This window comes from Pantoea eucrina, from assembly GCF_020079945.1.
GTDB lineage: Bacteria > Pseudomonadota > Gammaproteobacteria > Enterobacterales > Enterobacteriaceae > Pantoea > Pantoea eucrina.
The window spans coordinates 2984376-3042046 of sequence record NZ_CP083448.1 but is presented as its reverse complement, the minus strand read 5'-3'; the positions used below and the strand labels follow the sequence as shown (position 1 = coordinate 3042046).

Below are 57671 nucleotides of genomic sequence, written 5' to 3'. Positions count from 1 at the left end.
ACTCAAAGGAGACTGCCGGTGATAAACCGGAGGAAGGTGGGGATGACGTCAAGTCATCATGGCCCTTACGGCCAGGGCTACACACGTGCTACAATGGCGCATACAAAGAGAAGCGACCTCGCGAGAGCAAGCGGACCTCATAAAGTGCGTCGTAGTCCGGATCGGAGTCTGCAACTCGACTCCGTGAAGTCGGAATCGCTAGTAATCGTAGATCAGAATGCTACGGTGAATACGTTCCCGGGCCTTGTACACACCGCCCGTCACACCATGGGAGTGGGTTGCAAAAGAAGTAGGTAGCTTAACCTCCGGGAGGGCGCTTACCACTTTGTGATTCATGACTGGGGTGAAGTCGTAACAAGGTAACCGTAGGGGAACCTGCGGTTGGATCACCTCCTTACCTGAAGATACCTTCCCGCGAAGTGCTCACACAGATTGTCTGATAGAAAGTAATGAGCAAGACGGCTGCGAAGTCGCGACACGATGTGTCCCCTTCGTCTAGCGGTTAGGACTCCGCCCTTTCACGGCGGCAACAGGGGTTCGAATCCCCTAGGGGACGCCACTTGCTTGGTGACAGGTGAAAGGTGTCTCCACAGTATCTCAAAACCGGCTTGCGAGTCGCGTTTGAGATATTTGCTCTTTAACAATCCGGAACAAGCTGAAAATTTGAAACGACCGCGTCGTATTCGTTCTCCGTAATAAGAACGATGCGCGATGCGGCCGGGTCTCAAGATTATCGCGATTCACAGCGTTCAAAACGCCTGTGGGTTGTGAGGTTAAGCGACCAAGCGTACACGGTGGATGCCCTGGCAGTCAGAGGCGATGAAGGACGTGCTAATCTGCGAAAAGCGCCGGCAAGGTGATATGAACCGCTACAGCCGGCGATGTCCGAATGGGGAAACCCGGTGCACTCAGTGCATCATCGCAGCATGAATACATAGTGCTGCGAGGCGAACCGGGGGAACTGAAACATCTAAGTACCCCGAGGAAAAGAAATCAACCGAGATTCCCCCAGTAGCGGCGAGCGAACGGGGAGCAGCCCAGAGCCTGAATCAGCTTGTGCGTTAGTGGAAGCGTCTGGAAAGGCGCGCGATACCGGGTGACAGCCCCGTACACGAAAACGCACAGGCTGTGAGCTCGAAGAGTAGGGCGGGACACGTGGTATCCTGTCTGAATATGGGGGGACCATCCTCCAAGGCTAAATACTCCTGACTGACCGATAGTGAACCAGTACCGTGAGGGAAAGGCGAAAAGAACCCCGGCGAGGGGAGTGAAACAGAACCTGAAACCGTGTACGTACAAGCAGTGGGAGCCTTCTTTATGGGGGTGACTGCGTACCTTTTGTATAATGGGTCAGCGACTTATATTCTGTAGCAAGGTTAACCGCATAGGGGAGCCGTAGGGAAACCGAGTCTTAACCGGGCGCTAAGTTGCAGGGTATAGACCCGAAACCCGGTGATCTAGCCATGGGCAGGTTGAAGGTTGGGTAACACTAACTGGAGGACCGAACCGACTAATGTTGAAAAATTAGCGGATGACCTGTGGCTGGGGGTGAAAGGCCAATCAAACCGGGAGATAGCTGGTTCTCCCCGAAAGCTATTTAGGTAGCGCCTCGTGAACTCATCTCCGGGGGTAGAGCACTGTTTCGGCTAGGGGGCCATCCCGGCTTACCAACCCGATGCAAACTGCGAATACCGGAGAATGTTATCACGGGAGACACACGGCGGGTGCTAACGTCCGTCGTGAAGAGGGAAACAACCCAGACCGCCAGCTAAGGTCCCAAAGTCATGGTTAAGTGGGAAACGATGTGGGAAGGCACAGACAGCCAGGATGTTGGCTTAGAAGCAGCCATCATTTAAAGAAAGCGTAATAGCTCACTGGTCGAGTCGGCCTGCGCGGAAGATGTAACGGGGCTAAACCATGCACCGAAGCTGCGGCAGCGACGCTTGCGTCGCTGGGTAGGGGAGCGTTCTGTAAGCCGCAGAAGGTGGCCTGTGAGGGCTGCTGGAGGTATCAGAAGTGCGAATGCTGACATAAGTAACGATAAAGCGGGTGAAAAGCCCGCTCGCCGGAAGACCAAGGGTTCCTGTCCAACGTTAATCGGGGCAGGGTGAGTCGACCCCTAAGGCGAGGCCGAAAGGCGTAGTCGATGGGAAGCAGGTTAATATTCCTGCACTTGGTGTTGCTGCGAAGGGGGGACGGAGAAGGCTAGGTTATCCGGGCGACGGTTGTCCCGGTTTAAGCGTGCAGGTGTGAGGACCAGGCAAATCCGGTCTTCTTTAACACTGAGGCGTGACGACGAGGCTCTACGGAGCCGAAGTAACTGATGCCCTGCTTCCAGGAAAAGCCTCTAAGCTCCAGGCAACACGAAATCGTACCCCAAACCGACACAGGTGGTCAGGTAGAGAATACCAAGGCGCTTGAGAGAACTCGGGTGAAGGAACTAGGCAAAATGGTGCCGTAACTTCGGGAGAAGGCACGCTGGCGCGTAGGTGGAGGGACTTGCTCCCCGAGCCGAGGCCAGTCGAAGATACCAGCTGGCTGCAACTGTTTATTAAAAACACAGCACTGTGCAAACACGAAAGTGGACGTATACGGTGTGACGCCTGCCCGGTGCCGGAAGGTTAATTGATGGGGTTATCCGCAAGGAGAAGCTCTTGATCGAAGCCCCGGTAAACGGCGGCCGTAACTATAACGGTCCTAAGGTAGCGAAATTCCTTGTCGGGTAAGTTCCGACCTGCACGAATGGCGTAATGATGGCCAGGCTGTCTCCACCCGAGACTCAGTGAAATTGAAATCGCTGTGAAGATGCAGTGTACCCGCGGCAAGACGGAAAGACCCCGTGAACCTTTACTACAGCTTGACACTGAACATTGAGCCTTGATGTGTAGGATAGGTGGGAGGCTTTGAAGCGCGGACGCCAGTCCGCGTGGAGCCATCCTTGAAATACCACCCTTTAACGTTTGATGTTCTAACGTGGGCCCGTTATCCGGGCTGCGGACAGTGTCTGGTGGGTAGTTTGACTGGGGCGGTCTCCTCCCAAAGCGTAACGGAGGAGCACGAAGGTTGGCTAATCCTGGTCGGACATCAGGAGGTTAGTGCAATGGCATAAGCCAGCTTGACTGCGAGAGTGACGGCTCGAGCAGGTGCGAAAGCAGGTCATAGTGATCCGGTGGTTCTGAATGGAAGGGCCATCGCTCAACGGATAAAAGGTACTCCGGGGATAACAGGCTGATACCGCCCAAGAGTTCATATCGACGGCGGTGTTTGGCACCTCGATGTCGGCTCATCACATCCTGGGGCTGAAGTAGGTCCCAAGGGTACGGCTGTTCGCCGTTTAAAGTGGTACGCGAGCTGGGTTTAGAACGTCGTGAGACAGTTCGGTCCCTATCTGCCGTGGGCGCTGGAGAATTGAGGGGGGTTGCTCCTAGTACGAGAGGACCGGAGTGAACGCACCGCTGGTGTTCGGGTTGTCACGCCAGTGGCACTGCCCGGTAGCTAAGTGCGGAAAAGATAAGTGCTGAAAGCATCTAAGCACGAAACTTGCCCCGAGATGAGTTCTCCCTGGCTCCCTGAGAGCCCTGAAGGGACGTTGAAGACGACGACGTTGATAGGCCGGGTGTGTAAGCGCAGCGATGCGTTGAGCTAACCGGTACTAATGACCCGTGAGGCTTAACCTTACAACGCCAGAGGCGTTTTGAGAGACCCGATTTTCAGCTTGTTTTGCCGGATAACAGAATTTGCCTGGCGGCCACAGCGCGGCGGTCCCACCTGACCCCATGCCGAACTCAGAAGTGAAACGCCGTAGCGCCGATGGTAGTGTGGGGCCTCCCCATGCGAGAGTAGGGAACTGCCAGGCATCCAATTAAAGCGTGCTGATATGGCTCAGTTGGTAGAGCGCACCCTTGGTAAGGGTGAGGTCCCCAGTTCGACTCTGGGTATCAGCACCAGTTTTAAAAAAAGCATGAGTTCGGGTAAAAGAATTTGCCTGGCGGCACTAGCGCGGTGGTCCCACCTGACCCCATGCCGAACTCAGAAGTGAAACACCGTAGCGCCGATGGTAGTGTGGGGCCTCCCCATGCGAGAGTAGGGAACTGCCAGGCAAAAACGCGCAGCCATAAAAAAGCCCCTGCTGCATGGCAGGGGCAGAGCTAAGGGCGCTGAGATCAGTGAATAACCTGCGACAGAAACGCGCGGGTACGCTCTGAGCGTGGATTAGCGAAGAACTCCTCTGGCGGCGCCATCTCTACGATCTCTCCCCGATCCATAAAGATCACCCGGTCAGCCACCGTACGTGCAAATCCCATTTCATGCGTCACACACAGCATGGTCATGCCATCTTCTGCCAGGCCAATCATGGTATCCAGCACCTCTTTTACCATCTCAGGATCAAGGGCTGAAGTCGGCTCGTCAAACAGCATAATTTTGGGTTTCATACAGAGCGAACGGGCTATCGCCACACGTTGCTGCTGACCACCAGAGAGCTGTCCCGGACACTTATGTGCATGTTCGGCGATGCGCACCCGCTCAAGGTAGTGCATCGCCAGCGCTTCCGCCTCCTTCTTCGGCATCTTTCTCACCCAGACAGGGGCCAGCGTGCAGTTCTGCAGAACGGTAAGATGCGGGAACAGATTAAAGTGCTGAAACACCATGCCGACTTCGGTGCGTACCCGTTCGATGTTACGCACGTCATCGTTAAGATGAATACCGTCCACGACGATACGTCCCTGCTGATGCTCTTCCAGATGGTTGATACAGCGAATAGTGGTCGATTTTCCTGAGCCTGACGGGCCGCAGAGTACAATGCGCTCACGCGGTTTAACCTGCAGATTAATATCCTTAAGCACGTGAAACTGTCCGTACCACTTGTTCACGTTTTCGAGCGTAATCATCATAGCGTTAGCCGCCGTCGTTATTGTGGATGTCATAGTAAACCTCAGTGCGCTTTACGCCCGGTGTGAAAACGCTTCTCCAGATACTGGCTATAGCGCGACATGCTAAAACAGAAAATCCAGTAGACCAGTGCAGCAAAGACATAGCCTTCTGTGGACATGCCCAGCCATGCAGGATCGACCGTGGCCTGCTGCACGCTGCTGAACAGATCAAACAGGCCGATAATGATCACCAGACTGGTATCTTTGAAGAGTGCGATAATGGTATTCACCAGTCCGGGGATCGTGAGCTTAAGTGCCTGCGGCAGGATCACCTGCGCCTGCGTCCGCCAGTATCCCAGCGCCAGCGACTCAGCCGCTTCATACTGGCCTTTTGGCAGCGCCTGCAGACCGCCGCGCACCACTTCCGCCACATAGGCGGACTGAAACAGAATCACGCCAACCAGCGCCCGAACCAGTTTGTCGATAGTCGTGCCTTCCGCCATAAACAGCGGCAGCATGACAGAGGACATAAACAGCACGGTGATCAGCGGTACGCCCCGCCAGAACTCAATAAAAATAACGGATAGCGTCCGCACCACCGGCAGGTTTGAGCGCCGGCCCAGTGCCAGCAGAATACCCAGCGGTAATGCGCCGGCGATACCGACGGAAGCGATAATCAGCGTCAGCGTCAGGCCACCCCACTGACGGGTTTCCACCCGCTCCAGACCAAAATAGCCGCCATAAAGCAGCAGCCACACCGTGACCGGATAGAGCACCGCCCAGCAGGCAAGATAGCGACCACGGCGCGGCATGGCGCGGATAAAGAGCGGAATGACTGACAGTAAACCGATAATCAGAGCCAGGTTGATTCGCCAGCGCAGTTCGTGCGGATAGAGTCCATACATAAACTGACCAAAGCGCGCATAGATAAACACCCAGCAGGCCCCCGCTTTAGTGCAGTCAGCCCGGGTTTCGCCCAGCCAGTTTGCCTGAAATATCAGCCAGTTCAGTGCCGGTGGAATGACACTCCAGATGAGCCACAGACTGACCAGCGTAAGCAGGGTATTCAGCCAGCCGGAGAAGAGATTTTTGCGCGCCCAGCTCCAGCTCTTCTGCAGCAGATTACTGCTTACCGGCGGCGTTTCATGCGTTGTCACAGACATAGTGTTTCGTTCCCTTAACGCTCAACCAGCGCAATTTTGCGGTTATAGAGGTTCATCAGCAGGGAAATGGTCAGGCTGATAATGAGATAAACCGCCATGGTAATCGCAATGGTTTCTATTGCCTGACCGGTCTGATTAAGCACCGTACCGGCAAACAGCGACACCATATCGGGGTAGCCGATAGCGGCGGCCAGCGACGAGTTTTTGACTACGTTTAAATACTGACTGGTCAGCGGAGGAATAATGACGCGCATCGCCTGGGGAATAATGACCTGGCGTAGCGTCACAGGATTCGGCAGTCCCAGCGAGCGCGCCGCTTCACTCTGGCCATGTGGTACTGACTGAATACCGGCGCGGATCACCTCAGCAATAAATGAAGAGGTATAAATGGAGAGCGCCACCGTCAGCGCCGCCAGCTCCGGAATCATCACAAAGCCACCGCGGAAATTGAATCCGCGTAGCTCAGGCACATCCCAGTGCACGCCTGCGCCGAACAGGGTATGGGCAATCAGAGGCAGCAGCACAATGAGCCCGGCTGCAGCGGGCCAGGTACGACGCAGCTGACCGGTTTTCAGCTGATGTTTACGATTGAAGCGAAACAGCGCCAGACTGGCGATAATGCTTAACGCCAGCGCAGCCAGAAACGGCAGCGTACCAGGTGCATACTGGGGCCATGGAATATACAAGCCACGATTGCTGACAAAGGCGAGGTCAAAGGCGTTCAGCGCCTGGCGCGGACCCGGCAGATTACGCAGTACGGCAAAGTACCAGAAGAAAATCTGCAGCAGCGGCGGAATATTACGGAACGTCTCGATATAGATGGCAGAGAGCTTACGCAGCAGCCAGTTATCGGACAGGCGCGCCAGGCCTACCGCAAAGCCAAGCAGGGATGCAAAGACGATGCAAAGGGCGGAGACCAGCAGGGTATTGGTCAGCCCGACCATAAAGACCCGGGCGTAGGTATCTCCCTCGGTGTAGTCAATCAGATGCTGAACAATACCAAAACCGGCACTGCGCTCCAGAAAGCCAAAACCTGACGTAATGCCGCGGTTAGCCAGATTGATAATGGTGTTGTGGATTAAATATCCCACCACGGCCACTACCGCAATAATCGCGACAAACTGGTAAAGCCAGGCGCGAACCGCAGGGTTACCGAATGAAAAATCCCTTTTCACGGTTGGGCGTTGCGACATGTTGAAACCTCAATGATAGATACGCGTGGGCGCCACAGGACGCGGCGCCCGACTGGCACAGCAGTAAATCAGCGCACTGGCGGTGCGTACTGAATACCGCCCTGATTCCAGAGCGCATTCTGTCCGCGTGCAATTTTCAGCGCGCTATCTTTACCGACGTTGCGGTCAAAAATTTCCTGATAGTTGCCCACCTGCTTAATGATGTTATAGGCCCACTTATTATCAAGTTTCAGGTCTTTACCAAAGTCGCCTTCTGCACCCAGCAGATGCGCCATATCAGGCGTGGTCGGTTTTGCTGCCATCTGATCGACGTTCTTTGAGCTGATGCCCATCTCTTCGGCATTCAGCATGGCAAACAGCGACCACTTAACAATCGTAAACCAGTCGTCGTCACCGCGACGTACCAGCGGCCCGAGTGGCTCTTTGGAGATCACTTCCGGCAGTACGATAAATTCGTCAGGCTTGCCCAGCTTGATACGCAACGCATAGAGCTGGGATTGATCGGAGGAGAGCGTATCGCAGCGGCCGCTATCAAGCGCTTTGGCTGACTCATCGGAGCGGTCAAAGGTGACCGGGGTGTACTGCATTTTATTCGCTTTGAAATAGTCGGCGACATTCAGTTCGGTATCGGTACCCGCCTGAATACAGACCGTTGCGCCATCCAGCTCTTTGGCACTTTTCAGTCCCGCTTTCTTATGCGTCAGAAAGCCAATGCCGTCATAGTAGTTTACGCCGGCAAACAGAAAGCCCATGCCGCCATCGCGTGAAGAGGTCCAGGTAGTATTACGCGACAGGATATCTACTTCGCCCGACTGCAGCGCAGTAAAGCGCTCTTTAGCCGTCAGCGGGGTATATTTAACCTTGCCGGCATCGCCAAACACGGCGGCGGCGGCGGCACGGCAGACATCCACATCAATACCCGTGAATTTGCCGCTGGCATCTGCGTACGAGAAACCAGGCAGTCCATCACTGATCCCACACTGCACAAAGCCTTTCTTTTTAATTGCGTCCAGAGTAGCGCCTGCATGCGCCTGCTGAGTCACGCTCAGCAGCGTGGCAGCGGCAATCAGGGTGGAGAGCATCATCTTTTTCATAAAGCATCCTGTGTGGCGGTTCGTCTGTTGTTATTGTGGTGTGCACTTTGTAGTGCACTGCTGTCTGTCAGTGGCAATTAGCCATCCAGCCTGTTGCAAAGCTGATGCCAGGTTTGCAGCCGGCTGAATTCTTCAGGAAAGAGCGTCAGAAAAGGGCAGGAAGTAACGTGCGGTTACTATCGCGCACCAAAAGGCAGCATGACGAGTCGCCGCGATCACAAATAGTGCAAATAGTTTCACTATTGGAGCGCAGTGTGAGCTACCGCTCGTTAGCCGGACCCGTTAATGCCGCTATGCGTAAACGCAGCAGTGGCCGGGGATAGTGCCAGGCACGTGTTAACAGCCCGCAGATTTACGCAGGAGAGGAAGCAGGAAAAATGACGCAGGAGATTGCAACGATAGTTACCATTCAGGCGGTAACTGTTTCACGCGAGGTAACAGACGGAAGCGGCGACAGAAACAAAAACGCCAGCCCGGAGGCTGGCGTTATCGCAGCAACGAACAATTAGTTCATGCCGTATTTTTTCAGCTTCTTACGCAGAGTACCACGGTTGATACCCATCATCAGGGCTGCACGGGTCTGGTTGCCACGGGTATACTGCATTACCATGTCCAACAGAGGCTGCTCAACTTCAGCCAGTACCAGCTCATACAGATCACTAACATCCTGACCATTCAGTTGAGCAAAATAGTTCTTCAGTGCCTGTTTAACCGAATCACGCAGTGGCTTTTGGGTCACCTGATCCTGTGAGTTAACGGTAGAAACGGTCAGTACGTCAGAATTTACGCGTTGTTCGAACATAGTTCTTTCAGCTCTTTATTTCGTTTACGCAAGATTTTCGAAGTATGCCTCCAACGCCTCCAGCTGTTCGCTGGCATCCTCAATGGCGTTGAATGTGCGCCGAAACTGGTCGTCAGGGGCACTTTCCTGCAAATACCAGGAAACGTGTTTTCGGGCAATACGGTATCCCTTGCGCTGACCGTAAAAGTCGTGCAGCTCCCGTATATGTCCAATCAGCATTTGCTTCACCTCTGCCAGCGGCTTTGGTGCAAGCAGCTCCCCTGTGTCCAGATAATGCTGGATTTCCCGGAAGATCCACGGTCTTCCCTGAGCAGCACGTCCTACCATCAGAGCATCTGCCCCGGTGTAGTCGAGCACTGCCCTGGCTTTATGCGGGTCAGTTATGTCCCCATTCGCGATAATCGGAATGGAAACGCTCTGCTTAACTGTCCGAATGCTGTCGTATTCAGCCTGCCCCTCAAACAAACAGGCGCGGGTGCGTCCATGAATGGTGAGAGCCTGAATGCCACAACGTTCAGCCAATTGGGCAATCTCTGTACAATTACGATTTTCTTTGTCCCAGCCGGTGCGAATTTTCAGCGTAACCGGTACGTCTACTGCGTTAACCACCGCACGGAGAATCGATTCTACCAGTTGCGGATGCTGCAGCAGCGCGGAGCCAGCCATCTTACGATTCACTTTTTTAGCCGGACAGCCCATATTGATATCGATAACCTGCGCGCCAGACGCAACGTTAATTCGCGCGGCGGCAGCCATCTCATCGGGATCGCAGCCAGCAATCTGCACGGCACGAATGCCGGGCTCGTCACTATGCACCATACGCAGCCGGGATTTGTCACTGGCCCAGACTTCCGGGTTAGATGACAGCATCTCGGAGACAGTCATACCGGCGCCGTTCTCGTAACAGAGTGTGCGAAATGGCTTGTCGGTTACTCCGGCCATAGGCGCAGCAATGAGGCGATTACGTAGCTGGTGGTGTCCAATGCGCATGAAAAAAGAAGTGACCCTAACTGTTCGCAAGGCGGCGTATATTACGCATTTTTTCCGGAAGATGAAAGGCCAAACTTTGAACAACAGCCTCTTAACATTAAAGTCTGTGCGCTGCGACCATCATTCCTCTCACAATAGCCTTTTAAAATCATGTATTTAAATATTTAAGGCGAAATTGTGAACAAAAGTTTTTCTGAATTCAGACCGCAAAACACGATATAAAAGCCGTGATTTTAACGAATTAACCACAGAATTAACGGCTATTTGCGCAAATTTAATACAAAATTATTCTGTCCGAAGACAGGGCAGGTGCCGCACGCTATCTGTTCCGAAGAAACCCCAGGCTTGCGCTTGCAGACCTGGGGCAAAAACTAACGCAGGCGCCCGGTAATACGGCACCACTCCTCTTTCTCCGCAACCGGATCAAGCGCGAAGCGCTCAGCGTAAGCTTCACAGACGCTTTCTGCCTGACTGGCCAGCACGCCAGAGAGGCCGAGGTAGCCGCCTGCTTTTGGCAGAACGCCAATCAGCGGTGCCAGTTCGCGCAGCGGGCCCGCCAGAATATTGGCGACCACCACGTCAGCCTGCAGGTTTTCAGGCTGCTGATGTGGCAAGTAGAGCGACAGGCGATCTGCCACGCCGTTGCGTTCAGCATTATCACGACTCGCCTGAATGGCCTGCGGATCGATATCGATCCCGATCGCCTGTGCGGCACCCAGCTTGAGCGCGGCGATCGCCAGAATGCCGGAGCCGCAGCCAAAGTCGATCACCGTTTTGCCCTGCAGATCGAGACCATCCAGCCAGCTCAGGCAGAGTGAGGTGGTAGGGTGAGTTCCGGTGCCGAAGGCCAGGCCGGGATCGAGCATAACGTTGACCGCGTCCGGATCGGGAACATCGCGCCAGCTTGGACAGATCCACAGGCGCTCACCAAAGCGCATCGGATGGAAGTTGTCCATCCACTCGCGCTCCCAGTCTTTATCTTCGATCTGCTCGATCTTGTAGTGAAAGGTTGATCCCGGCACCGGCTGCAGACGCAGTGCGGCTACCACCTCATCCATATCACTTTCGGCGTCAAACAGGCCGATGACATCAGTATCACCCCACAACCGGGTTTCACCCGGGAGGGGTTCATACACCGGATTGTCGTGCGTATCCTGAAACGTTACTGAGACAGCACCCACTTCCATCAGAGCATCGCTCAGCGGCTCAGCCTGTTCTCCGGTGCTGTTAATCTTGATTTGAATCCATGGCATAGCGTTTCTCTTTATTTCAGTGCAGCGTCGTGCGTCGCAGACGCGCTGCCAAACAGGTTACCTGCCAGAAAAGCGAGCAGGCTCAGGGTGAGCGCGGGAACAATAGGGTGGAGTCCCCACCATTCAATATTCAGGCTGGCGAGCAGCGTATAGCTTCCGGCACCAGCGATCATACCGCTGATGGCCCCGGCAGCGTTGGCGCGCTCCCAGTAGAGACCCAGCACCAGCGGCCACAGAAAGACCGCTTCCAGCCCGCCAAACGCCAGTAGATTAAGCCAGATGATCATATCCGGCGGATTCCAGGCCGCCAGCAGCAGCAGGATGCCCAGCACAAAAGTAATCGTGCCGGAGAGCATGCGCAGCCGCGCTTCATTTTCACTCTGCCGGGGCGCAATACGCAGATAGAGATCTTTGATCAGCGTAGCGGATGCCTGCAGGAGCTGCGCGTTAATGGTCGACATAATAGCCGCCATCGGTGCGGCAAGAAAAATGCCGGCTGCCATCGGCGGCAGTACGGTAATCATCAGCGTCGGGATCACCTGGTCAGGTATGGTTAAATCGGGCAGCACCGCACGTCCCAGCGCACCAGCCAGATGCATCCCCAGCATCAGGAGCACCACCACGATGGTGCCGAGAATGATCCCGCGATGCATCGCCTTGCTGTCTTTGTAAGAGATGCAGCGTACGGCGGTATGCGGCAAACCGATGACGCCAAAGCAGACCAGTACGGCGAATGAGCTGAGAAAGGCAGGTGTAATCACATTGCCTGCCCCTTCCGGCGACACCAGCTGCGGATCGATAGCGCGCAGCGTGCTGACCGCGTGACTCAGCCCGCCGGCATGATGAATAACGGCAAACAGCAGCAGAAACGTGCCAGCCAGCATCACCAGCCCCTGCATCGCATCGTTCAGCACGCTGGCGCGAAAGCCCCCGAAAGCCGTATAAAGGGCGATAGTCCCGCCAAAAATCAGCAGGCCCGTATCGTAAGGAATGCCCGCCGCCGTTTCCAGCAGGCGAGCGCCGCCGATAAACTGCACGGTCATAGCACCAATAAATGCCACCAGCAGGCTGATACTGGCCAGCCAGATCAGCAGTGGGCTGCGATAGCGACCATAAAGCATATCGTTGAGCGTTACTGCGTTATAGCGCCGGGCCAGAATGGCAAATTTCTTGCCGAGCACGCCCAGTGATAGCCAGACGGCAGGGACCTGAATCATCGCCAGCAGTACCCAGCCCAGACCATATTTATAGGCGGCACCAGGACCCCCTATAAATGAGCTGGCGCTGATATAGGTTGTGGTCAGCGTCATGGCCAGCACAAACCCGCCCATGGAGCGGCTGCCGAGAAAATATTCAGTCAGAAAACTGCCCTGGCGCTGTTTGCGCATGGCGATTACCGACAGCACGGCGATCAGTACCAGGTAAGCCAGCAGCGGCAGAAGGATCTCACTCTCCATCACGGTCCTCCAGTGACATATCACGGAAAATGACGCGGACCATCAGCGCACAGAGTCCGGTAAACAGTAGCGGTGCAAATATGCAGGAGAGTTCGAACCAGCGGGGCAGGCCAGATATTCCGCTTTGCGTGCCGCCGAGCCAGGCAGACAGGGCCCACACCAGCAGATACGCGAGAGAGAGGCCCAGCGACCAGCGCGCCTCTTTGTTCGCTTGTAGAAAACGCCAATCCATCAGATAACCTCACAGGCGATAACAATAAAAAAGGCCGGATTAACCGGCCTCTGTCGTGCTCTGCGCTGCGATTACTTTTCGTGCAGGCCGAGTTTTTTCTCCAGATAGTGGATGTTGGTGCCACCCTGCTGGAAGTTTTCGTCGGACATGATTTTCATCTGCAGCTCGACGTTGGTTTTGATACCGTCGATGATCAGCTCAGCCAGCGCATTTTTCATGCGGGCGATCGCCACTTCACGGGTTTCGCCGTAAGTAATGAGTTTGCCAATCATGGAATCGTAGTACGGCGGCACGGTGTAGCCAGCGTAGATGTGCGATTCCCAGCGTATACCAAAACCACCCGGCGCGTGGAAACGCGTAATTTTACCCGGGCTTGGCAGGAAGGTATTAGGATCTTCGGCGTTGATACGGCATTCCACCGCATGACCGCGCACGACCACATCTTCCTGTTTGATTGACAGCGGCTGACCGGCAGCAATACGCAGCTGCTCTTTGATAAGATCAACGCCGGTGATCATTTCGGTAACCGGATGTTCAACCTGAATACGGGTGTTCATCTCAATGAAGTAGAACTCACCGTTTTCATACAGGAACTCAAAAGTACCGGCCCCGCGATAGCCAATTTCCACACAAGCGCTGGAGCAGCGCTCGCCAATAAAGCGACGCAGTTCCGGCGTAATGCCTGGCGCAGGTGCTTCTTCCACTACTTTCTGGTGGCGACGCTGCATGGAGCAGTCGCGCTCCGCCAGATAGATAGCGTTACCCTGACCGTCGGCCAGCACCTGAATTTCGATATGGCGCGGATTCTCGAGGAATTTCTCCATGTAGACCATGTCGTTGCTGAAAGCCGCTTTGGCTTCCGCTTTCGTCATGCCGATGGATTGCTCAAGATCTTTTTCATGGCGTACAACGCGCATACCGCGTCCGCCGCCGCCGCCAGAGGCTTTGATGATAACCGGATAGCCGATACGCTTCGCGATAGCGCGGTTCTTATCCATATCATCAGTCAGTGAGCCATCTGAACCCGGAACGGTCGGCACGCCCGCTTTTTTCATCGCGGTAATAGCAGAAACTTTGTCGCCCATCAGGCGGATCGTATCCGCTTTCGGACCCACAAAGATAAAGCCTGAACGCTCAACCTGCTCAGCAAAATCAGCGTTCTCAGACAGAAAGCCATATCCCGGATGGATCGCAACGGCGCCGGTAATTTCAGCGGCAGAGATCAGGGCCGGAATATTCAGGTAACTTTTGACCGACTGCGCCGGGCCGATGCAGACAGTTTCATCTGCCAGCAGCACGTGCTTGAGGTCGCGATCTGCCGTGGAGTGGACCGCTACGGTTTTGATGCCCAGCTCTTTGCAGGCACGCAGAATGCGCAGCGCGATTTCACCACGGTTAGCAATGACAATTTTATCCAGCATGCTTCGCCTCGTTATTCGATGACGACCAGCGGCTCGTCAAATTCAACCGGCTGGCCGCTTTCTACCAGGATCGCCTTCACAACGCCGGATTTATCGGCTTCGATCTGGTTCATCATTTTCATCGCTTCAACGATGCACAGGGTATCGCCAGCGTTCACTTTCTGACCCACTTCCACAAACGCTTTTGCGTCCGGGCTTGGGGTGCGGTAGAAGGTGCCGACCATCGGTGAACGGACAATGTGACCGCTGACTTCAGGCTTAGCTGCTTCAACCGGAGCGGCAGCAACCGGCGCAACGGCAGCGGCCAGTGCAGGCTGCGGAGCAGGTGCAGCATAAGCCTGCTGCATCATAGGATAACCGACATTGGCAGGTGAACGGCTGATGCGAACTGACTCTTCGCCTTCAGAGATTTCCAGCTCAGCAATGCCGGACTCTTCAACCAGTTCGATCAGTTTCTTAATTTTACGAATATCCATGAGTGTGGTTCCGTACTCTGTTTAATTGGAATGTGACAGGCGTTTTATCGCCGTTTGTAAAGCCCACGCGTACCCATCCGCGCCAAGTCCACAAATGACGCCGGCAGATACATCGGAAAGATAGGAGTGGTGCCGGAACGGCTCGCGTGCATGCACGTTGGAGAGATGCACCTCAATAAAAGGTATGCTTACCGCCAGCAAAGCATCACGCAGCGCAACGCTGGTGTGCGTGAACGCAGCCGGATTGATGATGATGTAATCCACATCGCTGCGCGCGGCGTGAATACGATCGATCAGCTGATATTCTGCGTTCGATTGCAAATGACTCAATTTCACATGGTGCTGGTCAGCCTGCTGCACCAGATCGCTGACGATATCAGCCAGCGTGGCATGACCATACTTGTCAGGCTCGCGCGTTCCCAGCAAATTCAGGTTGGGACCGTTCAACAACAGTATGTGAAATTTATGCGCCATCTTGCGGCTATCTCCTGCAATCATTAGGGCATCGCGTAAAATACCGCGACATCCTTCATTTGTCACCCTTGAGAGTGAAAAAGAAGGGTTTGCTTGCAATAAAGCCGGGCATTATATCCGTTTCGGGACAATTCGCAGCAAAATACTGGTCTTATCTGCGAAGTTGATCCGGTGCGGCCCGAAGGCCACACGTTTTAACAGAAAGCGGGGGGAGAAAACAACCTCAGGAAAATCAGCGGCTGAAGCTTTTGCGTAACTTTTTGTAGCGCCACGCCAGCAGCAGTGCGGCTGCCAGCGCATAGAGCCACGGCTGTGGTGACAGGACTTTGACTGACCAGAGATAGTGAATGGGAACGAGGATCGCTACCAGATAGATAGCGTTATGCAGCGTTTGCCAGCGTCTGCCCAGTTTGCGCTGCGCGCGCTGAAACGAGGTTATTGCCAGCGCACATAGCACTACCCAACTGATCATACCCAGCAGCAGATAGGGGCGGGCGAAAATTTCACTGCCGAGCAGACGCAGATGCGTAAAGCCCAGCTCCAGCAGCCAGTAGCTGATCAGATGTAGCGTGGCCCAGGCAAAGCACCAGAGTCCCAGCATCCGGCGGGTGCGAATCAGCAGTGGCTGTTTCAGGTAGCGCGTCAGCGGACTGACCAGCAGCGTTGCCAGCAACAGCTTCAGCGCCATTCTGCCGGTAAAGTGCTGAATATCTTTGGCCGGATCGGCGCTCAGCCAGCCCTGAGCAGCCGAAAGCACCAGATAGACCAGCGGCAGCAGGGCGGCCAGGTGCAGCACCACTTTAAGCCAGGTAACCTGTCTCAGGGTCAGTCGCATTTAAAAATTCTCCCGCAGATCGAGCCCGCGATAGAGTGACGCAACCTCACGTGCATAACCGTTAAACAGCAGCGTAGGCTGCCGCTCTACGTTGAGCAGGCCGCCCGCGCCGATAAAACGCTCTGTCGCCTGTGACCAGCGCGGATGATCAACATGCGGGTTCACATTGGCGTAAAACCCATATTCGCTGGCGGCAATCTGGCTCCAGGTGGTCGGCGGCTGTTCAGCGGTCAGGGTGATTTTCACAATCGACTTAATGCCTTTGAAACCATATTTCCACGGCACCGTCAGGCGTATCGGGGCACCATTCTGCGGCGGCAGCGCTTTGCCATAGACACCGGTGCTGAGCAGCGTCAGCGGATGCATCGCTTCATCCAGCCGCAATCCTTCAACATAGGGATAGTCGAGCCCGCCGCCAATAAAGCGATCTTTCTGGCCTGGCATCTGCTCAGGGTCGTAGAGCGTCTGAAACGCCACATAGCGTGCGTTGCTGGTGGGTTCAGCCAGCTTCAGCAGCTTACTGAGTTCAAAGCCCACCCAGGGCACGACCATTGACCAGGCTTCGACGCAACGCATACGGTAGATACGCTGCTCCATGGCAAAGCGTTTAAAAATGTCATCCATATCCAGCGTCATGGGCTTAGCCACTTCACCTTCAATACGCAGCTGCCAGGGTTCAGTCTTTAGTGAGCCGGCGTTGGCCGCGGGATCGGCCTTATCCAGGCCAAACTCATAAAAGTTATTGTAGCCCGCGACCTTATCGTAAGGCGTCAGGGGGAGATCCGCCTGCCACTGTGCGGGTTTGGTGAACGTCAAATCGCGTCCTGCCGGTGCCGGCGGACGATCGTTTCCTTTAAACCAGCTCAGAATGTCCGCCCGCGCGCTACCCGGCAGCGTTGCGGCGGCAGCGCCAATGCCCAGCGCCTTCAGCACCTGACGCCGGCGCAGCGCAAAGATGTTTTCCGGGGTAACATCAGCTTCAGTGAGAGCGTGCTTGAACTTCATGGTCTTCTCCGGCAGATAAGCAGTGATCAGTAAGATGCGTAAACCCCATCGGCGATGCCACTTTGCCGGGGAAAATATGAAATTTCCTGGCAGACAGCCTCTGTTGAGAATAGGACGAAAAAGACCGCCCGGCAGTCAGGCGCCGTGACTTTACCGTTATACTCGCGCGACAGCGTGCTTGCCGGAGCATTGGCGCTGATTCAGACAGCTATTTATGGTACTTTGCTCAGGATTGCGTCAGCTGAATGACGCACAGGCTGGCTGCCCGTTTATAACCGCAGTGGTACAGGCACAGGGATGCGATTAACAACGAAGTTTTCTGCGTTTATTACATTATTAAGCTTACTGGCAATGTTACTGATGCTGGTAGGCTGCGCTTTTAGTTTTATCTGGCTGTCGCAGGAGCGCGTTGAGAGCCGTATCGATACGCTGGCGACCGAAGTCGACAAAGCGCTGATGACTCAGTCGCCGCAGGAGGTTGAACAGTGGCTGACGCGGCTGATGCCGGTGATCAACGCTGAGCAGGTCACGCTGCTTAATGACGAAGGCGAAGTATTCCGTCTTACCCGCCATGAGAATCCGATGCTGGAAGATGAGCCTAACCGGTTTATCCAGTTTGAGCTGCCCCTGGTGCATGCGCCCGAGATGCAACTGCGCGTCGTGGTTCTCGATCCGGCAAAAACCTGGTTCCGCTCCTTTACCGGCGCCTATACGCTGGTGGTGCTGCTGAGCGTGGTTGCCATTATGGCGGCGCTGCTGGCGATGACGCACCACTGGCTTAATCGCCGCTGGCGCAATATGGATCGGCTGGAGGCGCGCGCGGAACGCATTATTGCCGGCGAGCGAATCGCCCGCGTCCCGGGCACCACTGAATGGCCGGCCAAAGCCAGCCGCGCGCTGGATACGCTGCTCAGCGATCTGCAGGAAGCGGGGGAGCAGCGTCTGCGAATCGATACGCTGATCCGCACGTTTGCGGCTCAGGATGCGCGCACGGGTCTCAACAATCGCCTCTTTTTTGATAACCAGCTGGCGACGCTGCTGGAGGATCAGGAGGATGTTGGTACGCATGGCGTGGTAATGATGATCCGCCTGCCTGACTTCGACAATCTGCATGAGATAATTGGTCCGACGCTGGCCGAAGAGTACCTGTTTGATATTATCAATATGTTTTCTACGTTTGTGCTGCGCTATCCGGGGGCGCTGCTGGCACGCTATTTTCGCAGCGATTTTGCCGTATTGCTGCCGCACCGGACGCTGAAAGAGGCAAACAGCATCGCCGAGCAGCTCATCAATGCGGTGGACTCGCTGCCGCCGATGCGCAGGGTGGATCGTGATGATTTAATCCATATCGGCATCAACGCCTGGTGCAGCGGACAGAGCGTACTGCAGGTGATGGAGAGCGTAGAGCTGGCCACGCGGCGCGCCGTGCTGCAGGGAGGCAATACCTGGTCGGTGGGCGAGGGTAATCCGCTGGAGATGGGCCGCGGCAGCGTGCGCTGGCGTACGCTGCTGGAGAATACGCTCAATCGCGGTGGTCCCCGTCTTTATCAAAAGCCTGCGGTACTGCTGGATGGTAAAGTTCACCACCGTGAGATGCTGGCGCGCATATTTGATGGTGATAAAGAAGTGGTTGCCGCCGAGTTTATGCCGCTGGTTATGCAGCTGGGGCTCACTGACAGCTGGGATCGCCAGCTGGTGACGCGCATCGCCGCGCTGACAGAAGTGTGGCCGGATGAGACGCTGGCGCTGCCGGTAAGTATCGATTCACTGCTGCAGCGCCCGTTCCAGCGCTGGCTGCAAAAATTGCTGCTGCAGTGTAATAAATCCCAGCGCCGGCGATTTTTATTTGAACTTGCCGAGGCGGATGTGTGTCAACACATCAATCGTTTGCTGCCGGTTTTTCACATGCTCACCACGTTTGGCTGTCGTATCGCAGTTGATCAGGCGGGAATGACGGTGGTCAGTAGCGCCTACATCCGCCAGCTTCCTGTTGATGTGATTAAGCTGGATCCGGGATTAGTACGCAATATCGATCGCCGCACAGAGAATCAGCTTTTTGTGCAAAGCCTGCTGGAAGTATGTAAATCCACCTCCAGCTATGTTTTTGCTGCTGGCGTGCGTACCCGGGCTGAATGGCAAACCCTGACTGCGCTTGGGGTATCGGGCGGGCAGGGCGATCTGTTTGCGCCTTCCTTACCCGTTAACAGTAACGTTAAAAAACACTCGCAACGTTACCGTATTTGATGCGCTGGCAGGGTTTGTCCCGGCAAGCGATGTTTTTCTGGCATTAACCAGCGGGAGCGGGCAGAGCCAGAGGCATGAAATGTTAAATTTTATGTCGATAACCCCGCCGCAGGTCCGGGCAATTTGCGTTAAAGAGGGCCGTTTAGCGCTATCTGGCGCTGCCAGTAGCGAACAGTACCGGCCGGAAAAAGTATACGGTCTATTTTTTCACCTTAGCCGAACGTTTTTGCGCCTTGTAGCGGCTTCGTGTGGTTGGTAGAGTAAGCGGATTTTATTTTCCGCCCCCAGCTTGCAGGATTATCCCTTAGTATGTTTAAAAAATTTCGCGGCATGTTTTCCAATGACTTGTCCATTGACCTGGGTACTGCGAATACCCTGATTTATGTAAAAGGACAGGGCATCGTGCTGAACGAGCCTTCAGTGGTTGCTATCCGTCAGGACCGCGCCGGCTCCCCAAAGAGCGTAGCGGCTGTTGGTCATGACGCAAAGCAGATGCTTGGCCGTACGCCGGGCAACATTGCCGCTATTCGTCCGATGAAAGATGGCGTGATTGCCGACTTCTTCGTGACTGAAAAAATGCTCCAGCACTTTATTAAGCAGGTACACAGCAACAGCTTTATGCGCCCGAGTCCGCGCGTACTGGTGTGTGTACCGGTCGGCGCGACCCAGGTTGAGCGTCGCGCTATCCGTGAATCTGCGCAGGGCGCAGGGGCACGCGAAGTATTCCTGATTGAAGAGCCGATGGCTGCGGCTATCGGTGCCGGCCTGCCGGTCTCTGAAGCAACCGGTTCTATGGTCGTGGATATCGGTGGCGGTACGACTGAAGTCGCCGTGATCTCCCTGAACGGCGTGGTCTACTCCTCTTCTGTACGTATCGGTGGCGATCGCTTTGATGAAGCTATCATCAATTACGTGCGCCGCAATTACGGTTCATTGATTGGTGAAGCCACCGCAGAACGTATCAAGCATGAAATCGGTTCAGCCTATCCGGGCGACGAAGTGCGCGAAATCGAAGTGCGCGGCCGTAACCTTGCAGAAGGCGTGCCGCGTGGCTTTACGCTGAACTCAAATGAAATTCTTGAAGCGCTGCAGGAGCCGCTGACCGGCATCGTCAGCGCAGTTATGGTTGCGCTGGAGCAGTGTCCGCCAGAGCTCGCTTCTGATATTTCAGAGCGTGGCATGGTGCTGACCGGCGGTGGCGCACTGCTGCGTAATCTGGATCGCCTGCTGATGGAAGAGACAGGTATTCCGGTCGTGGTAGCGGAAGATCCGCTGACCTGCGTAGCGCGTGGCGGCGGTAAAGCGCTGGAGATGATCGACATGCATGGTGGCGATCTGTTCAGCGAGGAGTAATTCCTCACTGGCTGCGACCATGGTCATATTGCGCAGGGAATCGCGACAATACTCATCATAAACTGAACCGCACGCAGCGTTGTATTATGCAGCGGCGGTTCAGGCATGGGTAAATGGCGCGGCTGCGTATGACGGCATAGTGCGTCCAGCCCTGGAGGCGCGGGTCTGCGGACTGGTGCTTCTTCCCTGATGTCGAGGAATTCGCAGAATTTATGAAGCCGATTTTTAGCAGGGGGCCTTCCCTGCAGTTGCGTCTCTTTCTGGCCGTTATCGTGGCAATTGCGATTATCATCGCCGACAGCCGCGTAAGTACTTTCTCCCGGATCCGCAACTATCTGGACACGTCAGTCAGCCCATTTTATTTTCTGGCCAACGGCCCGCGACAGCTGCTTGACGGCGTGTCGGATACGCTGGCATCCCGTCAGCAGCTGGAGCTGGAGAACAAAGCGCTGCGCCGCGAGCTTTTCCTGAAAAACAGCGATCTGCTGATGCTGGGGCAATATAAGCAGGAAAATGCCCGCCTGCGCGAGCTGCTTGGATCGCCGCTGCGTCAGGATGAGCACAAAATGGTGACGCAGGTGATCTCAACCGGCACCGATCCTTATACCGATCAGGTGGTGATCGATAAGGGCAGCGTAAACGGCGTTTACGAAGGTCAGCCGGTGATCAGCGATAAAGGCGTTGTCGGGCAGGTGGTGGCCGTTGGCCAGCTGACCAGCCGCGTGCTGCTGATCTGCGACGCCTCTCACGCGCTGCCGATTCAGGTGCTGCGTAACGATATTCGCGTTATTGCTGCCGGTAACGGCTGCAGCGAAGATCTGCAGCTGGAGCATCTGCCAGGCAATACTGATATTCGCGTCGGCGACGTGCTGGTGACATCCGGCCTCGGCGGCCGGTTCCCGGAAGGTTATCCGGTCGGCGTCGTGTCGTCAGTCAAAGTAGATACCCAGCGAGCCTATACGGTCATTCAGGCGCGTCCGACTGCCGGGCTGCAGCGTCTGCGCTACCTGCTGCTGCTGTGGGGAGCAGATAAAAATGGCGATATGCCGATGGCACCGGATGAGGTACATCGCGTAGCGAACGAGCGTCTGATGCAGATGATGCCTCAGGTGCTGCCACCGGCGGGTGAAATGGGGCCGCCAGCGCCCGCGGGGATGCAGCAGAGTCAGCAGATGGGACCGCCATCTTCTGCGGCCAGCGGGAGTGCGCAGAGCACGCCGGCGAACACGCGTGGGGGCCAGCCTTGAGCCGATATCGCAGTCAGGGACGGTGGGTAATCTGGCTCTCTTTTCTGCTGGCATTAATTCTGCAAATCATGCCGTGGCCGGAGCAGTTCTATATGTTCCGGCCGTCGTGGCTGCTGCTTATTCTGATCTACTGGGTGCTGGCGCTGCCGCATCGGGTCAACGTCGGCACCGGATTCTTTCTCGGTGCCGTTATGGATCTGATTGCCGGCTCCACGCTGGGCGTACGCGCGCTGGCCTTCAGTATCATCGCCTACCTGGTCGCCTTTAAATTCCAGCTGTTCCGCAACCTCGCATTGTGGCAGCAGGCGTTAATGGTTATGGTTCTTTCACTGGCAGTAGATGTCATTGTTTTTTGGGCTGAATTCCTGGTCATAGACGTCTCATTCCGGCCAGAAATTTTCTGGAGTAGCGTGGTCGACGGCATCCTCTGGCCCTGGCTATTCTTATTGATGAGAAAGATCCGCCGGCAGTTTGCCGTTCAGTAAGGAACACAATGATTACCCTGTATCTGGCTTCCGGCTCGCCCCGCCGGCGCGAGCTGCTTACGCAGCTTGGGCTGCAGTTTGAGCGTCTGTTAACCCATACCGAAGAGCAGCGTCAGCCCGACGAAGCGGCTGAACATTACGTTCGCCGACTGGCGGCGGATAAAGCCCGCGCCGGTGTCGCTATGGCGCCCCGGGATCTGCCGGTACTGGGCGCGGACACGATTGTGGTGCTGAATGGTGACGTACTGGAAAAACCGCGTGATGCAGAACACGCCGCAGAGATGCTGGCAAGGCTCTCCGGACAGACGCATCAGGTGATGACCGCGATAGCGCTGGCTGACAGCGAGACGCTGCTGGATTGCCTGGTGCTTACCGATGTGACCTTCCGCAACGTGACCGCTGATGAAATCGCGCACTATATCGCCAGTGGCGAACCGATGGATAAGGCGGGCGCCTATGGCATTCAGGGTCTGGGCGGTAATTTCGTGCGCACGATTAATGGCAGCTACTACGCCGTAGTGGGACTACCGCTGGTGGAAACCACAGAGCTGCTGAGCCATTTTCAGTCGCTGCGTGCATTAAGGGGACAGAATGACGGCTGAACTGCTGGTAAATGTGACACCTTCGGAAACGCGCGTTGCCTATATTGATGGCGGCATTTTGCAGGAAATTCATATTGAGCGCGAAGCGCGACGCGGCATTGTTGGCAACATCTACAAAGGCCGGGTCAGCCGCGTGCTGCCGGGTATGCAGGCCGCCTTTGTCGATATTGGCATGGATAAAGCCGCCTTTCTGCACGCCTCCGACATCATGCCGCACACCGAGTGTGTTGCCGGCGATGAAAAGAAAAATTTTGTTGTACGCGACATCGCCGAGCTGGTACGCCAGGGACAGGATCTGATGGTGCAGGTAGTGAAAGATCCGCTCGGCACCAAGGGCGCACGCCTGACCACCGATATCACACTGCCGTCCCGTTATCTGGTTTTCATGCCCGGCGCATCACACGTGGGTGTTTCACAGCGTATTGAAAGTGAGGCGGAACGCGAGCGACTGAAAGCGGTCGTCGCTGCCTACTGTGACGATCTGGGCGGTTTTATTATTCGTACCGCTGCGGAAGGCATTGGCGCAGAAGAGCTGGCGCAGGATGCGGCGTTTCTTAAACGCCTGTGGACAAAAGTCAGCGAGCGCAAAAAGCGTAATCAGACGCGCTGCCTGCTCTATGGTGAACTGGCGCTGGCGCAGCGTGTGCTGCGCGATTTTGCCGGCGCCGCGCTGGATCGCATTCGCGTCGATTCGCGTCTGACCTGCGATCTGCTGGTGGAATTTACCAGCGAATATATTCCCGAAATGGCGGGCAAGCTGGAGCATTACAGCGGCAAGCAGCCTATTTTCGATCTCTATGATGTAGAAAATGAAATTCAGCGTTCGCTGGAGCGCAAGGTCGAGCTTAAATCGGGTGGCTACCTGATTATCGATCAGACGGAGGCGATGACCACGGTAGATATCAACACCGGGGCGTTTGTTGGCCACCGTAACCTGGATGAAACCATATTTAATACCAATATCGAAGCGACGCAGGCTATTGCCCGTCAGCTGCGGTTACGTAACCTCGGCGGTATTATCATTATCGATTTTATCGACATGAGTAATGACGATCACCGCCGTCGCGTGCTGCATTCGCTGGAGAGTGCGCTGAGTAAAGATCGGGTTAAAACCGGTATCCATGGCTTTTCAGCGCTGGGCCTGGTGGAAATGACCCGTAAAAGAACGCGAGAAAGCATTGAGCATGTGCTCTGTGCCGACTGCCCGGTGTGTAAAGGACGCGGCTCGCTGAAAACGGTAGAGACCGTCTGCTATGAAATTATGCGTGAAATCGTACGTGTGCATCACGCCTATGACTCCGACCGCTTTCTGGTTTACGTCTCGCCGGCAGTAGGCGAAGCGCTGAAAACAGATGAGTCGCATGCGCTGGCCGAAGTCGAAATCTTTGTCGGCAAACAGGTCAAAGTTCAGGTTGAACCGCTCTATACTCAGGAGCAGTTTGACGTCGTCATGATGTAAGGCCTGCGGCCAGACGTTATTATCCAGTGACCAGCAAGGAGAGATGTGTGAGGCGGTTGCCAGGGATTTTGTTACTGCTGATCGCCACAGTGATTGTCATTGTGGCGCTGCTGGTGAGCGGGCTGCGTCTGGTGATGCCGCATCTCAACAGCTATCGCAGCGACATTCTGCAGACGGTTTCACGCATCAGCGGCGTCACTGCAGACGCCAGCGAACTGCAGGGAACGTGGCAGAATTTTGGCCCGACGCTGCAGGTACGCGATCTGCGCATTGATATGAAGCAGGATGGCGAACTGCACATTGGCCGCGTCACTCTTGCGCTGGATGTCTGGCAGTCGCTGCTGCACTGGCGCTGGCAGTTCCGCGATCTCACCTTCTGGCAGCTGCGTCTGGCGACGGAGCGGCCGCTGTTTGCCCGCGACAGCGATACCACCAGCATCAAGCCTGCTCAGATCAACGACCTCTTCCTGCGCCAGTTCGATCACTTCGATTTGCGCGACAGCACTATCCGCTTTCTGACGCCTTCAGGCCAGCATGCCGAGCTGGCGATACCGCGCCTCACCTGGCTGAATGAAGCCAGCCGGCATCGTGCTGAAGGCGAGGTCAGCCTCAGCAGTTTTACCGGCCAGCATGGTGTTGTGCAGGTCAGGCTGGACTTAAATGATACCCGTGGCCTGCTGAACGACGGTCGCATCTGGATGCAGGCAGACGATGTGGATGTGCGCCCCTGGATTGGCCGCTGGCTGCGTGATAACACCAGTCTGGAGAGCGTGCGTATCAGCCTGGCGGCGTGGGCCAGCCTGCGCGATGGCGAACTCTATGCGGGTGATGTGCTGATTAAACAGGGTGGGGCGCGCTGGCGCGGCGAGCAGCGCGACCATCAGCTGCAGATTGACGGACTGACCGCGCACCTGGCGCGCTCGCGCGACGGCTGGAGCCTGAACATACCGCAGACCCGGCTCAGCACCGATGGCGTGGCCTGGGCGCCCGGCCGGATTGCGCTGCTGTGGCAGCCTGAGGATAAAGCGGCAGCGGAGATCCGCGTGCGTGCTACCCGGCTGGACCTGCAGCGGTTTGCACCGCTGGTGCCGCTGATTGGCCCGCTCTCGCCGACGCTGCTGGATACCTGGCGTGCGCTGCAGCCGCGCGGTTATATCGATACGCTGGCACTGGATATTCCGCTGGCGCAGCCGGAGCAGACGCGACTGCAGGCAACGTGGCGCGATCTGGCATGGCATAACTGGAAGCTGCTGCCGGGCATCAGCAATCTCAGCGGGCGCGCCAGCGGCAGCGTAAGCAATGGTCAGGTTGATCTCAGCATGGGGCAGGCTGAAGTGCCCTATGGTGATATGTTCCAGGCGCCGCTGGATATTCATCAGCTGAGTGGCCAGCTGAGCTGGCTGCGCGACCGTCATGGCCTGACGCTGGCCGGACATCAGCTGGATGTGCAGGCGCGATCGCTCTGGGCGCGCGGTGATTTTCGCTATCAGCAAAACAGTGACACTGCACCACGGCTCGATATTCTGGCCGGCATTCGCGTAACCGACGCGGGTGATGCCTGGCGCTATCTGCCGGAACCGCTGATGGGGCATAACCTGACGCACTACCTGAGCGAAGCGATAAAAGGCGGGGAGACGGATAACGCCACGCTGCTGTTCGCCGGCGATCCGCGCCTGTTCCCGTTTAAGCATAACGATGGCATGTTTGAAGTTCAGGTGCCGCTGCGCAACGCCGCGTTTCGCTTTCAGCCGGGCTGGCCAGCCCTGCAGAATCTGGATATCGATCTCGATTTTGTGAATGACGGCCTGTGGATGCGCGCCGATAAGGCGCGCCTGGGCAAGGTCGGGGCGCGTAACGTCACGGCCGTTATTCCGGATTATCTTAAAGAGAAACTGCTGATCGCTGGCGACCTGAGCGGGCAGGGAGAGGATATCGGGGCCTACTTTAATGAGACGCCGCTGAAATCGTCGCTCGGCGCTGCGCTGCAGCAGCTGCAGGTTGGGGGCAATGTAAAAAGCACGCTCAACCTGGAGATCCCGCTGGATGGCGAACAGGTACACGCCAGCGGCAACGTGGTTATGAATAACAACACGCTGCATATTAAACCGCTGAAGAGCACGCTGACGCAGCTGACAGGACGTTTCCGCTATAACAACGGCAACCTTGAAAGCGAAGAGATGCAGGCAAACTGGTTTGGTCAGCCGCTGGGCGTGACCTTCAGCACGCAGGAGAATCCGCAGGATTTTGGCGTTAACGTCCGCCTGCTGGGCGACTGGCAGCCCGCGCGTCTCAGCGTGATGCCAGCGGCGGTAGCGCGTCAGCTCAGCGGTTCACTCGCCTGGCAGGGCGATGTGGATATTACGCTGCCGCATAGCGGAGGCGCGACCTACAGCGTCGATCTCAGGGGCGATGGCAAAGCAGTAAGCAGTCACTTACCTGCGCCGCTGACAAAGTCTGCCGGTGAGACGCTGCCGGTGACGGTTAAGGCGAAAGGCGATCTGAACGGCTTTATGCTCAGCGGCAGCGTGGGCGAGATGCACCGCTTTAACAGCCGCTGGCTGCTGGAGCCGCAGCTGCGCGTCGAACGCGGCATCTGGCAGAACCAGACCACGGCAACGCCGGCGCTGCCGGCGCAGCGCGGTATGGTATTAAACCTGCCGCCGCTGGATGGGGAGGCCTGGCTCGGTGTACTGGCCGGAGCGGGCGGCAGCGGAGAGGGCGCCACGCAGGTGGGTGGGGTCGGCTTACCGGGCGACGTCACGCTGCATACGCCAGCCCTGACGCTGGGCGGACAGCAGTGGCACGATCTCAGCGCCACTCTGCTGCAGGGCACGGGCGGTGATGCGCAGCTGAAGCTGGAGAGTCGTGAAGCGCGCGGCACGCTGACAACAGCGCAGCGTGCACCGTGGCGCATCAATCTGAACTACCTTTATTACAACCCGCAATGGAAAGAGACCGGCAGCAAGCAGGCGTCATCACCGTTCAGCGGCGACAGCGGCATCGATTTCAGCCAGTGGCCTGCGCTGCAGCTTAACTGCGATGAGTGCTGGTTGCGCGGACAGAAGTTCGGCCGGATGGCTGCGACGCTGACGCCGCGCGGAGAGACGTTAGCACTCACTAACGGGATTGTGGACAGCGGCAGCGCCCGGCTCAGCATCAGTGGCGAATGGGTTAATTCACCGGGCAATCTGCGCACCTCGCTGAAGGGACGCCTGAGCGGCAGCAATATTAATGACGCCACTAACTGGTTCGGTATGAACACGCCGCTGCGCGATGCGCCGTTTAACGTGGATTATGACCTGCACTGGCGCGCCGCGCCCTGGCAGCCTGCTGAGGCGTCGCTGAGCGGCACGCTGAAAACGCACTTTGGCAAAGGAGAGATCGCCGATGTCAATACCGGACGGGCAGGACAGCTGCTGCGTCTGGTCAGTTTTGATGCGCTGCTGCGCAAACTGCGTCTGGATTTCAGCGATACCTTCAGCGATGGCTTCTATTTTGATTCAATCAACGGCACCGCCTGGATCGAAAACGGCGTCATGCGCACCGATAACCTGCTGGTAGATGGGCTGGAGGCAGATATCGCGATGCAGGGCCGGATCGATCTGGTACAGCGGAAGATCGATATGGAAGCGGTCGTGGCGCCGGAGATCTCCGCGTCGGTCGGTGTGGCAACGGCGTTTGCGATCAATCCGGTGGTTGGCGCCGCCGTTTTTGCCGCCAGCAAGGTACTGGGACCGCTCTGGAACAAGATTTCCCTGCTGCGCTATCACATCAGTGGCCCGCTGGATAAACCGGAAATCAGTGAAGTGCTGCGCAAAGCGCGCGACGCCGGCAGCAAGTGAATTTGACGCCGTCGGGGAATTGCCGCAGGCTATGACTATCTGAGCACATAATGAGTGAGAAACGATGACTCTGAATCTGGTAAGTGAGCAGTTACTAGCTGCGAACAGCATTAATCAGCAGGACCTCCATTCCCTGTTAGGGCAGCTTTCAGAACGTCGTCTGGATTATGCCGATCTCTATTTTCAGTCCAGCTTCCATGAATCCTGGGTGCTGGAAGATAAAATTATTAAAGATGGCTCCTACCATATCGATCAGGGCGTTGGCGTACGTGCCGTAAGCGGTGAAAAAACCGGCTTCGCTTATGCAGACCAGATCACCCTGAATGCGCTACGGCAGTCTTCAGAAGCCGCGCGCAGTATCGTACGCGAGCAGGGCAATGGCACCGCACATACGCTGCAGGCAGTAATGCAACGTTCGCTCTATGCGCCGGTTAACCCGCTCGATAGCCTGACGCGCGAAGATAAAATCGCCCTGCTGCATCGCGTGGACCGCGTGGCGCGCGCGGCCGACCCGCGCGTACAGGAGGTCAATGCCAGCCTGAGCGGCGTTTATGAACAGGTGCTGGTTGCGGCAACCGATGGGACGCTGGCAGCCGATATTCGTCCGCTGGTGCGTCTGTCAATCAGCGTGCAGGTGGAAGATCAGGGCAAGCGCGAGCGCGGCTCAAGCGGCGGCGGCGCGCGTACCGGCTATGAATTTTTCCTCGCCGATGAGAGCGGTGACGTCCGGGCTGACGCCTGGGCGCGCGAAGCGGTGCGTATGGCGCTGGTTAACCTCTCTGCAGTTGCAGCCCCAGCTGGCGCGCTGCCGGTCGTGCTGGGCGCTGGCTGGCCGGGTGTGCTGCTGCACGAAGCGGTAGGACATGGCCTTGAGGGCGACTTTAACCGTCGTGAAACGTCGGTATTCAGCGGCAAGATGGGGCAGCTGGTTGCTTCGGAACTCTGCACCGTGGTGGATGATGGCACGCTGGAGGGGCTGCGTGGCTCGCTGGCGGTGGATGATGAGGGCGTTCCGGGTCAGTACAATATGCTGATCGAAAATGGCGTCCTGAAGGGCTATATCCAGGATAAGCTTAACGCCCGCCTGATGGGTGTGCCGCCAACCGGTAACGGCCGGCGCGAATCGTATGCGCATCTGCCGATGCCGCGCATGACTAATACCTACATGCTGGCGGGCAAGTCCACGCCGCAGGAGATCATCGAAAGCGTGGAATATGGCCTCTATGCGCCTAACTTCGGCGGTGGTCAGGTCGATATCACCTCGGGCAAATTTGTCTTCTCTACCTCAGAGGCGTATCTGATTGAGAAGGGTAAAGTTACCCGGCCGGTCAAAGGCGCTACGCTGATTGGTTCCGGCATTGAAGCGATGCAGCAAATCTCAATGGTCGGTAACGATCTGGCGCTGGATAAAGGCGTCGGCGTATGCGGTAAAGAGGGACAGAGCGTCCCGGTTGGCGTGGGCCAGCCGACGCTGAAGCTGGACAAAATCACCGTAGGCGGCACCGCCTGAGGTGCTGAACCTCTGTCACTATAAGGGCTGCCTACGGGCAGCCTTTTTTGTGGCTGCGTCAGCTATAAATGCCTCCGATTCAGCCACTTTGGCAAAAACAGACATCGCGCTAAGTCGTGCGATTATTTATTCGGATTAAAAAGTGATTTATGTCACGATTTGTAGAAAACATATAGTCAGGAACGTTATTATACGCGCGCTGGGTTTATGCACTGCATTCCGTTACGGACCAGACAGGCTGATGATACGCTATGATTAGCGCAGGGCGGCCTGAAGGTTACTGCCATTTTTCTGCTGCCTGCTTAACCATTCCCGGTGCGGCACAGCGTGGGGGTAAAAGCGGTGCGATCCCGGCAAGGTCGAACTAAGGAACCGAAATGAGTGTGCTTCCGGTATTTGTCGTATTCGGGCTATCTTTCCCGCCCATCTTCATTGAACTACTGGTTTCGCTGGCGCTGTTCTGGCTGGTGAAACGTGTGCTGACGCCAAGCGGGATCTACGATCTGGTCTGGCATCCGGCCCTGTTTAACACGGCCCTGTATTGCTGTGTGTTTTATCTTGTATCCCGTCTATTCATCTGAGGTTTTAAGTGAAAGCGCTCATAAGAAAAATCGCGCGTTACGCGATTACGCTCCTGCTGGTTATCATCGCCGTCGTGATTGTCTTCCGCGCCTGGGTGTTCTACACCGAATCCCCGTGGACACGCGATGCTAAATTCTCTGCGGATGTGGTGGCTATCGCACCTGATGTCACCGGTCTGATCACCGACGTGCCGGTACATGATAACCAGCTGGTGAAAAAGGGCGATACGCTGTTTATCGTCGACCGGCCGCGCTATCAGAAAGCGCTGGCGCAGGCGCAGGCAGACGTGGACTACTATCAGGCGCTGGTGAGTGAAAAACGCCGCGAGGCGGGACGCCGTAATCAGCTCGGTACCAGCGCGATGTCGCGTGAGGCGATTGAACAGGCTAACAGCGATCTGCAGACCAGTGAACATCAGCTGGCGAAATCGATCGCTACCCGCGATCTGGCGGTTATCGATCTCGACCGTACCACGATCAAAGCCCCCTCTGATGGCTGGGTGACCAACCTCAATGTCTATGAGGGTGAGTTCATTACGCGCGGCTCCGTGGCGGTCGCGCTGGTACAGCAGCACTCTTTCTACGTGCTGGCTTATATGGAAGAGACCAAACTCAGCGGCGTGCGTCCGGGCTTTCGCGCTGAAGTCACGCCGCTGGGCAGCAATACCGTGTTACGCGGCACGGTGGACAGCGTGGCTGCCGGGGTGACCAACAGCAGCAGCAGCATTGATAATAAAGGTATGGCAACGGTGGACTCTAATCTGGAGTGGGTGCGCCTGGCGCAGCGCGTGCCGGTGCGTATCCGTCTTGATGCCCAGCCTGGCAACCGCTTCCCGGCAGGCACAACCGCGACCGTGGTGATCACCGGTGAGCAGGATCGGCAGACCAACGCCTCGCCGCTGGCGCAATTCTTCAATCGCCTGCGTGAGTTTGGTTAAGCGGGGGCGTGATGATTGAGTTTTTGCGTTTCCCGATCAAGCTGACGTTTGCGCTGGTGGCCGCGCTGATGATTGGCTTTCACTTTCATCTGGAAACGCCGCGCTGGGCGGTGATGACGGCCGGTATTGTCGCTGGCGGTACCGCCTTTGCGGCCGGCGGCGATCCCTACTCCGGCGCGCTGCGCTATCGCGGCGTGTTGCGCATTATCGGCACCTTTATCGGCTGTATCGCTGCGCTGACTATCATGATCACCACCGTGCGTGCGCCGGTAGTGATGTTGCTGCTGTGCTGCATGTGGGCCGGTTTCTGCGTCTGGATCTCTTCGCTGATCAAAGTCGAAAACTCCTATGCGCTTGGGCTGGCAGGCTATACGGCACTGATTATCGTTGTAACCGCTGACGCAACGGGCGGGCTGACGCTCGCCCCCCAGTTTGCCGTTGAGCGCTGCAGCGAAATTGTGCTCGGGATCCTGTGTGCGATTCTGGCAGACATGCTGTTTTCACCGCGCTCCATTAAAAAAGTGATTGATGCCGAAGTGGATGCGCTGCTGGTGGCGCACTACAAACTGCTGCAGCTCTGCGTTGCGCATGAAGATAAAGATGAGGTGGATAAAGCCTGGAGCGCGCTGGTACGCCGCACCACAGCCCTGAACGGCATGCGCAGCCAGCTGATGATGGAGTCATCTCGCTGGCAGAACAGCAGTCGCCGGCTGAAGATGCTTAATACGCTGTCGCTGACGCTGATTACGCAGGCCGCTGAGACGTTTCTTATCCAGAACTCCCGGCCCGACTATATTCCGCCGCAGTTCCGGCTGCTGCTGGAAAAAGAGGCAAACAGCGCCGGTGAGGTGCATAAGCGCATGAAAGTGCTGCGTCGCGTTATCAGCGACAGCAGCAAAACGGTTCCGGTCACGCTGGCGAGCTGGACCGGAGCAGCGACTGAATATCTGCTGCTGATCAAAGGGATTAAATGCAACAGCCGTATCAGCGCCCTTGAAGAGAACATCCTGCAGCGGGAGGTTATCGTTCAGGCCCGTTCGGCTGAAACTCACCATGCGATGATCAACGGTATTCGCACCTTTGTCGCCACCGCGCTGGGGGCCCTGTTCTGGCTCTATACCGGCTGGACCTCCGGCAGCGGCTGCATGGTCATGCTGGGGGTGATCACCGCACTGGCGATGCGCATGCCCAATCCGCTGATGATGGCCAAAGATTTCTTTTACGGTATGGCGGTCGCCGTGCCGCTCGGGTTGTTCTACTTCACCTGGGTTCTGCCTGCCACGCAGCAGAGTGCGCTGCTGCTTTGCATCGCCATCGGCCTGCTCGGCTTTGTCGGCGGTATCTTTGTGCAGCGGCGGCAGATTGGCACGCTGGGCGCGCTGATCGGCACAATCAATGTGCTGGTGCTGGATAACCCGATGAAGTTTGAATTCAACGTGTTTCTGGATAACGCGCTGGGGCAGTGGATCGGCAGCTTTGTCGCCATGATGGTGATTTTGCTGATTCGCGATAAATCCAAAGCGCGTACCGGCCGCAAACTGCTGAATCGCCTGATGTATGCTGCTGTTGCAGCGCTGACGACGAATCAGGCCCGGCGCCGGGAAAACCATCTGCCGGCGCTTTATCAGCAGCTTTTTCTGCTGCTCAATCTGTTTCCGGGCGATATCGATAAATACCGTATCGCCCTGACGCTGATTATTGGTCATCAGCGGCTGCGTAATGCAGAAGTGCCGGTCAATGCGGAGCTCTCCGCTTATCACCGGCAGCTGCGACACACCGCGGACCGGGTTATCTCAGCCAGCAGCGATGATAAGCGACGCGACGCGTTCAAAACGCTGTTGCAGGAGCTGGCTGGCTATCAGGAGAAGCTGGCGCATTATAGTGCCCCTGCCAGCGTCACGGAGCCGGTCGCCCGCCTGACGCAGATGCTGGACAAATATCAGAACACCCTCATCCAGATTTAAGCCTGCCGCCCCGGGCGGCGGCGGGTTTATGCCACGCTGACACAAATCGGCTGCGCGTTGCCATCTATACTTTCCTGACGGATGCATACTGACAGGAGAATATCGATGTCCGCTTCTTTGCAGCAACATGAACTCTTCAAAACCGGCTTCTTCGCTGCGGGTCAATGGCATGCCGCCTCCGCGACGTTTGACGTAACCAATCCGGCGACCGGCGAGGTGATTGCCCGCGTCGCCAAAGCGGGTAAAGCGGAAACCGAACAGGCGATCGCTGCCGCGCAGCGCGCTTTCCCCGGCTGGCGGGATAAAACGGCCAAAGAGCGATCCGGGATCCTGATGCGCTGGTATCAGCTGATCGTGGAAAACAAACGCTGGCTTGCAGAGCTGATGACCGCCGAGCAGGGTAAGCCGGTCAAAGAGGCGGAAGGCGAAGTAGAGTATGCCGCGAGCTTTATTCAGTGGTTTGCAGAAGAGGCAAAGCGCGCTAACGGCGAGATTATTCCGCCCGCTAAACCCGGCTCGCGTATTCTGGCCACGCGTGAACCGGTTGGCGTGGTCGCGGCGATTACCCCCTGGAATTTCCCGATGGCGATGCTGACCCGTAAGCTTGGGCCGGCGCTGGCCGCAGGCTGCACCGGGATTATTAAACCGGCGAACAATACACCGCTCAGCGCGTTTGCCCTGATAGCCCTGGCGCAGCAGGCTGGCGTGCCGGACGGCGTGCTCAATGCCGTCGCGGGCGATACTCAGGCGATCAGCGACGCTATCATGGCCTCACGCGCAGTGCGCAAAATCTCGTTTACCGGTTCCACTGCCGTGGGCAAAACGCTGATGCGCAATGCGGCTGAGACGATGAAAAAGGTCTCCATGGAGCTGGGCGGCAACGCGCCATATATCGTCTTTGAAGATGCGGATATTGACGCTGCGGTACAGGGTGCGATTGCCAATAAATTCCGCAATGCCGGTCAGGTCTGCGTGAGCGTGAATCGTTTTTATATCCATGAGCAGATTTACGATCGCTTTGTTACGCAGCTGGCAGAAGCGGTTAATCAGCTCAAAGTCGGGAACGGTATGGATGAAGGCGTAATCGTCGGGCCGCTGATCGCTGCCTCCGCGCTGGAAAAAGTTGAAGAGCATGTGCAGGATGCGGTGCGTAAAGGTGGCCGAATTGTCACCGGTGGCGAACGGCATGCGCTGGGCGGCAATTTCTGGCAGCCCACGGTTATTGCCGGGGCGCAGGAGAGCATGATGCTGGCGCAGGAGGAGACATTTGGTCCGGTTGCGGCCTGCTTCCGCTTCAGCAGTGAAGAGGAGGTAATCGGGCGGGCGAATGATACCGAATATGGTCTGGCTGCCTACTTCTATACGCAGAATCTGCAGCGGGTGTTCCGCGTCGCTGCCGCGCTGGAAGCGGGGATGATCGGTATTAATGAGTGCGCGGTCTCTACTGAGGTGGCGCCGTTTGGCGGGATTAAAGAATCAGGTCTGGGACGCGAAGGCTCAGTGCTGGGTATTGAAGAGTACCTGGAAGTCAAAGCGCTGCATCTGGGCGGTCTCTCTTAGCAGGAGGATACAGCATGCGAACCGAGCGTTTCGATTTTGATGAAATCGTCGATCAGGCCCACTTCTACAGTCAGTTTGGCGAGCGTTTTATGCTGAACGAGGCCGCTATTCGCGATCCGGACGATCTCTGGCGGGTGATGACCGGTGAACAGCTTCCGCTGCCGCTGGAAATTGTCTTCGTTAATCTGGGGAGAGGGCAGAAACGCCGGTATAGCGCACTGATCCTGCTATTTGAAAAGGCAAAAGAGGAGCTGGAGGGCCAGCTCCGCTTTACCGCTCAGTAATACAACCCAAAAAGGGCCCCGCAAAGCGGGGCCAAAGGGTTCGTCAGGGGTGACGAGGAATTACTTATAGAGTTCGGCGGTCACATGATAGCTGTCGCCGGTACGCGCTTCGATGACGCGGTAAGCACTGGCGCCCTGCGCATCAGCTTTCTGAGAAAGCTGTTCGCGATAATCCATTGGTGAACCGCCGGTACCGCTGATTGAGATGGTGCTGCCAGCAGGCTGCAGATTTTGTGCTGATTCACTGGTAACCAGTTGAGCCGCAGAGGCGCCAAAGGCAAACAGAGAGAGCAGGCCAGCCGTTGCAAGAGTTGTTTTGATTTTCATGATGTATCTCCTCGTTAGCATCAACAACCTGCAGCTACACCAGAGTAAGCGGGTCGTCGATTAGCATCGGCGTTGTATCACGCCGGTTGACAGTTATTTATAGAGTTCAGCTGTAGCGTGGTATGTGTTGTCGTTATAAGCCTCGATAACACGATACGCTTTTGCGCCCTGCGCATCGGCTTTCGCATTCAGCTGCTGGTGGATATCCATTGGCGAGCCGCCCACGCCGCTGACGCTGATGGTGCCGGCAGACTGCAGGTTCGCTGCCTGATCGGCAGAAATAGAATCTGCTGCAGAAGCGCCAAATGAGAGTGCAGAAAGAATGCTTAGGGTGGCGATAGCCGCTTTAACGTTCATGGTATTTTCCTCGTCTGTGATTTTTATCTTTTTAGTTAGTGTGATTTGCGTCACGAAAAGAAGTATAGATCTAATCACGCGGGAAATTAATACTTCGCTAATAATGTTTCGTTGTTATCCTTTATCCTTATGCCACCTTTTTATAACGTTAAGTTATTAAAATCGGCTATTTTTCATCCGTTAAGCGCTTTTTTTTCGCAAAAACAGTGATCTGCGTCAAATTAACTTTTCGTGCCAAAGTTTATGGTCAATGCCGCTGCACGCTGGCGAGAAAATTAGTTAAAACGGGCGAAAGAGCGGTTACAGGCAGGAGAATATATGGCTGAGAGTAACAGGAGCTTAAAGGTCTGACCTATATCAGCCAGCCTGATAACCTTTAGCGATAAAGGCGGGGCGAAGTAACAGAGGACATCAGGTATCTGAACGCCAGAAGGTGCCGGCAGACTGGCCACCGGCAAAGAAGTGTTACAGCTCCTGCTCAAACAGCACCAGTACCGCGTCATAGAGCTGCTTAACGGTAAAAGCACGCGCCGGGGTGATGAAAATGGTGTCATCGCCGGCGATAGTACCCAGAATTCCTTCTGCTTTGCCGAGAGAATCGAGCAGGCGGGCAATCAGCTGCGCGGCGCCCGGGCTGGTATGAATCACGACCAGCGCTTCATTGTAATCGATATCCAGCACCAGGTTTTTCAGCGGGCTGGTAGCGGTAGGGACGCCCAGTTCAGCGGGCAGGCAGTAAACCATCTCCATTTTCGCGTTGCGCGTGCGCACCGCGCCAAACTTTGTCAGCATGCGGGAGACTTTTGACTGATTGATATTTTCAAAGCCATCTTCCTGCAGCGCCTGCACGATTTCGCCCTGAGAGCTGAATTTTTCTTCTTTAAGCAAGGCTTTAAATGCCTTGATAAGGTCGTCTTGTTTTGAAGGATTACGCATAAGCTACCAATGAATGAGAGGCGCAGCAGGCAACAAGCCTGCAGCTGATAAATTATTATGCATTTAGATGAATTTTTATGCAATGCGTCAGCAGCGACTTTCGCCATACGTCCGCGCGGGACGGGCATTCTAGCAGAAACTGGCTACGCACCAAAATCGCGCGCTGACGCGCAAAGCAGAGGTTGCAAAGTTGTTATACTATTGACGTGGTAACAACCAGATCGACGATCAAAGCCGTATATCTCTGCTGGCTGCGATAAGATCATTCAGGCGCTTCTGAAACAGAGCGGTATCGGAAGCAGATAGCAGCAGGCTGCCTGTGCGCAACGGCTATGTCGCTATCGCCTGAGATGTTGACTAAACTCGTAAGCTGATGGATTTCTGGCATATCTTTGCCCCATCTTAATAAGGAGTTCAGGATGAAAGTTGCCGTTCTCGGAGCCGCTGGCGGTATTGGCCAAGCGCTGGCTCTGCTGCTCAAAACGCAGTTACCCGCGGGTTCCGCCCTCTCTCTCTATGATATTGCACCGGTCACGCCTGGCGTGGCGGTCGATCTCAGCCATATCCCTACCGCTGTGACGGTTGAAGGTTTTAGCGGTGAAGATGCCACCCCTGCGCTGAAGGGGGCCGACGTGGTCCTGATTTCTGCCGGGGTAGCGCGTAAGCCCGGCATGGATCGCGCGGATTTGTTTAACGTTAACGCGGGCATTGTCCGTAACCTGATCGCGCAGGTAGCCAGCACGGCACCTAAAGCGCTGATTGGCGTCATTACTAATCCGGTTAATACCACCGTGGCGATCGCCGCAGAGGTGCTGAAAAAAGCCGGCGTTTACGATAAAAACCGGCTGTTTGGCGTCTCCACGCTGGATGTCATTCGTGCTAATACCTTTGTCGCTGCGCTCAAGGGTAAACAGCCAGGAGAAGTAGAGGTGCCGGTCGTGGGCGGCCACTCTGGCGTGACCATTCTGCCGCTGCTGTCGCAGGTGCCGGGCGTCAGCTTCAGCGAGCAGGAGATCGCCGATCTTACAAAGCGTATTCAGAACGCCGGCACCGAAGTGGTAGAAGCCAAAGCGGGTGGCGGATCGGCGACTCTCTCAATGGGGCAGGCCGCCGCACGCTTTGGTCTGTCGCTGATCCGTGCGCTGCAGGGTGAGGCCAATGTAGTTGAATGCGCCTATGTCGAAGGCGATGGTGAATATGCGCGCTTCTTTTCTCAGCCGCTGCTGCTGGGGAAAAACGGGATTGCCGAACGTCGCCCGCTGGGCACGCTGAGCGAATTTGAACAGCAGGCGCTGAACGGCATGCTGGAGACGCTGAAAAAAGATATTGCGCAGGGTGAAGAGTTTGTGAAGCAGTAACTCCTGTTACGCAGTGTGAAACGCCCGGCTGAAGCCGGGCGTTTTTGTTACAGTCCGCCAGATTTGAAGGTCTGCGTCGCCGCCGTGCCATTGCCGGCAGGCGTTTTGCGTCCCAGCGTTTCCATACGCACCTGGAAGGGCGGGAAAGGCATCTCAATATTGTGCTCCGCGAAGCCCCGCAGAATGAGCTGATGCAGCTCATGCCGCAGCGGCATGCGATGGCCCATCTCTGCCGCATGCACGCGCAGCTCAAACAGCTGAATACCCTGCTGCAGGTCCACCAGGTAAACTTCCGGCGGCGGCATATCCAGCACATAGGTGCAGCGCTCGGCCGCCTGTTTCAGTATGGTGGTGGCTTCTTCACTGTTTACGCGCGCCGGCGCCGGAATCGTCAGCACCACACGCGTAACGGAATCTGACAAAGACCAGTTCACGAACTGCTCGGTAATAAACGCTTTATTGGGCACGATAATCTCTTTCCGGTCCCAGTCGGTAATGGTGGTCGCGCGGGTGTTAATACGCGTAATGCTGCCGGTAAGATCGCGAATAGTGACGGTATCGCCGATGCGGATCGGTTTTTCAAACAGGATAATCAGGCCGGAGATAAAGTTGGCAAAAATCTCCTGCAGGCCAAATCCGAGCCCAAGACCCAGTGCAGCGACCAGCCACTGCAGCTTTGACCACTCCACGCCAATCATTGAGAAGCCTATCAGGCCCCCCATCAGCATCAGCGCATATTTGGTCAGCGTCGTAATGGCGTAGCCGGTACCCGGCGCGAGGCTGAGATGCTGCAGCAGCGCCAGCTCCAGCAGCGCAGGCATATTGCGGACCAGCTGCGTGGTGATGATCAGCACCAGAATGGCGATAAGCACCGCACCCAGCGTGATAGGCTGCACACTCTCAACGCCCTGAACCGTGGTACTGGCATCCCAGAGCGGAATGTTATCGAGGAAGCTAAACGCGGAGTGGATTTCCGACCAGAGCAGGATCACCGATACCAGTGCAATCAGCGTCAGGATAGAGCGCACCAGCCGCAGCGACTGCGCACTGATGGCATCGAGGTCAATCACCGGCTCATCAATTTCAATGGTGTCAGTATTGGTGGCGCTCTGCTGCTCTTTTTCTTCTTCACTGCGGGCGCGATTGGCCAGCATATCAGCGCGACGCTGGCGGGCGCGATCGAACGCAATGCGTCGGCGCTGAATCAGCATCCAGCGGCGAATAATGTGATAAATCACCAGCAGGAAGAACCAGATACAGACTGAGGTTTCCAGGCGAGCCAGCAGCGCCTGGGCGGTTGCCAGATAGCCGATGCAGGATGCAAAAGCGGCCACCAGCGGAATGGCGATCATCAGGTTCCACAGGATGCGATTGACAAAATTATCACCGCTGCCCTCTTTATCAAGATAAAGCGGAATACCGGCGCGCTTCAGGCTGACCGTGACAATGCTCAGTGCACCGCAAATCAGCACAAAACAGAGTCGTCCCAGCGTCGCGGAAAACTGCGGATCTTCCAGATTGCCAAAGGCGATCAGCAGCATGATCAGCGGTACAATCAGCCCAACCGTCAGCGAATAGTAGCGCATGGCGCGCGCCACCCGCGTCTGCGGCCAGCGAAAATGCACGACAAACAGGCCGTCGTGACGGGCAAAGGCGGCGCTAATCATAAACGCCCACAGCAGAGGCAGCGTGGCGGTAATGCCATCCCCTATCGCCACGGCAAACGGATAGGGCCACGCATGCTGCAGGCCATACCCCAGTGCCGCCCAGAGCACCGGCAGCGGCAGCGCCACCAGAATGGACCAGAATACCGTCCGCAGCGTCAGACTGAAGCGATCCTGTGTCACTTTGCCCACGCGGCTGGCGGCGCGCGCCATAAACGCGTTGTAGTGGCGGCGTGAGCTGATGCTGAAACCCACCAGCAGCACGGCACCCATAATCGGCAGCACCGTTTCGCGACTGGTAAACATCATGGCCAGCGCTTTGCCCATCTGACCCAGCGTATCCAGCGACAGCAGGCGGGTGAGGGCGCTTGCTACCTCAAGGGGATACTTCAGGCCCACCGGACTGACATCTGCCGTCCAGAAAAGGTAACGATGCGTCGCCTCTTTAACTTCGCTGAGCGCATCCTGCAGCTGCGTGTTTGACACCCGCAGCTTAGTGATCTCCAGAATCAGCGTATCGCAGCCGGAGATCAGCGAATTAAGCAGTTCACGCTGGGTGCGCAGCTGCGCGTCCAGGATCCGGCTCTGTTCGCTGGTATAAGGCGTGCCATCTTCCTGCTTCTCTTTACGCAATGTCTGCTGACGCTCGAGCAGTGACTCATAGTGCAGCCGCTGTACCCGCAGCTCGCCCATTTCGCTATCGATCTGCTGTGCTTTTGGCATATCGGGCAGACGGGCTACCTGCGCGCGCAGCGCTTCACCCAGCAAATTAGAGGCGCCCAGCCACTGTGACTGCTCGCGCAGCGTGCTCAGCGCCTGGCGCACCTGCAGCGTCTGATTAGTTGCCAGACGCTGCTGCGAGGCGACCAGATCCATACGCTGCGCCTGCTGATTCAGATCGGCAGAGAGCTGACGATTAATACGCAGCTGCTCGCTAATGGTGGGCGGCAGATCGCCGCTGTTTTCCGCCAGCTGCTCCGTGCGCTCCAGCGCCAGTTCCGCCTCGCGCTGACGCTGATTGTTCAGCTGGCTGCGCAGCGCCTGCAGATAGTTATCCAGCTGCGTGGCTTTCCGCTGATGCACTTCTGCCCGCATGCGGGCCAGCTCCTGACGGTTATTGGCTGAAAGCTGCGCCAGCTCCAGCTCATCCACCCGGGCTTTGCTCGCTGCGCTTTCCGCCTGACGGGCATACACCTGCGCCTGGGCAAGGGGTGACGCGTTGTTTGAAATGCCCTGCGCGCGACGCTCATTCTCCGTCATGGCACGGCGCGCATCAGTCTGCTGCTGCGGCAGCTGCGCCAGCGAGTCGCTGATTTCACGTGCGCGGTCCTGCTCCTGCTGCGCCTGCCGTCCCTCTTCCAGCAGCTGGCTGCTGACCTGGAGTATTTCCTGATCCAGTTCCGCATTGCTCATGTTGCTGCGTACGGGTTTGCTGGTCTCGTTCAGCGTGGCGATCTGCTGGCGCAGTTCGCGTGCCAGCCGGGGAAAATCGTCGATCACCTGCTGATACTGCTTCGCCCGCTCCAGCGAGTCGCTGCGTTCAGAGAGAAAATTGATGGCCGCTTCCAGCGCCTGCACCTGTTCGGTTTGTGCAGGACTGTTTTTAGCGGATTTCGCCTCATCCAGCTCCTGCTGCAGCTGCGTAGTGGAGGGGAGGGAGGCGGCACAGAGAGGGCTGCTGAGCACGAGGCTCAGCAGTAGAACAAGGAAAGCGCGCACGGGAGCAGGTCTCTGATTATTGAGTCAGCGGGGCGCTGTCGCCAGACTGCGGCAGTGCAATAGCCAGCGGCTGGCCGAGACGCGTTTTACTTTCCGCCTCCAGGCTTTCCGCCAGTTTTATCCGGTCAGGAGCGAACAGGTTGATCACGGTTGAACCCAGCTTGAAACGGCCCATTTCCTGACCTTTCAGCAGTACGACCGCACCATCATGTTCGGCAGAAGGATAGCGCCAGCGTTTGATCACACCTTCACGCGGCGGCGTCACGGTTCCTGCCCAGACAGTTTCAATACTGCCGACGATAGTGGCACCCACCAGAATTTGCACCATCGGGCCGTGATCGGTATCAAATACGCAGATAACGCGCTCATTACGCGCAAACAGATTAGGAATATTGCGCGCCGTGAGCGGGTTAACGGAGTAGAGGTCGCCTGGCACGTAGATCATTTCACGCAGAATGCCGTTGCAGGGCATATGCACGCGGTGGTAGTCGCGCGGGGCAAGATAAGTGGTAACGAACTCCCCATCAATAAACTTCTCTGCCAGCTCGTCGTTGCCTGCCAGCAGCGCCTGCAGCGTATAGTAGTGTCCTTTCGCCTGAAAAATCTGATCGCCGGTGATGCGGCCCAGCTGGCTGATCGCGCCGTCACACGGCAGCGCCAGCAGCGAGGCGTCAGGATCGGCAGGGCGGGCACCCTCTTTCAGCGGGCGGACAAAGAAGTCGTTGAACGTGCGATAGCTGCCGGTATGCGGCTTACTGGCTTCCGCCATGTCAACTTTATAGAACCAGACGAAAGCATCAATGACCGCTTTGGTCAGCCAGCCACCGCGGCGACTGGCGCCCCAGCCGGCGAGTTCGGTCAGCGCCTTCTTGGGCAGAATATGATTCAGGCCGAGTTTAAAACGATCAAACACCGTTGCCTCCTGGCTTAATACCTGTGGTTTACGTAAAAAAGGGGGGGCGGATTGTAGCAGCGCCCCGGTGAGTTAGCGACTATGTCGTTTTACCGATCAATCTTCATCGGCAGAAAAGTTTTTACGCGTTTTTACCTGCGCCATACTCTCAAGAATACGGTGGTAATTATCAAAGCGCGACGCGTTGATCAGGCCATTCTCTACCGCTTCACGGATTGCGCAGCCGGGATCGGTATCGTGCTTGCAGTCGCGGAACTTACAGCTGCCGAGAAATTCGCGGAATTCGATAAACCCGCGGGTAACCTGTTCCGGCTCAAGGTGCCACAGGCCAAATTCACGCACTCCGGGCGAGTCGATCACATCGCCGCCGTGCGGGCAGTGGTAAAGACGTGAGGCGGTCGTGGTGTGCTGACCCAGTCCGGACACATCCGACACATCATTGGTCAGAATCTCACTGCCGGCAACATCCAGTCCCAGCAGCCGGTTCAGCAGGCTCGATTTACCCACGCCTGACTGGCCGGCAAAAATGCTGACGCGCCCGGTCAGTGCCGCTTCCAGATCTTTCAGGCCATCCTGTGCGTAGCTGGAGACCATCAGCACGCGATAGCCGATATGGCGATAGATATCCATCTGCTCATCAACAAACGCACGCGCGTCACTATCCAGCAGATCGATCTTGTTGAGTACCAGTAACGGCTCAATACCCAGCGTTTCGCTGGCGACCAGATAGCGGTCGATAATATTGAGCGAAAGCTCCGGCAAAATAGCTGACACGATCATGATCTGATCGATATTGGCCGCGATAGGCTTTACGCCGTCATAAAAATCGGGGCGGGTCAGCACGGTTTTACGCTCGTGTACCGCTTCAACGATACCTTTACCGCCATTTTCATTCGCTGCACGCCATACAACGCGATCGCCGGTAACCAGCGAGCGGATAGTGCGGCGGATATTACAGCGATGCACTTCGCCCGCCTGGTCTTCGACATCTGCGTGCATGCCAAAGCGGCTGATCACCACGCCCTCAGACGCATCGCCAAACAGGCTATCATCAGGCTCCGGTTTTTCACTCCGTTGCTGCAGACGACGCTGATGGTTTGCGCTTACGCGACGTTGTTGACCCTTCGACAGTTTATTTTTGCTCACGCATCCTCTCACGCTTTCGCCAGGCTTCGCCCCGCTGGGCAAAACGTCTATGATACACCTTAACGCGGTCGAATGACGACACTGGCAATGGATGGAAAATAGATGACAGCTGGAAACGAAAATAACCTGATCTGGATCGACCTTGAAATGACCGGACTCGATCCGCTTCGCGATCGCATTATTGAGATCGCGACGATCGTTACCGATGCAAACTTAAACGTGCTCGCTGAGGGGCCGGTACTGGCGGTGCATCAGTCTGATGAGCAGCTGGCCCTGATGGATGAGTGGAACGTGCGGACCCATACCGGCAGTGGCCTGGTTGAGCGGGTCAAAACGAGTCAGTATGACGATCGGGCGGCAGAACAAGCCACGCTGGCGTTTCTGCAGCAGTGGGTGCCTGCCAACACTTCACCGATTTGCGGCAACAGCATCGGTCAGGATCGCCGTTTTCTGTTTAACTATATGCCAGAGCTGGAAGCCTACTTCCATTATCGCTATCTGGATGTCAGCACGCTGAAAGAGCTGGCGCGACGCTGGAAACCGCAGATCCTGCCGGGCTTTAAAAAAGCGGGTACGCACCAGGCGCTGGATGATATTCGCGAGTCAATCGCGGAGCTGGCGTACTATCGCGAGCATTTTTTGCAGCTTTAACGGCCTGAAATGCACAGTAAAGCATCATTTTGTCGATTAAATCAGCAAACGCGCTGAAAGCGCAAAATTTTGCGATAAGAGGCTTGCGGCAAAAACGAATTCTCGTATAATGCGCACCCCGTACCGATGAAGAATTTCGTGTGGTGCGCAGCAGTAAAGCATCAGCGTTTATCCCTCCGCGTGAAAGTTACGCCGGTTCAGATAGTCGCGATGATGATGCGGGAATAGCTCAGTTGGTAGAGCACGACCTTGCCAAGGTCGGGGTCGCGAGTTCGAGTCTCGTTTCCCGCTCCAGATTTAAAGATGTAGTCAGATACCAATATCAGATGTTTTGCTTTGCCGCATAGCAGCAGGCTGAATATCAACGATAATGCGGGAATAGCTCAGTTGGTAGAGCACGACCTTGCCAAGGTCGGGGTCGCGAGTTCGAGTCTCGTTTCCCGCTCCAGAATCTGTTTTGTAGTAACCTCTTTGCGGGAATAGCTCAGTTGGTAGAGCACGACCTTGCCAAGGTCGGGGTCGCGAGTTCGAGTCTCGTTTCCCGCTCCAGTTTTCTTATTCACGATTGTTTCCTGCCTGCGGGCGTCATCAGACATTAAGCACTGCTTTTGCTCTTTCTGCAGTCTGCGTTGTTCTGAACATTACACACGCTGTGTCAGCGTCGATATTGCCGATGGTTTGCTGCATACCGCTGCAAGTTATCCACAATTTGTCCGCGCCTGAAAGGCGGCGTTATACCCATCATGCAAAACCCTTTTAAACAGAGTTATCCACAAGCTCTGGCTCGACGCCTGCGCGTTATTCAGCAAATATAAGTTTACAATTTACATTCAAGTAATTGTTTTTATTATATAAATCACTATTTCATTATGTTAATGGTCTCTATAGACCACGCATGCCTGTGCGTCACTATTTTTATGAAAAAATCTTATGCACAGCGTGTGGACAAGCCTGTGTGCAGCAGATGCGCTCAATCATGCATCACGTGTCAGACCCTTTTCCACGGCGCGGACTAAACGCAGCGTTTTCGCAGGCTGCACCTCAATAACTTCAGCTGCGCGCTTCTGCTGCTGCTGATCCAGCGCCCAGTCAATATGCTCATCCAGCAGCGGATCTTCACCGCGTCGCTGCTGCAGCGCCGCCACGCATTCAGCTGACCAGGGGGCATTGCCCAGCGCCACGGCAATGTTGCGCAGCCAGCGCAGATGACCGATTCGCCGGATTGCCGAGCCTTCCGTCACGCGCAGAAAACGCGCTTCGTCCCAGCCAAACAGCGCGGTCAGCTCTGGCGCATGCAGTACCGCACGCGGTGAAAAGTCCGCTTCATCCGTCAGCTGGCTGTAGCGGTTCCAGGGACAGATCAGCTGGCAGTCATCACAGCCATAAATACGGTTGCCGATGAGCGGACGCAACGCTTCAGGGATGGCGCCTTCCAGCTCAATGGTGAGGTAGGAGATACAGCGCCGCGCATCCACAACATAGGGCTCAACAATGGCCCCGGTCGGGCAGATCGTCATGCAGGCGACGCAGCGGCCACACTGCTCCTCCTGGGGAGCATCCACCGGCAGCGGCAGATCGATCAGCAGTTCACCAAGGAAAAACCATGAGCCCGCTTCACGATTCAGAATCAGTGAATGTTTTCCGGTCCAGCCGAGGCCCGCTTTCGCCGCCAGCTGCCGCTCCATTACGGGAGCGGAATCCACAAACGGGCGAAAATTGAGTTCACTGCAGTGCGCCTGGATCATTTCTCCGAGCTTTTTCAGACGATTGCGCAATACTTTGTGATAGTCGCGACCCAGCGCATAGCGGCTGACGTAGCCAAGCTGAGGATTTTTCAGGGTTTGGGAAAAAGCCGCTTTTGCGGGCAGATAGTTCATGCGGACGCTGATCACCCGCAGCGTGCCGGGCAACAGTTCATGCGGACGCGCACGCATCATGCCGTGGCGCGCCATCCATGCCATCTCACCGTGATACTGCTTGTCCAGCCACGCCTGTAGCTTTGGCTCTTCAGCACGTAAATCGGTGTCGCAGATGCCGACCTGCTGAAAGCCGAGGTCGCGGCCCCACTGTTTAATCTGTTGAGCAAGCTGTTGAAGATCGAGAGGGTATGACATGAGAAACCAGGCAGTTGATGCAAACGCGCGCAGTTTACCACACTCTGTCTGGCCTGCGCAGGCCATGGCGCAGCTGGAGCAGGATGCAGCAGACAGCCTGGGGCTGACGCTTTATGAACTGATGCAGCGCGCCGGTCAGGCGAGCTTTACCCTGGCGCGCCAGAGCTGGCCAGAGGCCGGGCACTGGCTGATCCTGTGCGGCCACGGCAACAACGGCGGTGATGGCTACGTCATTGCGCGGCTGGCTCAGGCAGCCGGTATGGCGGTCACGCTGCTGGCGTGTGAAGGCAGCAGGCCGCTACCTGATGAAGCACGGCAGGCGCGCGAAGCCTGGCTGGACGCAGGCGGCGAGATTCATGCCGCAGACAGCCCGTGGCCGGAGCAGGTCGATTTGATTGTGGACGCGCTGCTGGGCACCGGCCTCAGCCGCGCGCCCGCGGCACCTTATGCACCCCTGATTGAAGCGATCAATCAGCACACCGCGCCGGTACTCGCTATCGACGTGCCGTCCGGCTTACTGGCGACGACCGGTGCCACGCCAGGTGCGGCGGTTGTCGCCAGTCGCACGCTGAGTATGATTGCGCTGAAGCCGGGTCTGCTGACGGGAAAAGCACGCGATCATGTCGGTGAGCTGCACTGCGATACGCTGGGCCTTGATGCCTGGCTCAGCGGGCAACAGGCGCCTGTCCGGCGCTATGCAGCGGAGCACCTGACGCGCTGGCTTAAACCGCGCCAGGCGACCTCGCATAAAGGCGATCACGGACAGCTGCTGATTATTGGCGGCGACAGCGGTACTGCCGGCGCCATCCGTATGACCGGCGAGGCGGCACTACGCAGCGGTGCCGGACTGGTGCGCGTGCTGACGCAGGCTGATAATATCGGTCCGCTTATTACCGCACGTCCTGAGCTGATGGTTGATGCATTTACGCGCGAAAAACTGCATAACGCGCTGGCGTGGGCGGACGTTGTGGCGATTGGGCCGGGTATGGGACAACGCGACTGGGCACAGCAGGCGCTGCAGCAGGTCGCGGCCTGTGAAAAGCCCATGCTTTGGGATGCAGATGCGCTTAACCTGCTGGCAATCAATCCGGATAACCGTCAGAATCGCATCATTACGCCGCATCCCGGCGAAGCGGCCCGGCTGCTCGGAGTAAAAACCAGTGAGATCGAGCACGATCGCCTGCAGGCCGCGCAGAACCTGGCCCGGCGTTATGGCGGAGTCGTGGTTCTGAAAGGCGCCGGTACGGTCATTGCCAGCGCCGCGGGCGATATTGCCATTGCTGATGTCGGTAACGCCGGTATGGCGTCGGGCGGCATGGGCGATACGCTGAGCGGTATCATTGCGGCCCTGCTGGGCCAGCAGCTTTCGCTGTTTGAAGCCGCCTGTGCGGGCTGCGTGGTACACGGCGCAGCGGCCGATGCAGTTGCCCGTCAGCACGGAACGCGCGGTATGTTAGCCACTGATTTGTTTGAGCAACTGTGGCAGTTTGTTAATCCAGAGATGATGCAATAATAACGCATGAAAACCTGTGTAATTTCTTTGCCCGATGAGGCGGCAACCCTGAAAATGGGTGCGCAACTGGCTCGCGTTTGCAGCAGCGCGGCCGTTATTTATCTGTATGGCGATCTGGGCGCCGGTAAAACGACGTTCAGCCGCGGCTTTCTGCAGGCGCTCGGTCATCAGGGCAATGTTAAAAGCCCGACCTATACGCTGGTTGAGCCCTATGAGATTGGCGATCGTACCCTCTATCATTTCGACCTCTATCGCCTGGCCGATCCGGAAGAGCTGGAGTTTATGGGTATCCGCGACTATTTCAGCGGTGAGGCGCTCTGTCTGGTTGAATGGCCGCAGCAGGGCGCAGGCTTTCTGCCCGAGCCCGATCTGTCACTGACGCTGCGTTATGCAGAAACGGGGCGTGAAGCAGAAATCACGGCGGTTTCCGCACATGGCGCCGTGCTGCTGGAGCAGATGCAGCAGGGAGATCCGGCATGAAGCCACGGATAAAAAGCATCGTGCTGGTCGTGCTCTGCCTGTTTTCCGCTACGTCATTTGCCGCCACGCTTTCAGATATTAAAGTTGAGAACGGGGCGAATCAGGCAACGGTGACGCTCAGCTTCAACGGCCAGCCGGTATACGGTTTTTTTCCGCTGCATAACCCTGACCGGGTGGTGCTGGATATTCGCCAGAGCGGCACGATCAAAGGGCTGCCGCTGAGCTTCAGCGGTGAAAACATCGTGCAGCGCATTCGCAACAGCCAGCCTAAAGATGCCCGGAGCATCCGGCTGGTATTTGATTTAAACCAGTCCACTAAAACGCGCGCTGCGACGCAGCGTGACGGCAATAATTATCGCGTGGTGTTTACCCTGCGCGGCACCCGGCCGGTAAACCGCAGCAGCACCGCAGCCGCGCCGGTTACCGCTGCGCGCCAGAGCGCCAGCGTAGCCAGCAGCCAGGGCAATCCGTTTGATGGCAATCCGGTCACCGCGGTGACCAACAGCAACACCACGATACGTCCGGGCGGCGCGGTTACCCTTAACGATGCGGTGATTGTGGCCATTGACGCCGGTCATGGCGGGCAGGATCCGGGGGCGATGGGGCAGCGCGGGCTGCGGGAAAAAAACGTTACTATCGCTATTGCACGCAAGCTTAAAGCGCTGCTGGATCGGGATCCGATGTTTAAACCGGTGCTGACGCGCAACGGCGATTACTTTATCTCGGTGATGGGACGTTCAGAGGTTGCCCGCAAAGAGAACGCCAATTTGCTGGTCTCTATTCACGCCGATGCGGCGCCAAACCACTCGGCAACCGGCGCTTCCGTCTGGGTGCTGTCAAACCGGCGCGCCAATAACGAAATGGCAAACTGGCTGGAGCAGAAAGAGAAACAGTCTGAGCTGCTGGGCGGAGCGGGCGATCTGCTGGCGAACAGCCAGGCCGATCCCTATCTCAGCCAGGCGGTGCTGGATCTGCAGTTTGGCCACTCACAGCGCGTCGGTTATGACGTAGCGGTCAAAGTTCTGCAGCAGTTACGCGGCATCACGCCGCTGCATAAACGGTTGCCGGAGCACGCCAGCCTTGGCGTGTTGCGTTCACCCGATATTCCATCTTTACTGGTTGAAACCGGCTTTATCAGTAACGCCGGGGAGGAGCGGCTGCTTGGCAGCAGTGCGTACCAGGAAAAAATTGCGCTGGCGATCCATAAAGGCCTGCGCAGTTATTTCCTCGCACATCCGTTACAGTCCGTCCCAAAGCAGGAAAACCGGCCGCTGGACAGCGCACCAGCGGTTAGCGTCGCCAGCAATCCCGCCAGCGGAACCGTACAGTATACGGGCGTGACGCAGCGCCACACGGTAACGCGCGGCGAAACGCTGTCGGGAATCGCCGCAAAGTATGGGGTCAGCATGGCGACGCTGCGCGATCTCAACAACCTGAAGCGCGACGTGGTCTGGGTGGGGCAGCGCCTGAAAGTACCTGCCGGCAGCCGCGTCAGCACGACGGCTGCACGCCCGGCGCGCCACAAAGTGGTTCGCGGTGATTCGCTGACGGCCATTGCCGTGCGTTACGGCGTGAGTCCGAAAGCGATTATGCAGGCCAATAATATGAAGTCAGACAATGTAATGCTGGGACAGAATTTAAAAATTCCTCAATCCTGATCGCTGGCCTTCGGGCCAGCAAGCTACAAGGATCACCACCATGCCTATACAGATTTTACCGCCGCAGCTGGCAAACCAGATTGCCGCTGGCGAAGTGGTTGAGCGTCCGGCATCGGTTGTAAAAGAGCTGGTGGAGAACAGCCTCGATGCCGGCGCAACGCGTATCGATATCGATATTGAAAAAGGCGGAGCCCGGCTGATTCGCATTCGCGATAATGGCTGCGGTATTCCCAAAGCAGAGCTGGCGATGGCGCTGGCGCGTCACGCTACCAGTAAAATTGCGTCGCTGGACGATCTCGAAGCGATAGCCAGCCTCGGCTTTCGCGGTGAAGCGCTGGCCAGCATCAGTTCAGTTTCCCGTCTGACGCTGACCTCACGCACCGCCGATCAGCAGGAAGCGTGGCAGGCGTACGCCGAAGGGCGTGATATGCAGGTCACCGTTAAGCCGGCGGCCCATCCGGTGGGAACCTCGCTGGAGGTGCTGGATCTGTTCTACAACACGCCGGCCCGGCGCAAATTTATGCGCACGGAAAAAACGGAGTTCACCCATATTGATGAAGTGATCCGTCGCATTGCGCTGGCGCGTTTTGACGTCGCGATTTCGCTCACGCACAACGGTAAACTGGTGCGTCAGTACCGCGGCGTGACGCAGACGTCGCAACAGGAACGACGTCTGGGCGCGATCTGCGGTACGGCATTTATGCAGCATGCGCTGCGTATCGACTGGCAGCATGACGATCTCGCGCTACGCGGCTGGGTAGCCGATCCGGCTGGCGCGCGGCAAACTCCGGACCTGCAATATTGCTACGTCAACGGTCGTATGATGCGCGACAAGCTGATCAACCATGCCATCCGCCAGGCCTGGCAGGCCCAGGGGGGCGACGATCAGCAGCCTGCCTATGTACTCTATCTGGAGATCGACCCGCATCAGGTTGATGTCAACGTTCATCCTGCCAAGCATGAAGTGCGCTTTCACCAGTCGCGACTGGTGCATGACTTTATCTGGCAGGGCGTGATGAGCGTGCTGCAGGCGAGCCGCAGTGCGGAGCTGCCGGAAGTCGCGGTAAAAGAGCCTGCTGCACCGTGGCAGCCAGAGAACCGTCAGGCTGCCGGCGGTAACCATTTTGCTCAGCCTGCCGCTGCCCCATCCCGGCCTGACGACGCCGCCGCCAACCCGCGCGATCGTGCGCCTGCCCGCAGCGGAAACGCGGGCGCAGGCTGGCAGCATAAAGAACCCGCGTATCGCGCCCGTGAGGGCGCCGCGTATCAGCAGCTGCTGAAGACGCCCTCAGCCGCACCCGCGGCACCGACACCGGCTCCGGCAGCCCCACAGAGAACGCGCGAGCCCACAGCTGGTGCACCGCTGGCCGCGCATGCGCAGAGTTTTGGCCGCGTGCTCAGCGTCGTCCGCGAGCGCTATGCGCTGCTGGAGCGGGGCGCAGCGCTCCAGCTACTCTCGCTGTCCGTCGCTTCGCGCTGGCTAAAGCAGGCGCAGCTTCAGCCGGGGGAGGAGGGGCTGCGGCCGCAGCCGCTGCTGATACCGGTACGCCTGAAAATTGCCGCCAGTGAGCAGGAGGTTATTACCACCCGGGCTGCGCTGCTGCAGCAGATGGGTATTGATTTGCAGCGGGATGGGCAGCATGTCACCCTGCGCGCGGTGCCTTTACCGTTAAGAACACAAAATTTACAAATCTTGATTCCAGAACTGTTAGGCTACCTGGCCCGGCAGCAAGAGGTTTCTGCGTCCATGCTGGCTCAGTGGCTGGCACGTCGTGAGGATGCAGAGGAGCCACACTGGAATCACTCGCAGGCGATTGCGCTACTGGCGGAGCTGGAACGGCTCTGTCCGCAGCTGCTGAAGTCGCCGCCTTCAGGTCTGTTACAGACCCTGGATATTGAGAGCGCGATTAACGCGTTAAAGCATGAGTGAACTAAACCAGGCTGGCCGGCCAAAGGCTATTTTTTTGATGGGGCCAACCGCCTCCGGCAAAACCGCGCTGGCCATTGCATTACGCCAGCAGCTGCCGGTAGAGCTGATTAGCGTTGACTCCGCCCTGATCTATCGCGGGATGGATATAGGAACAGCAAAACCTTCAGCTGAAGAGCAGACGCTGGCTCCTCACCGTCTGCTGGACATACGCGATCCGGCGGAGAGTTATTCTGCCGCTGAATTTCGTCGCGATGCGCTGGCAGAAATGGCGGAGATTACCCGGGAAGGTAAAATTCCGCTGCTTGTTGGTGGAACCATGCTCTACTTTAAGGCGTTGCTTGAAGGATTGTCGCCGCTGCCCCCGGCCGATCCGCAAATACGTCAGCAAATAGAGCAAACGGCGGCTGAACAAGGGTGGGAAACCCTGCACCGCCAGCTGTGTGAAATCGATCCGGTCGCCGGCAGTCGTATTCATCCGAATGATCCGCAGAGACTTTCGCGAGCACTGGAAGTTTTTTTTATTTCGGGTAAAACTTTAACGGAACTGACAAAAACGTCCGGTGAAGCGCTACCCTACGATGTGCACCAGTTTGCGATCGCTCCGGCGCATCGTGAAATGCTGCACCAGCGCATTGCAATGCGTTACGACCAGATGTTAGCGTCAGGCTTTGAGGCGGAGGCTCGTGCCCTTTTTGCGCGAGGTGATTTGCATACGGATATGCCTTCCATTCGTTGTGTCGGTTATCGCCAGATGTGGTCTTATCTTTCAGGCGAAATCAGCTATGACGATATGGTTTATCGGGGAATTTGCGCCACCCGGCAGTTAGCCAAGCGCCAGATGACCTGGTTACGAGGCTGGGAAGGTGTGCACTGGTTAGACAGTGATGCGCCTGAAACAGCCCGCGACACGGTACTTCAGGTAGTTAGTGCTAAGCAGGGCTGATTGTGTACAATTGATCGGTTAGCGTGCGCAAATTTTTACGCAGTTTTTCTGAACCACGGTTCTTAAGTAACAAACAACAAGCATATAAGGAAAAGATAGAATGGCTAAGGGGCAATCATTACAAGACCCGTTTCTGAACGCACTGCGTCGTGAACGTGTTCCGGTTTCGATTTATCTGGTGAACGGCATTAAGCTGCAGGGACAAATTGAGTCTTTCGATCAGTTCGTTATTTTACTGAAAAACACAGTGAGCCAGATGGTGTATAAGCACGCCATCTCTACCGTGGTTCCTTCGCGTCCGGTTTCGCATCACAGTAATAATGCGGGCGGCGGCGGTAGCAGTAACTACCACCACGGCGGAAGCAATCAGAGCGCTCAATCGCAGCCACAACAAGACGGTGATAGCGCAGAGTAAGTTTGCGTAGCCGTAAAGCCAGGGCCGGGGAGCAATCAGGTTTTCCCGTCCTGGTTATTTTATTTTAGCGAGGTTATAGCTTGTTTGACCGTTATGATGCCGGTGAGCAGGCCGTACTGGTACACATCTGGTTCTCCCAAGACAAAGAGCTGGAAGATTTGCAGGAGTTTGAAACTCTTGTCTCTTCTGCGGGCGTCGATGCACTGCAGGTCATTACCGGCAGTCGTAAAGCGCCACATCCCAAATATTTTGTCGGTGAAGGAAAGGCAGTTGAAATTGCCGATGCGGTAAAAGCGAGTGGAGCATCGGTCGTATTATTCGATCATGCCTTATCTCCTGCTCAGGAACGTAATCTCGAGCGTCTGTGCGAATGTCGTGTTATCGATCGCACCGGCTTAATTCTCGACATCTTTGCGCAGCGCGCCCGTACCCATGAAGGGAAATTACAGGTCGAGCTGGCGCAGCTACGCCATCTGGCCACCCGCCTGGTGCGCGGCTGGACACACCTTGAACGTCAGAAAGGCGGCATCGGACTACGTGGACCCGGTGAAACTCAGCTGGAAACTGACCGGCGCTTGCTGCGCGGTCGCATCAGCCAGATCCTGTCGCGGCTTGAGCGTGTTGAAAAGCAGCGTGAACAGGGACGTCAGGCGCGTGCCAAAGCTGATGTGCCTACTGTTTCGCTGGTGGGTTACACCAACGCCGGAAAATCCACCCTGTTTAACGCGGTAACGTCTGCCAATGTGTATGCGGCGGATCAGCTGTTTGCCACGCTCGATCCAACCCTGCGCCGTCTTAATGTCGCCGACGTAGGCGAGGTGGTGCTGGCCGATACCGTCGGTTTTATCCGCCATCTTCCGCACGATCTGGTCGCGGCGTTTAAAGCAACGCTGCAGGAGACCCGCCAGGCAACTCTGCTGCTGCACGTCATCGATGCCGCTGATTTACGCGTTACCGACAACATTGACGCCGTGAATGAAGTGCTGGCTGAAATTGAGGCGGATGAGATCCCCTCGCTGCTGGTTATGAACAAAATCGATATGCTGGATGGGTTTGAACCGCGTATCGATCGCGATGAAGAGCAGCGCCCGACGCGCGTATGGCTCTCAGCGCAAAACGGCGTCGGTCTGGAGCTATTGTGGCAGGCGCTCTCAGAACGGCTGGCAGGTGAGATTGCGCAGTATGAACTGCGTTTGCCACCTGAAGCAGGACGTCTGCGTAGCCGCTTTTACCAGCTGCAGGCGATAGAAAAAGAGTGGAATGAAGAAGATGGCAGTACGGGTTTGCAGGTGCGTATGCCAATTGTTGACTGGCATCGCTTATGCAAACAGGAGCCGTTGCTAACCAGTTATATTGTTTGATATTGCCCAAACGCCTTTATCTGACACATGAGAATGATGCTGTAAGTATGATTGCAGGTTGTCTGCGCCGGAATACGGTTTTGCGGGCGCAACAACCACTGTGCGACTGACCGGATGCTTACCTCTGTAGCGGTCCGGCGACGGGCAGGCAGTTTACCGCGCGGCAGCAGGCGACGTGAAAGGTAAAACACGTAAATACAATAAATGGAGTAGAAACATGGCGTGGAATCAGCCCGGAAATAACGGACAGGACCGCGACCCGTGGGGAAGCAGCAATAATCAAGGCGGCAACTCTGGGGGGAATAAAGGAGGGCGCGAGCAGGGGCCTCCCGATCTGGATGATATCTTCCGTAAGCTGAGTAAAAAACTCGGCGGACTGGGCGGTGGCAAACAGAACGATAACGGTCAGCGCAGCGGCGGTAGCGGTGGCAAACTGGTTGGCATTGCAGGCGCAGCCGTAGTGATTATCTGGGCGGCGAGCGGCTTCTACACCATCAAAGAAGCGGAACGCGGTGTTGTAACCCGTTTTGGCAAATTCAGTCATCTGGTTGAGCCTGGCCTCAACTGGAAGCCGACATTTATTGATAACGTACGCGCTGTCAACGTTGAAGCCGTGCGCGAGCTGGCTGCATCAGGCGTGATGCTGACATCCGATGAAAACGTGGTACGCGTTGAGATGAACGTCCAGTATCGCGTGACCGATCCGGAGCGCTATCTCTATGCAGTAACCAGCGCGGATGACAGCCTGCGTCAGGCCACCGACAGCGCGCTGCGTGGCGTGATTGGTCGTTCCACCATGGATCGCATTCTGACCGAAGGGCGTACCGTGGTGCGTAGCGATACGCAGCGTGAGATTGACGAAACGATTCGCCCCTACAATATGGGGATCACCCTGCTTGACGTAAACTTCCAGGCGGCGCGTCCACCGGAAGAGGTAAAAGCCGCGTTTGATGATGCGATCGCCGCACGCGAAAACCGTGAGCAGTATGTGCGTGAAGCAGAAGCCTATGCCAACGAAGTGCAGCCGCGTGCCAACGGTCAGGCGCAGCGTATTCTGGAAGAAGCGCGAGCGTACAAAGAGCGTACCGTACTGGAAGCGCAGGGTGAGGTTGCCCGTTTTGCGCGTCTGCTGCCGGAGTACAAGGCGGCTCCGCAAATTACCAAAGAGCGTCTCTATATCGAAACCATGGAGCGCGTGCTGAGTCATACGCGCAAAGTGCTGGTTAACGATCGCAGCAACAATCTGATGGTACTGCCGCTCGACCAGCTGCTGCGCAACGGCCAGTCAGGCAGCCAGAGCGGTCAGAACAACACTAACCTGATGAAATTGCCTTCGTCGCTAGGCAGCAGTGCCGATCGCAACAGTAACTCATCTTATAGTCCGGACAGCGTCATGGACCAGCGTCGCGCAAACGCGCTGCGCAACGATACCCAGCGCGAAGGGAGGGAGTAACCGATGCGTAAGCCAATCATCGCCGTAATTATCGTAGTGCTGGTGGTGCTCTACGCGTCACTGTTTGTTGTGCAGGAAGGCCAGCGCGGTATCGTGCTGCGTTTTGGTAAAGTCCTGCGCGACGACGAGAATAAGCCACAGGTTTATTCGCCGGGTCTGCACTTTAAAATCCCATTTATTGAAACCGTGAAATCGCTGGATGCACGTATTCAGACCATGGATAACCAGGCCGATCGCTTTGTCACCAAAGAGAAGAAAGATCTGATCGTCGACTCTTATATCAAGTGGCGTATCAGCGACTTCAGCCGCTACTACCTGGCAACGGGCGGTGGCGATATCTCTCAGGCTGAGGTGCTGCTGAAACGTAAGTTCAGCGACCGTCTGCGTTCAGAAATGGGCCGCCTCGATGTGAAAGATATTGTGACCGATTCGCGTGGCCGTCTGACCACTGACGTACGCGATGCGCTGAACACGGGCAGCGCGGGTAACGATGATGAAGTACAGACGCCGGCAGCAGATGATGCCATCGCCAGCGCTGCCGCACGCGTTGAGCGCGAAACCAATAGCAGCGAGCCTGCGCCAAATCCAAACAGTATGGCGGCGCTGGGTATTCAGGTTGTTGATGTGCGTATTAAGCAGATCAACCTGCCAACTGAAGTCTCTGACGCCATCTACAACCGTATGCGCGCCGAGCGTGAAGCGGTTGCCCGTAGCCAGCGTTCACAGGGGCAGGAAGAGGCAGAAAAACTGCGTGCGCAGGCTGATTACCAGGTAACCCGTACGCTGGCTGAAGCGCAGCGTCAGGCGCTGATCTCGCGCGGTGAAGGGGATGGTGAAGCCGCCAAGCTGTTCGCCGATGCCTTCAGCCAGGATCCTGATTTCTATGCGTTCATTCGCAGCCTGCGGGCGTATGAAAACAGCTTTGCGGATAATCAGGACGTCATGGTGCTGAGCCCGGATAGCGATTTCTTCCGCTATATGAAAGCACCGACCAACGTTTCACGATAAGCGCTTATAAAGCCAGGGCCGACACTGATGTCGGCCCTTTTTTTTGGATAACGTATGAATTCAACCATCTGGATGGCGCTTGCGCTGGTGCTGATACTGGAAGGCGCAGGGCCGATGTTAATGCCGCGACTCTGGCGGCGCATGATCCTTTCTCTGACGCAGCTGCCTGACCGCCTGTTGCATCGTTTTGGCGGTGGACTGGTTGTAGCGGGCGTGGTGATTTACTGCCTGTTCAGCCAGCATATGCAGGGATAATCGCGCCGCTTACTGGTTAAGTTGTGCCTGTCAGGCCGAGCCTCCCCAACATGTTGTGAGCTGAACAAAAGGCAGGCAAAAAACAGCGCAAACGTGTGCTAAAAGTGCTGAAACTGTGAAAAACCGATGGTAGAA

General features: G+C 56.5%; 46 protein-coding genes, 5 tRNA genes and 4 rRNA genes (1 of these 55 only partly in view). 34 read left to right on the top strand and 21 right to left on the bottom strand.

Annotated features, from left to right (window positions below):
* The 6 genes from LAC65_RS14395 to rrf (LAC65_RS14370) form a co-directional block, all read left to right on the top strand.
* Positions 1 to 397 (top strand): 16S ribosomal RNA (locus LAC65_RS14395) (it extends 1146 nt beyond the left edge of the window).
* 87 nt (positions 398 to 484) lie between these two features.
* Positions 485 to 559 (top strand) — tRNA-Glu (locus LAC65_RS14390).
* A 212-nt stretch (positions 560 to 771) separates the two neighbouring features.
* Positions 772 to 3677 (top strand): 23S ribosomal RNA (locus tag LAC65_RS14385).
* Between the two features lie 63 nt (positions 3678 to 3740).
* A 5S ribosomal RNA gene (gene rrf / locus LAC65_RS14380) occupies positions 3741 to 3856 on the top strand.
* A gap of 15 nt (positions 3857 to 3871) precedes the next feature.
* Positions 3872 to 3947, top strand: a tRNA-Thr gene (locus tag LAC65_RS14375).
* A 37-nt stretch (positions 3948 to 3984) separates the two neighbouring features.
* Positions 3985 to 4100: ribosomal RNA gene (gene rrf / locus LAC65_RS14370) — 5S ribosomal RNA — on the top strand.
* Together the 16S, 23S and 5S rRNA genes with 2 tRNA genes alongside form the textbook arrangement of a ribosomal RNA operon.
* A 63-nt stretch (positions 4101 to 4163) precedes the next feature.
* Here rrf (LAC65_RS14370) and LAC65_RS14365 read toward each other — a convergent pair.
* From LAC65_RS14365 to msrP, 14 genes are all read right to left on the bottom strand, one after another.
* The gene (locus LAC65_RS14365) at positions 4164 to 4925 is read right to left on the bottom strand and encodes an amino acid ABC transporter ATP-binding protein (RefSeq protein WP_039380745.1); all 762 of its coding nucleotides are present in this window, start codon (positions 4923 to 4925) and stop codon (positions 4164 to 4166) included.
* Between the two features lie 8 nt (positions 4926 to 4933).
* The gene (locus LAC65_RS14360; protein WP_039380742.1) at positions 4934 to 6034 is read right to left on the bottom strand and encodes an amino acid ABC transporter permease; all 1101 of its coding nucleotides are present in this window, start codon (positions 6032 to 6034) and stop codon (positions 4934 to 4936) included.
* 14 nt (positions 6035 to 6048) lie between these two features.
* Positions 6049 to 7227, bottom strand: a complete 1179-nt coding sequence (locus tag LAC65_RS14355; protein ID WP_039380739.1) for an amino acid ABC transporter permease — start codon at positions 7225 to 7227, stop codon at positions 6049 to 6051.
* A gap of 68 nt (positions 7228 to 7295) precedes the next feature.
* On the bottom strand, positions 7296 to 8321 hold the full coding sequence (locus tag LAC65_RS14350; protein WP_039380737.1) for an amino acid ABC transporter substrate-binding protein: 1026 nt from the start codon (positions 8319 to 8321) through the stop codon (positions 7296 to 7298).
* A gap of 505 nt (positions 8322 to 8826) precedes the next feature.
* A complete protein-coding gene (fis, locus tag LAC65_RS14345) occupies positions 8827 to 9123 on the bottom strand; it encodes a DNA-binding transcriptional regulator Fis (protein WP_003855228.1) in 297 nt (98 codons plus the stop codon).
* Positions 9124 to 9147: 24 nt separating this feature from the next.
* Positions 9148 to 10113 carry a tRNA dihydrouridine synthase DusB gene (gene dusB, locus LAC65_RS14340; protein ID WP_039380734.1) on the bottom strand — a complete coding sequence of 322 codons (966 nt, stop codon included), beginning with the start codon at positions 10111 to 10113 and terminating at the stop codon, positions 9148 to 9150.
* Between the two features lie 371 nt (positions 10114 to 10484).
* Positions 10485 to 11366, bottom strand: coding sequence for a 50S ribosomal protein L11 methyltransferase (gene prmA / locus LAC65_RS14335; protein ID WP_039380731.1), 882 nt, complete (start codon positions 11364 to 11366; stop codon positions 10485 to 10487).
* Between the two features lie 11 nt (positions 11367 to 11377).
* Positions 11378 to 12823 carry a sodium/pantothenate symporter gene (gene panF, locus LAC65_RS14330; protein WP_039380727.1) on the bottom strand — a complete coding sequence of 482 codons (1446 nt, stop codon included), beginning with the start codon at positions 12821 to 12823 and terminating at the stop codon, positions 11378 to 11380.
* The gene (locus LAC65_RS14325) at positions 12813 to 13055 is read right to left on the bottom strand and encodes a YhdT family protein (protein WP_039380724.1); all 243 of its coding nucleotides are present in this window, start codon (positions 13053 to 13055) and stop codon (positions 12813 to 12815) included. The genes panF and LAC65_RS14325 overlap by 11 nt, the downstream gene beginning before the upstream one ends.
* Positions 13056 to 13126: 71 nt before the next feature.
* Positions 13127 to 14476, bottom strand: a complete 1350-nt coding sequence (accC, locus tag LAC65_RS14320) for an acetyl-CoA carboxylase biotin carboxylase subunit (protein WP_039380720.1) — start codon at positions 14474 to 14476, stop codon at positions 13127 to 13129.
* An 11-nt stretch (positions 14477 to 14487) separates the two neighbouring features.
* Positions 14488 to 14952: an acetyl-CoA carboxylase biotin carboxyl carrier protein gene (gene accB, locus LAC65_RS14315; RefSeq protein WP_039380716.1), complete on the bottom strand. Its 465-nt coding sequence runs from the start codon at positions 14950 to 14952 to the stop codon at positions 14488 to 14490.
* Between the two features lie 21 nt (positions 14953 to 14973).
* Positions 14974 to 15426, bottom strand: a complete 453-nt coding sequence (aroQ, locus tag LAC65_RS14310) for a type II 3-dehydroquinate dehydratase (RefSeq protein WP_039380711.1) — start codon at positions 15424 to 15426, stop codon at positions 14974 to 14976.
* Between the two features lie 232 nt (positions 15427 to 15658).
* The gene (gene msrQ, locus LAC65_RS14305) at positions 15659 to 16261 is read right to left on the bottom strand and encodes a protein-methionine-sulfoxide reductase heme-binding subunit MsrQ (protein ID WP_039380708.1); all 603 of its coding nucleotides are present in this window, start codon (positions 16259 to 16261) and stop codon (positions 15659 to 15661) included.
* On the bottom strand, positions 16262 to 17266 hold the full coding sequence (msrP, locus tag LAC65_RS14300) for a protein-methionine-sulfoxide reductase catalytic subunit MsrP (RefSeq protein ID WP_039380705.1): 1005 nt from the start codon (positions 17264 to 17266) through the stop codon (positions 16262 to 16264).
* Positions 17267 to 17563: 297 nt separating this feature from the next.
* Here msrP and csrD point away from each other — a divergent pair, with 297 nt between their 5' ends.
* From csrD to LAC65_RS14235, 13 genes are all read left to right on the top strand, one after another.
* Positions 17564 to 19510, top strand: a complete 1947-nt coding sequence (gene csrD / locus LAC65_RS14295; RefSeq protein ID WP_039380701.1) for an RNase E specificity factor CsrD — start codon at positions 17564 to 17566, stop codon at positions 19508 to 19510.
* A 309-nt stretch (positions 19511 to 19819) separates the two neighbouring features.
* A complete protein-coding gene (gene mreB, locus LAC65_RS14290; protein ID WP_003855260.1) occupies positions 19820 to 20863 on the top strand; it encodes a rod shape-determining protein MreB in 1044 nt (347 codons plus the stop codon).
* A gap of 212 nt (positions 20864 to 21075) precedes the next feature.
* The gene (mreC, locus tag LAC65_RS14285) at positions 21076 to 22110 is read left to right on the top strand and encodes a rod shape-determining protein MreC (protein WP_039380699.1); all 1035 of its coding nucleotides are present in this window, start codon (positions 21076 to 21078) and stop codon (positions 22108 to 22110) included.
* A complete protein-coding gene (gene mreD / locus LAC65_RS14280) occupies positions 22107 to 22595 on the top strand; it encodes a rod shape-determining protein MreD (RefSeq protein ID WP_039380697.1) in 489 nt (162 codons plus the stop codon). The genes mreC and mreD overlap by 4 nt, the downstream gene beginning before the upstream one ends.
* Before the next feature lie 8 nt (positions 22596 to 22603).
* Positions 22604 to 23197, top strand: a complete 594-nt coding sequence (locus LAC65_RS14275; RefSeq protein ID WP_039380695.1) for a Maf family protein — start codon at positions 22604 to 22606, stop codon at positions 23195 to 23197.
* Entirely contained in the window at positions 23187 to 24656 is a 1470-nt protein-coding gene (rng, locus tag LAC65_RS14270; RefSeq protein ID WP_039380693.1) for a ribonuclease G, read from the top strand. The genes LAC65_RS14275 and rng overlap by 11 nt, the downstream gene beginning before the upstream one ends.
* A 47-nt stretch (positions 24657 to 24703) precedes the next feature.
* Positions 24704 to 28498, top strand: coding sequence for an AsmA2 domain-containing protein YhdP (gene yhdP / locus LAC65_RS14265; RefSeq protein ID WP_039380691.1), 3795 nt, complete (start codon positions 24704 to 24706; stop codon positions 28496 to 28498).
* A gap of 64 nt (positions 28499 to 28562) precedes the next feature.
* Entirely contained in the window at positions 28563 to 30008 is a 1446-nt protein-coding gene (gene tldD, locus LAC65_RS14260) for a metalloprotease TldD (protein WP_039380688.1), read from the top strand.
* Between the two features lie 377 nt (positions 30009 to 30385).
* Positions 30386 to 30589 (top strand): p-hydroxybenzoic acid efflux pump operon protein AaeX, encoded by a 204-nt coding sequence (gene aaeX / locus LAC65_RS14255; protein ID WP_065648072.1) that lies wholly within the window; start codon positions 30386 to 30388, stop codon positions 30587 to 30589.
* An 8-nt stretch (positions 30590 to 30597) separates the two neighbouring features.
* A complete protein-coding gene (aaeA, locus tag LAC65_RS14250) occupies positions 30598 to 31527 on the top strand; it encodes a p-hydroxybenzoic acid efflux pump subunit AaeA (protein WP_039380683.1) in 930 nt (309 codons plus the stop codon).
* A gap of 11 nt (positions 31528 to 31538) precedes the next feature.
* Entirely contained in the window at positions 31539 to 33491 is a 1953-nt protein-coding gene (gene aaeB / locus LAC65_RS14245) for a p-hydroxybenzoic acid efflux pump subunit AaeB (RefSeq protein WP_039380681.1), read from the top strand.
* 105 nt (positions 33492 to 33596) lie between these two features.
* Positions 33597 to 35051, top strand: coding sequence for an NAD-dependent succinate-semialdehyde dehydrogenase (locus LAC65_RS14240; protein ID WP_082032643.1), 1455 nt, complete (start codon positions 33597 to 33599; stop codon positions 35049 to 35051).
* 14 nt (positions 35052 to 35065) lie between these two features.
* Entirely contained in the window at positions 35066 to 35335 is a 270-nt protein-coding gene (locus tag LAC65_RS14235) for a barstar family protein (protein WP_039380676.1), read from the top strand.
* Between the two features lie 60 nt (positions 35336 to 35395).
* On the opposite strand, the gene yhcN (LAC65_RS14230) is transcribed toward LAC65_RS14235, so the two are convergent.
* From yhcN (LAC65_RS14230) to argR, 3 genes are all read right to left on the bottom strand, one after another.
* The gene (gene yhcN / locus LAC65_RS14230) at positions 35396 to 35662 is read right to left on the bottom strand and encodes a peroxide/acid stress response protein YhcN (protein ID WP_039380672.1); all 267 of its coding nucleotides are present in this window, start codon (positions 35660 to 35662) and stop codon (positions 35396 to 35398) included.
* 93 nt (positions 35663 to 35755) lie between these two features.
* Positions 35756 to 36019: a peroxide/acid stress response protein YhcN gene (gene yhcN, locus LAC65_RS14225; RefSeq protein ID WP_039380669.1), complete on the bottom strand. Its 264-nt coding sequence runs from the start codon at positions 36017 to 36019 to the stop codon at positions 35756 to 35758.
* 465 nt (positions 36020 to 36484) lie between these two features.
* On the bottom strand, positions 36485 to 36955 hold the full coding sequence (argR, locus tag LAC65_RS14220) for a transcriptional regulator ArgR (protein ID WP_039380667.1): 471 nt from the start codon (positions 36953 to 36955) through the stop codon (positions 36485 to 36487).
* A 419-nt stretch (positions 36956 to 37374) separates the two neighbouring features.
* Here argR and mdh point away from each other — a divergent pair, with 419 nt between their 5' ends.
* Complete coding sequence (mdh, locus tag LAC65_RS14215; RefSeq protein WP_039380662.1) at positions 37375 to 38313, top strand: malate dehydrogenase; 939 nt, start codon at positions 37375 to 37377, stop codon at positions 38311 to 38313.
* A gap of 47 nt (positions 38314 to 38360) precedes the next feature.
* Here mdh and mscM read toward each other — a convergent pair whose 3' ends face one another.
* From mscM to rsgA, 3 genes are all read right to left on the bottom strand, one after another.
* Positions 38361 to 41696, bottom strand: coding sequence for a miniconductance mechanosensitive channel MscM (mscM, locus tag LAC65_RS14210; RefSeq protein WP_071669169.1), 3336 nt, complete (start codon positions 41694 to 41696; stop codon positions 38361 to 38363).
* Between the two features lie 16 nt (positions 41697 to 41712).
* Complete coding sequence (asd, locus tag LAC65_RS14205) at positions 41713 to 42609, bottom strand: archaetidylserine decarboxylase (RefSeq protein WP_039380658.1); 897 nt, start codon at positions 42607 to 42609, stop codon at positions 41713 to 41715.
* A 96-nt stretch (positions 42610 to 42705) separates the two neighbouring features.
* Positions 42706 to 43755, bottom strand: coding sequence for a small ribosomal subunit biogenesis GTPase RsgA (rsgA, locus tag LAC65_RS14200; RefSeq protein WP_039380655.1), 1050 nt, complete (start codon positions 43753 to 43755; stop codon positions 42706 to 42708).
* 102 nt (positions 43756 to 43857) lie between these two features.
* Here rsgA and orn point away from each other — a divergent pair, with 102 nt between their 5' ends.
* From orn to LAC65_RS14180, 4 genes are all read left to right on the top strand, one after another.
* Positions 43858 to 44406 (top strand): oligoribonuclease, encoded by a 549-nt coding sequence (gene orn / locus LAC65_RS14195; protein ID WP_039380653.1) that lies wholly within the window; start codon positions 43858 to 43860, stop codon positions 44404 to 44406.
* Positions 44407 to 44624: 218 nt separating this feature from the next.
* Positions 44625 to 44700 (top strand) — tRNA-Gly (locus LAC65_RS14190).
* 78 nt (positions 44701 to 44778) lie between these two features.
* A tRNA-Gly gene (locus LAC65_RS14185) sits at positions 44779 to 44854 on the top strand.
* Positions 44855 to 44879: 25 nt separating this feature from the next.
* Positions 44880 to 44955, top strand: a tRNA-Gly gene (locus LAC65_RS14180).
* 425 nt (positions 44956 to 45380) lie between these two features.
* Here the strand turns inward: LAC65_RS14180 and queG are convergent.
* Entirely contained in the window at positions 45381 to 46520 is a 1140-nt protein-coding gene (gene queG, locus LAC65_RS14175) for a tRNA epoxyqueuosine(34) reductase QueG (RefSeq protein WP_039385654.1), read from the bottom strand.
* On the opposite strand from queG, the gene nnr reads away from it, so the two are divergent.
* The 10 genes from nnr to LAC65_RS14125 all read left to right on the top strand — a co-directional run bounded on the left by nnr (position 46519) and on the right by LAC65_RS14125 (position 57536).
* Positions 46519 to 48033 carry a bifunctional ADP-dependent NAD(P)H-hydrate dehydratase/NAD(P)H-hydrate epimerase gene (gene nnr, locus LAC65_RS14170; protein ID WP_071669171.1) on the top strand — a complete coding sequence of 505 codons (1515 nt, stop codon included), beginning with the start codon at positions 46519 to 46521 and terminating at the stop codon, positions 48031 to 48033. The two genes, queG and nnr, sit on opposite strands and share 2 nt — an antisense overlap.
* A 6-nt stretch (positions 48034 to 48039) precedes the next feature.
* Complete coding sequence (gene tsaE / locus LAC65_RS14165; RefSeq protein WP_039380649.1) at positions 48040 to 48513, top strand: tRNA (adenosine(37)-N6)-threonylcarbamoyltransferase complex ATPase subunit type 1 TsaE; 474 nt, start codon at positions 48040 to 48042, stop codon at positions 48511 to 48513.
* On the top strand, positions 48510 to 50171 hold the full coding sequence (amiB, locus tag LAC65_RS14160) for an N-acetylmuramoyl-L-alanine amidase AmiB (RefSeq protein ID WP_039380646.1): 1662 nt from the start codon (positions 48510 to 48512) through the stop codon (positions 50169 to 50171). The genes tsaE and amiB overlap by 4 nt, the downstream gene beginning before the upstream one ends.
* Positions 50172 to 50211: 40 nt before the next feature.
* Entirely contained in the window at positions 50212 to 52101 is a 1890-nt protein-coding gene (gene mutL, locus LAC65_RS14155; protein WP_039380643.1) for a DNA mismatch repair endonuclease MutL, read from the top strand.
* Positions 52094 to 53044, top strand: coding sequence for a tRNA (adenosine(37)-N6)-dimethylallyltransferase MiaA (gene miaA, locus LAC65_RS14150; RefSeq protein WP_039380640.1), 951 nt, complete (start codon positions 52094 to 52096; stop codon positions 53042 to 53044). The genes mutL and miaA overlap by 8 nt, the downstream gene beginning before the upstream one ends.
* Before the next feature lie 100 nt (positions 53045 to 53144).
* On the top strand, positions 53145 to 53459 hold the full coding sequence (hfq, locus tag LAC65_RS14145) for an RNA chaperone Hfq (protein WP_039380637.1): 315 nt from the start codon (positions 53145 to 53147) through the stop codon (positions 53457 to 53459).
* 80 nt (positions 53460 to 53539) lie between these two features.
* On the top strand, positions 53540 to 54820 hold the full coding sequence (hflX, locus tag LAC65_RS14140; protein ID WP_039380634.1) for a ribosome rescue GTPase HflX: 1281 nt from the start codon (positions 53540 to 53542) through the stop codon (positions 54818 to 54820).
* Positions 54821 to 55037: 217 nt separating this feature from the next.
* Positions 55038 to 56273, top strand: a complete 1236-nt coding sequence (gene hflK, locus LAC65_RS14135) for an FtsH protease activity modulator HflK (protein ID WP_039380632.1) — start codon at positions 55038 to 55040, stop codon at positions 56271 to 56273.
* A gap of 3 nt (positions 56274 to 56276) precedes the next feature.
* Entirely contained in the window at positions 56277 to 57281 is a 1005-nt protein-coding gene (hflC, locus tag LAC65_RS14130) for a protease modulator HflC (RefSeq protein ID WP_039380630.1), read from the top strand.
* A gap of 54 nt (positions 57282 to 57335) precedes the next feature.
* Positions 57336 to 57536 (top strand): DUF2065 domain-containing protein, encoded by a 201-nt coding sequence (locus LAC65_RS14125; protein WP_039380628.1) that lies wholly within the window; start codon positions 57336 to 57338, stop codon positions 57534 to 57536.
* The last annotated feature ends 135 nt before the right edge of the window (positions 57537 to 57671 follow it).

Bases quoted from the DNA above. Each gene is read 5' to 3' on its own strand.
- hfq (WP_039380637.1), top strand. From the start codon at position 53,145: ATGGCTAAGGGGCAATCATTACAAGACCCGTTTCTGAACGCACTGCGT.
- aaeB (WP_039380681.1), top strand. From the start codon at position 31,539: ATGATTGAGTTTTTGCGTTTCCCGATCAAGCTGACGTTTGCGCTGGTG.
- LAC65_RS14355 (WP_039380739.1), bottom strand. From the start codon at position 7,227: ATGTCGCAACGCCCAACCGTGAAAAGGGATTTTTCATTCGGTAACCCT.
- prmA (WP_039380731.1), bottom strand. From the start codon at position 11,366: ATGCCATGGATTCAAATCAAGATTAACAGCACCGGAGAACAGGCTGAG.
- LAC65_RS14325 (WP_039380724.1), bottom strand. From the start codon at position 13,055: ATGGATTGGCGTTTTCTACAAGCGAACAAAGAGGCGCGCTGGTCGCTG.
- aroQ (WP_039380711.1), bottom strand. From the start codon at position 15,426: ATGGCGCATAAATTTCACATACTGTTGTTGAACGGTCCCAACCTGAAT.
- fis (WP_003855228.1), bottom strand. From the start codon at position 9,123: ATGTTCGAACAACGCGTAAATTCTGACGTACTGACCGTTTCTACCGTT.
- LAC65_RS14125 (WP_039380628.1), top strand. From the start codon at position 57,336: ATGAATTCAACCATCTGGATGGCGCTTGCGCTGGTGCTGATACTGGAA.
- dusB (WP_039380734.1), bottom strand. From the start codon at position 10,113: ATGCGCATTGGACACCACCAGCTACGTAATCGCCTCATTGCTGCGCCT.
- mdh (WP_039380662.1), top strand. From the start codon at position 37,375: ATGAAAGTTGCCGTTCTCGGAGCCGCTGGCGGTATTGGCCAAGCGCTG.
- nnr (WP_071669171.1), top strand. From the start codon at position 46,519: ATGAGAAACCAGGCAGTTGATGCAAACGCGCGCAGTTTACCACACTCT.
- orn (WP_039380653.1), top strand. From the start codon at position 43,858: ATGACAGCTGGAAACGAAAATAACCTGATCTGGATCGACCTTGAAATG.
- tsaE (WP_039380649.1), top strand. From the start codon at position 48,040: ATGAAAACCTGTGTAATTTCTTTGCCCGATGAGGCGGCAACCCTGAAA.
- hflK (WP_039380632.1), top strand. From the start codon at position 55,038: ATGGCGTGGAATCAGCCCGGAAATAACGGACAGGACCGCGACCCGTGG.
- tldD (WP_039380688.1), top strand. From the start codon at position 28,563: ATGACTCTGAATCTGGTAAGTGAGCAGTTACTAGCTGCGAACAGCATT.
- yhcN (WP_039380672.1), bottom strand. From the start codon at position 35,662: ATGAAAATCAAAACAACTCTTGCAACGGCTGGCCTGCTCTCTCTGTTT.
- yhcN (WP_039380669.1), bottom strand. From the start codon at position 36,019: ATGAACGTTAAAGCGGCTATCGCCACCCTAAGCATTCTTTCTGCACTC.
- csrD (WP_039380701.1), top strand. From the start codon at position 17,564: ATGCGATTAACAACGAAGTTTTCTGCGTTTATTACATTATTAAGCTTA.
- LAC65_RS14350 (WP_039380737.1), bottom strand. From the start codon at position 8,321: ATGAAAAAGATGATGCTCTCCACCCTGATTGCCGCTGCCACGCTGCTG.
- argR (WP_039380667.1), bottom strand. From the start codon at position 36,955: ATGCGTAATCCTTCAAAACAAGACGACCTTATCAAGGCATTTAAAGCC.
- LAC65_RS14235 (WP_039380676.1), top strand. From the start codon at position 35,066: ATGCGAACCGAGCGTTTCGATTTTGATGAAATCGTCGATCAGGCCCAC.
- accB (WP_039380716.1), bottom strand. From the start codon at position 14,952: ATGGATATTCGTAAAATTAAGAAACTGATCGAACTGGTTGAAGAGTCC.
- LAC65_RS14365 (WP_039380745.1), bottom strand. From the start codon at position 4,925: ATGACATCCACAATAACGACGGCGGCTAACGCTATGATGATTACGCTC.
- accC (WP_039380720.1), bottom strand. From the start codon at position 14,476: ATGCTGGATAAAATTGTCATTGCTAACCGTGGTGAAATCGCGCTGCGC.
- rng (WP_039380693.1), top strand. From the start codon at position 23,187: ATGACGGCTGAACTGCTGGTAAATGTGACACCTTCGGAAACGCGCGTT.
- msrQ (WP_039380708.1), bottom strand. From the start codon at position 16,261: ATGCGACTGACCCTGAGACAGGTTACCTGGCTTAAAGTGGTGCTGCAC.
- aaeX (WP_065648072.1), top strand. From the start codon at position 30,386: ATGAGTGTGCTTCCGGTATTTGTCGTATTCGGGCTATCTTTCCCGCCC.
- LAC65_RS14360 (WP_039380742.1), bottom strand. From the start codon at position 6,034: ATGTCTGTGACAACGCATGAAACGCCGCCGGTAAGCAGTAATCTGCTG.
- mreB (WP_003855260.1), top strand. From the start codon at position 19,820: ATGTTTAAAAAATTTCGCGGCATGTTTTCCAATGACTTGTCCATTGAC.
- mreC (WP_039380699.1), top strand. From the start codon at position 21,076: ATGAAGCCGATTTTTAGCAGGGGGCCTTCCCTGCAGTTGCGTCTCTTT.
- LAC65_RS14240 (WP_082032643.1), top strand. From the start codon at position 33,597: ATGTCCGCTTCTTTGCAGCAACATGAACTCTTCAAAACCGGCTTCTTC.
- hflC (WP_039380630.1), top strand. From the start codon at position 56,277: ATGCGTAAGCCAATCATCGCCGTAATTATCGTAGTGCTGGTGGTGCTC.
- amiB (WP_039380646.1), top strand. From the start codon at position 48,510: ATGAAGCCACGGATAAAAAGCATCGTGCTGGTCGTGCTCTGCCTGTTT.
- queG (WP_039385654.1), bottom strand. From the start codon at position 46,520: ATGTCATACCCTCTCGATCTTCAACAGCTTGCTCAACAGATTAAACAG.
- panF (WP_039380727.1), bottom strand. From the start codon at position 12,823: ATGGAGAGTGAGATCCTTCTGCCGCTGCTGGCTTACCTGGTACTGATC.
- LAC65_RS14275 (WP_039380695.1), top strand. From the start codon at position 22,604: ATGATTACCCTGTATCTGGCTTCCGGCTCGCCCCGCCGGCGCGAGCTG.
- miaA (WP_039380640.1), top strand. From the start codon at position 52,094: ATGAGTGAACTAAACCAGGCTGGCCGGCCAAAGGCTATTTTTTTGATG.
- msrP (WP_039380705.1), bottom strand. From the start codon at position 17,266: ATGAAGTTCAAGCACGCTCTCACTGAAGCTGATGTTACCCCGGAAAAC.
- mutL (WP_039380643.1), top strand. From the start codon at position 50,212: ATGCCTATACAGATTTTACCGCCGCAGCTGGCAAACCAGATTGCCGCT.